This is a genomic window from Ensifer adhaerens (assembly GCF_013283195.1).
GTDB lineage: Bacteria > Pseudomonadota > Alphaproteobacteria > Rhizobiales > Rhizobiaceae > Ensifer > Ensifer adhaerens_G.
The window spans coordinates 681,384-739,054 of the sequence record NZ_JABEKT010000002.1 but is presented as its reverse complement, the minus strand read 5'-3'; the positions used below and the strand labels follow the sequence as shown (position 1 = coordinate 739,054).

Genomic DNA, 57,671 nt, shown 5'->3' with positions numbered 1-57,671 from the left:
CGCCGATCCACCGCCCAGATCGAACATGCGCTCGGCGCTGCGCAGGCCCAGTTGCCCGAGAACCAGTTGTGCGCGGGCAGTCGAAAGCGCGCTGGCTATCAGGGCATCCTCGATCTCTGTTTCGTTGCCCCGGCCGAGCGCTGCAATCGTCCGGTCGAGGGCGCTGGCCGCCGCGGCGACGACGGCGTCGATGGCAAAGGAATTGGCGGCGATTTCGCCGATCACCTGTTGCACGAAGGGGTCCTGGTTAGCAGTTTCCGCCATGCTGTGAGCGGCCGATCGCGCTTGACGGCCAACGTAGGCGAGCCCGTCGGACAGAACATTGCGCACGGCGCCGGCCGCGCTGGCAGCGAGATGCAATTGCCGCAAGGTCGAGCAGTGGCGTCCGACGAGATTGTCGAGCGCGCGCCGGGTAAATTCGTACGGGAACACCTCGACATTGTCGAGGATGACGCCGCCGCTGGCGGTCAGACGCTGCCCCATTCCGTCCCAGTCGTCGAGAATGGTGATGCCCTCACGGTCGACCGGCAGGAGAACGCCGACCGCCTGCCCGTCCTCGTCGAGCGCGCTGAACGAGGCAAAATCGGCAAAGGCGGTTCCGGTCGCATACCATTTGCGACCGTTGAGCCTGTAGGTGCCGCCCTGCCGTGTGATCGTCGTCGTCACCTGCCCGGGCCGGGCGGTGCCCTGCTCCGTGTGGGCGCCACCGAACAGCTTGCCGGCAAGGATCAGCTCGACGGCACCGGCATCCCGCTCGCGCGGCTCGCTGAGGATGACGTTTTCGACATAGTTGAAGTGCGAGCGGAGCGCGTGCGCCACGTTGGAATCGGCAGCTCCAATCGCAGCGATCATCTCGATATAGTCGGCAACCGAACCACCCGGACCGCCAAGTGCCACCGGGATGCGCAGCGTTCCCAATTCGAGTTCACGAAAGAGCTCGAAGGCCTGGAAGGGAAGTTCGCGCGAGAGGTCACGCTCGGAAGCGCCCTTGGCGACTTCGGCCACGAAGCCCGGAACGCGGGCCAGAAGCTCCGTGCGCGTCGGGCGTGAAACACTTTGCACTCTGGTTATGGTCACGCATCAACTCCAACTGAAGAGAAACGGCGCAGCCTGGTCCCCACCGGCTGCGCCGCGCCGTCGACGCTCTCACGTCGACGCCATCGACGATTGCTCGCCGTGGTCACCGACAACTATTCGTCGAGATAGATATCGGCGCCGTTGCTCCAGAGATGCTCGACACCCAGCTTCAAGTTCTTAACCCGCTTGTCGTAGACGGTGATGACCGCCGGAGTGACGATATCGAGCGTCGGCAGGTCCGCGACCACCTGTTTCTGGAACGCGTTGAAGAGCTCCAGCCGCTTCTTCGGATCGATTTCGACGGCCGCGGTTTCAAGCAGGCGGTCGACTTCCGGATTGGAGTACTTTGAGCCGTTGGTGAACGGCACGCCTGGCTTGAAGTTCTTCGACCAATAGAGGCGCTGCACGCCGACCGTCGGATCGTAGAGATTGCTCATGCCCTCGATGGCGATATCGAAGTCGCGGTCGGTGAAGACCCGCTTCACGAAGGTGGCAAAATCCTGGGTGCGCAGTTCGACCTTGATGCCGACCTTGGCAAGCGCCTGGGCGATGTACTCCGCCGTCTGCTTCGGCGGGCCGGAGGGCTGCGTCGGGTCGATGAACAGCTTGAACCGGAAACCGTCGGCGCCGCGGGCATAGCCGGCCTCGTCGAGGAGTTTCTCGGCCTTGGCCGGGTCGAACTCGTACTTCGGCAGATCCGGCGTGTAGAACTTCACGAGATCGGGGCTGACGGGGCCGTCGAGACGCGTCGCGTAGCCCAAATAGACAGTGTTGACGATGAAGTCCTTGTCGACCGCATGGGCGATGGCGTGGCGCACCTTGATGTCGGCGAGATACTTGTTCTCAAGGTTGAATTCCGCGCGCGCGATGCTCGGCGAATAGGGCGCAGGATCCGTATCGACGACGAGATTGGGGTTTGCCTTCAACCGATCGATATCGGTGAGCGGCAGATTGGCAGTCGAGACCTGCACTTCGCCGGTCTCGATCGCGGCAACGGCCGCCGCCGGATCGATGATGAAGCGGAAGATGATCTGGTCGAGATAGGGCTTCGGCGAACCCCAGTAGTCTTCGTTGCGAACAAACAGCGCATGGCTGCCGCGCACCCATTCGACGAACTTGTAGGGTCCGGTGCCGACAGGCGCGACGTTGTGCGGGTTCTCGGCGATCTTGGTGCCTTCATAGAGATGCTTCGGCACGATCGGGGCTTCAAAGCTTGCAAAGGCGGTCAGCAGATAGGGAGCAGGCTTGGAGAGGATCAGCTCTACCTCATGCGAGTTGAGCACGTTTGCCTGCTGCACATGCGCAAATGTCGCCCGCCCGCGCGGATGGTTTTCCTTCAATGCGAGGATGGAGAAGGCAACATCCTCGGCGGTGAAATCCTTGCCGTCGTGCCAGCGAACACCCTGGCGCAGCTTGAACCAATAGCGCAGGCCGTCTTCGCTGACCGTCCATTCGGTCGCCAGCAGCGGCTGCGGGTTGAAGTCGCGGTCATAGGTCAGCAGGCTCTCGGTGGCTTTGCCGCTGATATAGTACGCTGCACCTGCGCTATGAGCGATCAAAACCAGGACCGGCGGTTCGGTGCCGATATTGATCGAGACGCTGCCGCCGCGCGTCGGCTCTTCGGCGGCGAGAACAATCTCGGGGATGACCCCGACGGCGAGAACGGTTGCCAGCGCAACGCTCGAAAGCAGGAAAGCGCGGCGGGTCGGTTTCGGTGTCCCGGTTTGTCTCGATGTCATGTTGAAGTCCCCAAGCAGGCGCAGCATCAGGAGGCAAGCGCTGGTTCGATTTCGCGCACCCATCATCGGGTGATCCACGTCAGAATAGATACTCCACTAAATTTATGGTGATAATAGCTTTCTAAAGTCAGCGTCGCTTGTGAAAAATGCTGCATGGCCGCCGTGCCGGGGCCGAAATATCTCTCGCCACAACCATGTTCTCTCAAATTTCCAGCATTTCGCCGAATTCGATGATCGGCAGCGGCCGCCACCAAATGGCACGTCCACCTCAATTCCTGGCATCGGGCGCCTTGTTCCGGCGCAAGCAGAAGGAAAGCGAACGAAAAATCCCGACATCGGCGAACCCTTGAAAAGCCATCCCAAGATCAGCGCGCAAAACGCAATCGACATTATCTACCTATTAAATAGACTATTGAGCGGCGCTGAGCGCGACTGTTTCAAGGAGTTTTCCATGCCATCTGAATTCATCGGCCACACCTCCAACAGGGAGGGGTCCGATATCGTGCCCACCACCGGCCCGGTCATCGACAAGGCCTATATTCGCAATCATGTGCAGGCGGCGGAGGCTGCCGGCATCGACCGGCTGCTGATCGGCCAGTTTGCGCAGTGGCCCGACAACAATCAGATCGCAGCCTTCGTCTTTTCCCAGACAGAGCAGATCGGCGCGCTGCTTGCCCACCGGCCGGGCCTGATGGCGCCGACGCTCGGCGCCCGCCAGCTCGCGACCCTCGACCAGTTCTCGGAGGGTCGCCTGTGGGTGCACATCATCACCGGCGGCTCAGACCTCGATCAGGCCCGCGACGGCGATTTCGAGGATCATGACACCCGCTATGCCCGCACCGACGAATATCTGACCGTGCTGAAGAAGGTCTGGGAGAGCGACCAGCCGTTCGACCACGAAGGACGCTTCTACAGGTTCAAGGGCGCCTTCAGCCAGGTCAAGCCATACCAGAAGCCGCGCATCCCGATCTCCTTTGGCGGCTCGTCGGATGCCGCGATCGCGGTTGCCGGCAAACACGCCGACATCTATGCGCTCTGGGGCGAACCACTCGACGGCGCGAAGGAGACGATCGCCAAGGTGCGGGCCGCCGCCGTCGCCAACGGCCGTGCGGCGGGCGATATCCGCTACACCCTCGCCTTCCGCACCGTGGTCGCTGAAACCGAGGACGCCGCCTGGGCCAAGGCCGCCGATATCCTCGAAAAGGTAAAATCGCAGGTCGCCCGTTCGGCCGGCGGCAATGGCGAGAAGCTGCCGTCGAATGTCGGCTCCGTGCGCCTGCGCGAGGCCGCCAGCCGCGGCAAGGTGCTCGACAAGCGGCTTTGGACCGAGGTCGCCGAGGCAAGCGGTGCGGGCGGCAACTCGACCGCGTTGGTCGGAACGCCGGAGCAGGTGGCAGACGCCATCCTCGACTACTACGACGCCGGCGTTTCCAACTTCCTCGTGCGGGGTTTCTACCCGACCGAAGACACCGTGACCTACGGACGGGACGTGGTGCCGCTCGTCAAGGCCGGCATTGCCGAACGCGAAGCCAGAAAGGTAGCCGCCGAATGACCGCGCCCCTCGATATCGTCGACATCCATGTGCATCTCTGGCCGCCGGCCTGGAGGCCTGACGGCAAACACGCCAGGCCCGCCGGCGGCTTCACGCCGGAGATTTATCGCAAGATCACCACTCCGCAGGCGCTGGTCGAGGAATTCGAGACCGCCGGCGTGTCGCTGGCGATCGTGACTGCAACCATCGAAAGCCTGTTCGGCCTCGAAGGGCCAGTGCCGCTTTCTGCCTTGCGGGAAGCCAACGACTGGCTGGCGACGCTTTCGCGCGACCACTCGACACTCGCCGGCTTTGGCGTCGTCAACGCCTTCTCAGGCGAGGAAGGCGCTCGCGAGGCCGAGCGTGCCATCGTCGAACTCGGGCTTTCCGGTCTCGTCATCGATTCCGCACGTGACGGCAAATTCCTCGCCGATCCCGCGGTCCGCCCAACGCTCGAGGTTGCCGCGCGCCACGAGGTGCCGGTCTTCGTCCACCCGGTTGCCCATCCCCATTCGCATGTGCTGATCGACGGTGCCGGCACGCTCGGCAATTCGCTCGGCCGCGGGCTGATGAACGGCGTCGCCTTCCTGTCGGTGATCCAGTCACCGGTGCTCGACGAACTCCCGGATCTGCACCTGATCTTTGCGACACTCGGCCTCGGCGCCATCGTCCAGGCGGCACGCGGCGACATCTACAGCCGCGCCGAGCGTGCGGCCGGCAAGCGTCCCAACATTTATTTCGACACGATGGGGCACGATCCTGCAATCATTCGCACCCTCACCGGATTCTTCGGCGCGGAGCGGGTGCTGGCCGGAACGGACTGGCCGATCCTTGCAGCAATTGACCGCAGGAGCCTGAACGACAGCTTGGCGGAGGCCGGCCTCAGCGAGGAAGACGCACGCCTTGTCGCCGGCGGCAACGCCAGACGCCTGCTCTCCCTGCGAGAGGCAAGAGCCGAAGCGGCAGAGTAAACGCCGACATCAAAAAGCCCGGGATCGATGATCCCGGGCTTCGTTTCTCGATCACAATCGGCTCGACAGACTGCCGGGCAAAACCGCCTCAGGCGACGCGCTGGGCCCGCGCGAGCGGAATGATCTCTGCCTCCGCAGCGCCCGAGCGCGGGAATCGACCCTCCAGCGGATGGCCCGGATCGGTAAAGCCCGGTGTCGACGGGTGGCCGGCGGCAACCAGCCGGTCGACCAGGGCCTCGTCCTCGGCATCGATCTTCACGTCCAGCGCACGGATGTAGCCGTCCCACTGTTCCTCGGTGCGCGGCCCGCCGATGGTCGAGGTCACCAGCCGGTTGTTCAGGACCCAGGCGAGCGCGAAGTCTGCGGCAGCGATGCCCTTGGCCTGGGCGTGGGCTGCGATCTGCTTGGCAATCGCGATCGATTCGTCGCGGAACTCGACATCATGCATGCGCTTGTCGCCGCGGCCGGCTCGAGTGTCGGCGCCAGGTGCCTCGCCGACATTGTATTTGCCGGTCAGAACGCCGCGCGCCAGCGGGCTATAAGTGACGACGCCGAGCCCGTAGGCGGCAGCGGCCGGCAGTTGCTCGGCTTCCGCCGTACGGTTGACGATGTTGTAGAGCGGCTGGCTTGCGACCGGCCTGTCGATCCCGAGTTCGTCGGCCAGTTGCGCGATCTCGGCGATGCGCCAGCCGCGGAAGTTGGAGACGCCGAAGTAGCGCAGCTTGCCGGCCTTGATCAGGTCGGCGATCGCCCGGACAGGCTCTTCCAGCGGCGCATCGAAGACGGAGCGGTGGAAATAGAGGATGTCGATATAGTCGGTGCCGAGATTGCGCAGCGAGTTCTCGACCGTCTGATAGACCCACTTGCGCGAATAGCCGCCGAGGTTGGGCCCCTTCTTGTGCGAATTGACGAACTTGGTCGCCAGCACCCAGTGATCCCGATGGGCCTTGATGCCACGTCCGACGACCTCTTCCGACTTGCCGTCGTGATAGACGTCGGCCGTGTCAATGAAGTTGATGCCCTGTTCGCGCGCCTTGTCGATGATGCGGAAGGCGACATCATCAGGCGTCTGGTTGCCGAACATCATGGACCCGAGCGTCAGCGGCGACACTTTCAGGGCACTGCGCCCGAGATAGCGATACTCAACCATTCAAAATCTCCATTTCAGTTGATGCTGTCCGCAAAATGGCAGGCCACCTCGTGGCCGGGTGCAATCGAGCGGAATTCCGGTTCTTCGGCGCGGCAGCGGTCTGTCGCGAGCGGGCAGCGGGTGTGAAACCGACAGCCCGAAGGAATGTTGCTGGGGCTCGGCAGATCGCCGCCAAGCGGGGCTGCATGACGCGGCCGCGACGGATCGGGCACCGCCTCCATCAGCGCGCGCGTGTAGGGATGGCACGGATCGGACCAGAGCGTCTCGTTGTCGGCACTCTCGACGATCCGGCCGAGATACATGACCATCACCCGGTCGCAGAAATAGCGAACCACGGAGAGGTCGTGGCTGATGAAGATGTAGGAAAGGCCGAATTCCTTTTTCATCTCGACCAAGAGATTGAGGATCTGCGCCTGGATCGACAGGTCGAGCGCCGAAACAGGCTCGTCGCAGACGATCAGCTCAGGATTGAGCAAGAGCGCGCGGGCGATGCCGATCCGTTGCCGTTGCCCGCCTGAAAATTCGTGCGGATAACGATTGATGGAATCGGCCGGCAAGCCGACCTTCGACACGATTCCGGCGACGATCCCCCGGCGCTCGGCGCTGTCGCCTGCCTTGTGAACCACCAGCGGTGCTTCGAGAATTTCGCCGATCGTGTGGCGCGGATTGAGCGATGCGAAGGGATCCTGGAAAATCATCTGGATCGACTTGCGCACGCTCCTCAGCCGCCGCTGGTCGACGCGTGTGATGTCCTCGCCCTTGAATTCAATCCGCCCCGCGGTCGGATCGACGAGGCGAAGCAGGGTCTTGCCGAGGGTCGACTTGCCGCAACCGCTTTCGCCGACGAGCCCAACCGTCTCGCCACGCTCAACGAAGAGATCGACGCCATCGAGAGAGCGCAGCAGCCCGTCGCGACTCTGGTAGTGGGTCTTGAGGTCAGTAACGGAGAGCAACGGCATCGGGCACGGCCTTGATCGACGAGGTGAAGGGGCAGGCGACGAGGCGATCGGGCGCCGGCACGGTCAGAGGCGGAATGTGATGGCCGCAGCTCGCGCGCGCCTGGGTGCAGCGCGGCCTGAAGGGACAGCCCGCTTCGCCGACGGCCGAAACGATCGATCCCGGAATTTCGGTGAGCGCGCCGTCGCGATAGTGAAAATCGTTCTTGAGGCGGGGCGAAGCGGCAAGCAGGCCGCGCGTATACGGGTGCAGCGGATCCTTGAAGAGGTCGTCGGGCAGCGCCTGTTCCACCTTGCGCCCCGCATACATCACCACCACCCGGTCGGCCCATTGCGCCACCACGCCAAGGTCATGGGTGATGAGCACCACAGCCATCTGCAGCTCGCGCCTGAGCGTGTCGAGCAGATCGAGCACCTGCGCCTGGATCGTCACGTCGAGGGCCGTCGTCGGCTCGTCGGCGATCAACAGTTTCGGCCGGCACGCAACCGCCATCGCAATCATCACCCTCTGGCGCATGCCGCCGGACAGCTGGTGCGGATAATCGTCCACCCGCTTGTCGGCACCGGGGATACGCACAAGATTGAGGAGCTCGATCGCCCGCGCCCGCGCCGCCCGCCCCGAGAGTTTTTCGTGGACCTTCAGCACCTCGGAGATCTGCCTGCCGATCGTCATCACCGGGTTGAGGCTGGTCATCGGCTCCTGGAAGATCATTCCGATCTCGCGCCCGCGCAGGCGCCGCATCTGGCTGGCATCGAGTGTCAGCAGATCCTGTTCGTCAAAGGTGATACGGCCACTGCTCACTCTTGCCGCCCGCGGCAAGAGCTGCATCAGGGCCAGAGCCGTCAGCGATTTTCCCGAGCCCGATTCCCCGACGATCGCCAGCGTCTCGCCTTCAGCCACTTCAAAGGAGAGGTTGCGGACCGGCTCGGCGCGCGGAAAGCCGATGGTGAGGTTTTCGACCTGAAGCAAAGGAGCCATCGTCAGCGATCCCCAGAGAAGCGGGGGTTGAGCGCGTCGTTCAACCCGTCGCCGATGAGGTTGAGCGCCAGCACCGTGAAGACAATCGCAAGCCCGGGCAGCGCCGTCAGATACCAGGCGGTCCTGACGAGCTCGCGGCCGGTCCCGATCATCGACCCCCAACTGACCACATTGGGATCGCCGAGCCCCATGAAGGACAGCGCCGATTCCATCAGGATCGCGGTTGCCACCATGACCGAAGAGGTGACGATGATCGGCGGCAGGGCGTTGGGCAGGATCTCGCGGAAAATGATGCGGCCATGACCGAAACCGAGGCTGCGGGCGGCCATGACGAAATCCTTCTCGCGGATCGCGCGGAATTCTGCGCGGGTCAGCCGCGCCACGGTCGGCCAGGAGATGACGGCGATTGCAAGCGTCACCGTCGTCGCCGAGGGCTGGGCGATGGCGACGAGCACGACGAGAAGCACGAAGCTCGGCAGCGTCTGGAAGATCTCGACAAGCCGCATCAGGATATCGTCGACCCAGCCGCCGAAATAGCCGGAGGCAGCACCGACCAGCACGCCGAACGTCAATCCCAATGCCGTTGCCGTCAGGCCGACGAAAAGGGATATGCGAGAACCGTGGAGGATGCCGGCGAGCACGTCGCGTCCGAGGGAATCCGTGCCGAGCGGAAATGCCGGATCCTGTCCGGGCCACAGGAACGGCCGCCCCACCATCGAAAGCGGATCGTCGGGAAAAAACACCGGCGCCAGAAGGGCGACCGCGATGACGAGACAGAGGAAGCCTGTGCCGAACAGCGCGTTCGGATTGGCGAAGAAGACCTTCAGCGCCCGGCGCCCGTTGGTGATCGCAATTGTCGCGCTCTGCTGGGAGCGTGCGTCCGGCGCCTTGACGTTGGACCAGGCAGGCCCCTCCGTCGCGACAACCGCGGTCGGCTGCTCACTTTCGGTGGCAGATGCATAGGCGCTTGAAATGTTGCGGAGTGCTCCGACACCGGTGGTGGACATCAGCGTGCTCCAATTCGGGGATCGAGCCAGGCGTGAACGAGGTCCACGGCGGCATTGGCAAGGATGACGAGAAGCGAGGACAACAGGAGGATGCCGAGCAGCACCGTGAAATCGCGGCCCATCACTGCTTCGAAGGCGAGCCGGCCAAGGCCGGGCCAGCTATAGACCGTCTCGACCACGACGGCGCCGCCGAGCATGCCGCCGATATGCATGCCGGCCATGGTGGTGATCGGGATCAGGGCGTTGCGCAGCACATGGCGGGCGGTCACGCCGAACGGCGTCAACCCCTTGGCATAGGCGGTGCGAACGAAGTCCTGGTTCTTGACCTCGAGCATCGAGGCTCGCGTCAGTCGCGCATAGATCGCCACATAGAAAAGCGCGAGCGACGTTGCCGGCAGCACCATGTAGCGCGCCGCGTCTAACAGAGCGGCCCAGCCCGTCAGCCGCGAACCGATCGTGCCCGAGCCGCCGCTTGGCAGCCAGCCGAGCTTGACCGAAAAGAAAACGATCAGCATCAGCCCGATCCAAAAGCTCGGGATCGAATAGAACAGCAGCGAGAAGACTGAGAGCAGCCGGTCGGGTATGCGGCCCGCAAACGTCGCCATCAGTGATCCGAGGATGACGCCGAGGAAGATCGCGATGATGAGTGCCACCGCCATCAGCGTCAGCGTTCCCGGCAGGCGCTGGGCGATCAGGTCGGCGACCGGCATGCCGTAGCGCGGCGAAAATCCGAGGCTGAAATGCGCGAGGTTGTTGAGGTAGGTCGCCAGTTGCTCCAGCACCGGACTGTCCAGCCCGAAGCGGGCCCTCAGCGCCGCCACGCTTTCCTCGGTCGCCGACCCCGCCTCGCCGGCCAGCACGTCGGCAGCGTCGCCCGGCGCCAGCTGCAGCAGGAAGAAATTGAGGATGATGATCCCGAGCAGGGTCGGAATTGCCTGCAACAGCGTGCGTCGCAGTGTTCTGACAATTCTGACCAAAGCCGGCATGCCTGTCGTCTCTCAGTTGGAAACTCGCACAAAGCGAAACGTGTCATCGACCCGGTTTCCCGAAGCCGATGATTTTATTGTTGACTAACTCTATAGGCTTTGTCAAACCTGTTTTGGTAATTTCAACTCGATAACCCCGGCATATAGGAACCAGTTTCCCACACAAGGGCAATACGGCGCCGAATGAAGGAGATATTTCTCCAAATTCGAAGCGCGCAGCAACAGCGCACTACAAAGTCCCTTCGGAGTGAAAAAGGCTTCCTGATACCAACGTGAAGGACGGCAGAGGATCCATGACGCGCAAGAACGCCATCTCACAAATCTGGTATACCCGCTGCCCGGTGCCGACCCCGGTCGGCCTTGCGACCCAGCTGGGCCTGCTCGACGAAGCCTTCGCCAGCGAGGGTATCACCCTCAATTCCATCATCGACAGCAAGGACCGGACGATCCGGTCCAGCCACTTCAACCATCATCTCGACTACTCGTTTCGCCACGGCGGCAACGTCCCGCCGATCCGGGCCCGTTCGGAAGGCAATCCGACACGACTCGTCGGCATTACCTGGACCGACGAGTTCCAGGCGATCATCACCTTGCCAGGTACGGGCATCAGGACGACGCGGGACCTGGTCGGCCGTCGCTTCGGCATTGCCCGACGCCCGCCGGGCATTGTCGACTTCATGGCGGCGACCGCACTGAAGGGATTGGTCTCCGCTTTGTCGCTCGAGGGCCTGACGCACACCGACGTCGAGATCGTCGATATCCCGCTTGAAGACACGGTGCTCGACAATCGCGACGGGCCGCAACTTTACGGCCTGCGCAACCGGCAGGCCTATGGCCCGGAGGTCGCAGCGCTGCTTCGCGGCGAAGTCGATGCCATCTACGTCAAGGGCACGCCCGGCATCAGCGTCGCCAACCTCTTCGCCACCCACACTGTGGCCGAATTCGGCTTCCACCCGGATCCGAAAATCCGCATCAATTCGGGCTCGCCGCGCATCCTCACCGTCGACGAGCGGCTGGCGGAGGATCGACCCGACCTGGTGGTGAAGCTGATCGAGACCCTGAAGCGCGCGAGTGCCTGGGCCGAGGCGCACCCGGACGAGGTGCGCCGCTTCGTTGCCCGCGAAGTCGGGGCATCGGAAGAGGTCGTCGCAGCCGCCAACGGCCCGGACCTGCATCGCCACCTCGGAATTGGGCTCGAGCCCGAACTCGTCGATGCGATCGGACACTACAAGGACTTCCTGCATGAATGGGGCTTCCTTGCCCAGAACTTCGACATCGAAGCCTGGGTCGACCGTCGCCCCTGGGCCGATCTCGAAACACGCGCCGTTGCCTGACCGGAGAAACCGATGAGCGCCCCAACTGAAATCGAATTGGCGATTGAAAGGGCCGAGGACCTAGGAAAGCGCTTTGCGCTGACCGCCCGGCACTACGACGAAACCGGCGAGTTTCCCTTCGCCAATTTCGATGCGCTTCACGAGGCCGGGCTGCTCGGCCTTGTGACCGCGAGGGAACACGGCGGCCTCGGCGGCGGGTTGACCGAAGCGCTTGTCGTCGTCTCCGCCATTGCCCGCGGCGAGCCGTCCACCGCACTCGTTCTCTCCATGCACTACAACCAGCACTATTCGCTGCGCACGTCGGCGAAGTGGCCGGCACATCTCATCGAGCGCGTGACCAGGGCCAACCGCGAGGGCGTGGCGCTGATCAATGCCGCACAGGTCGAGTCGCGCGTCGGCTCTCCGTCGCATGGTTCGCTTCCCGAGACGATCGCACGTCGTGTCGGCGACCACTGGCGGATCACCGGCCATAAGACCTATGCGACCGGCATTCCGCTCCTGCGCTGGGTTTCCGTGCTCGCCGTCACCGACGAGCCGGTGCCGCGGCTCGGGTCGTTTCTCGTGCCGACATCGGCGGACGGTATCCGGGTCGAAAAGACCTGGAATGCCACGGGCATGCGCGCCACCAACAGCGACGATCTGATCCTCGACGACGTCGCCGTGCCGCTGGAAGACGTGCTCGATATCGCACCGGCAAGCGAAGGCCTGAAGCGCGACGAGCGCATGGGCGCATGGTATTTCAGCCTCGTGCCGTCAATCTACGACGGTGCCGCACGCGGCGCCCGTGACTGGCTGATCGAGTTCACCACCACGCGGGCACCGGCAAGCCTCGGCGCATCGCTTTCGACCGTGCCGCGCATTCAGGACGGGCTTGGCCAGATCGAGGTGCTGCTGACCGTCAATCGCCGGTTGCTGCGCTCAATTGCCGAGGATTTCGACGCCGGCCGATCGTTCGGTCCGGATGCGGCCGCGGTCAAGCACACCGTCATCGAGAATGCGATTGCCGTGACCACGCTGGCGCTGGAACTCGGCGGCAATCCAGGCATCAGCCGCGACAATCCGCTGGAGCGCCATCATCGCGACGCCCTGTCCGGCAAAGCGCATGCCCCGCAGAACAACCTGATCCGAACGATGCTCGCCAAGGCGGCGCTCAGCCGGCATGCAGCCGCCCCTGCCGAACCGCTGGAGCCGGTGCCCGTGCGCACCCATCAACAACCCCGCCTCGCCGTTGTCGGCCGCAGCTAGGAGCTTCGCGATGTCATCCCTCTCCTCCGTCTGGTACACCCGCTGCCCGGCCCCGACACCCCTGTCGATCGCCCATCAACTCGGTTGGATCGACCGGCAGTTCGAAGCCGCCGGTGTTGCCGTTCACTCGATCCGCGACAGCAAGAACAAGGACGTCCGCGAAAGCCATTTCACCCATGCGCTGGACCATTCCTTCCGGCAGGGCGGCAACATCCCGCCGATCTGGGCACGCTCGGGTGGGCGCCAGACCCGGGTGGTTGGCATCACCACCACGGACGAATTTCAGGCGATCATCGCGCTTCCCGGCTCAGGCATCGCCAAGGGCGCCGACCTGAAAGGCCGGCGCATCGGCGTGCCGCGCAAACCGAATGAAGCCATCGTCGATTTCCAGCGGGCCACTGCGCTTAAGGGCATCGTTTCGGCGCTGTCGCTTGCGGAGCTTGATCATGGCGAAGTCGAGCTGGTCTATCTCGACAGCAAGGAGGCGAACCTGATCGAGCGGGGCAACGCGGCCTTCCTCGGCCTGAAGCGTCGCTACCCCTATGGCGACGAGCTTCTGGCGCTGGCCGCCGGCAAGATCGATGCCTTCTTCGTCAAGGGGGCCGAGGGGCTGGTGCTCGCCAACCAGATCGGCGCCGTCGTCGTCTCGGAATTCGGCTTCCACCCCGACGCCAAGATCCGCATCAACAACGGCACGCCGCGGCCGCTGACCGTCGATCTCAAATTTCTCGACGAACATTTCGACCTCGTCACCGGCCTTGTCGCAACGGTCGCGCGCGTCGCCGACTGGGCGGATGCGAACCCGGAAGACGCCGTGCGCTTCATCGCCAACGAAATCGGCGTCGGCGAAGATGCAATCTGGGCTGCGAACGGCCCAGATGTCCATCGCCACCTCACGCTGACCCTGGACGATGACCAGGTGGCAGCATTCGACCACTTCAAGCAGTTTCTGCTCGAATGGGGGTTCATTCCGGCCGACTTCGACGTCCGTGACTGGATCGACCGCCGGCCGCTGGATGCAGCATCACGGAAGGCGGCCGCATGAGCACGACACCAATTCTTGTCACCGGTGCGCCAATCGTCGTCACCGGCGCGACCGGCAGGCTCGGCCAGTTGATCCTCCAACGACTGTTGGCACTGAAGCAACCGGTTCGCGTCTTCACGCGCCGGCCCGATGTCGCACGGAAGCTCTTTGGCGAAAGCGTGCACGTCGCCGCCGGCGACTTCGGTGATCGCAGGTCACTCGACGCTGCCCTGCACGGCGCCAACAGGCTGCTGCTTTTGTCGCCGATAAGCGCCAGGCTCGTTACGGACCAGATCGGCGTCGCTGACGCCGCCGTCGCGGCGGGCGTCCAGCGCATCGTCAAGATCTCGGGCTCCGACTGGACCATCGATCCACCCGGCAATTCCATCTCGGGCGACGCGCACGCCGCCGTCGAACGACACCTCGCCAGCCTTCCCGCGGTCGCAGTTTCGCTTCGGCCGAATGCCTGGATGCAGGTTTCGCTCGCCAATACCATCCGTCACGCAATCGCCAACAATACGGTAGCGGCGGCCAAGATCGAGGCCGGCGTCGGCTACATCGATGCTCGGGATATCGCCGACGTCGCGGTCAATCAGTTGCTCTCCGAACGCGTCGGCGGGCGAACGCTCAATCTCACCGGTCCTGATATCGTTACGGCGCGCCAGGTGGCCGAGCTCCTTTCAACGGTCTTGAACCGGCCGATTGCTGCTGTCGATAAGGCTCCTTTGCCGGCATCTCAGGACGCCGATTTCGAGCACCGTGCAATCGCGCAGTTCGTCCGGCTGATCGCCGCCGGCCGCGCAGCCACGACCACCGATGTCGTGAGGTCGCTGCTCGGCCGACCACCGCGCAGCGTCGCAGCCTTCATCTCCGAACACGTCGCCGCAGAGGCGGCGCTCGCCGAGTCATAGCCATGAGCATCCCCTTCGTTGATATCGCCATCATCGGCGGCGGCCCGGGTGGCCTCGCGCTCGCCCAGGGTCTGAAGAAGAACGGCATCGATACCGCAGTATTCGAACGCGATCCGGTCCGCGCCGACTATGTGCAGGGCTTTCGCATGCGCATCCGCCAACGCGGTATCGACGCACTTCAGGCCAACCTGCCGCCTTACCTATTTCAAGCGTTCCTAGACACGCTCGGACTTGCTCCGACCGAAAACCTGATCCTCGACGAAAGCTTCGAACGGCTGGAGGATATCGGGCAAGCCAGTCGCGAGCCCGAGGACACCCATATTGAAAAATCGGTGAGCCGGATCACGCTGCGGCAGATCCTTCTTTCCGGGCTCGATAATATTCTCCACACGGGCAAGCACTTCGAGCGCTACGGGGCGCTGCCGGATAGCACGGTTGTGGCCCATTTCACGGACGGATCGGCAGTGCGGACCAATCTCCTGGTTGGTGCCGACGGTGCGGGTTCTGCGGTCCGCAGGCAGTTGCTGCCCGATCTGAAGAGCATTGACACCGGTGTGCGGCGCCTGGCCGGCAAAATCAGCCTTGACGTGGCCGCACGCCATGACATCTCGCCGCTTCTGACCGAGTTCAACACCAATATCCGCCCGCGCGACGGCCGCGGTCTGATGATCACCAGCCACCGGGTCGATCCATCAGCCCATGCCCGGCACGACTTTATTGGCGCAGAAGACCCTGGTCATCGCGACATCCCCGGCTTTCATTTCAACAACTCCACCAGCTACACTTGGTGGAACACGGCCTACGACACCGACGAGCTTGGCCCGGACGATGTGCTTGAACAGCTCGACGGTACGGGCCTGCTGCAAACGCTGCTTCAACGTATCGGCCATTGGGACGAACGCATCCTGAAGCTCATCCGTCACAGCGATCCGTCGACGGTGGCATTTCTCAAGGTCAAGAGCTCGACCCCCGGCGCGCAATGGCAGACGGGTCCTGTCACGCTGCTCGGCGATGCGATCCACGCGATGACCTATTTCCGCGCGCTCGGCGGTAACACCGCGCTCTACGACACCGGCCTTCTGGTTCGCGAGCTCGTTGCCGCGCGGCATCAGGGCAAGCCGCTGCTTGCGGCCGTCAACGACTATGAAAACGCCATGCGCGAACACGGCTATGAGGCCGTCCGGTCCTCGCTCTCCGCCATGCAACGTAACGTCGGGGCCAACCGTCCGCTGAAGTCGGTGCCCGCACTCTAAAAACCTCAGGAAAGATCTGATCATGTCCATCGTCGTCTTTGGCGCCTCCGGAAACATCGGCAGCAATATCCGCAAGGAGGCACTGTCACGCGGCCGCCGTGTGACGGCCGTCACCCGCTCCACCGACATCGAGCCTGAAGAAGGCCTCACCCTGCACAAGGCCGACATCGCCGATGTCGGCGAAGTCGCAAAAATCGTCGCCGGACACGACGCCGTCATCAGCGCCTATAGCCCGGGTCTGCGCCGTCATTCCGCGGAGGACGCCGCAGAGCTGATCCGAGACGCGCACGCGTCGCTGCTTGCAGGCGTCAAGCAGGCGGGTGTGCGCCGCATCATCATCGTCGGCGGCGTCGGCAGCCTGGAGGCGAGCCCTGGCGTCGATGTGGTCGACAGCGATTTCTATCCGGCCGAGCACAAGGCTCACACGCTGCGCAACCGCGAGATCCTGCGCAGCCTGAAGCGCGGCGAACACGATCTCGACTGGACCTATGTCTCGCCGCCGCTGTCGATCAAGGCCGGCGAAAGAACTGGAACATTCAGGCTCGGCGAAGACAGGCTCTTGCGCAACGAGGCGGGCGAGAGCAGCATTTCAGAAGCCGACTTCGCCATCGCCATTCTCGATGAACTCGAAAAAGGACAGTTCATCGGCCGCCGCTTCACCGCGGCGTACTGAAGGACCGTGATCGGCATGTCCCGCAAGACGCGCAAGCTCAACCTTAATGTCGGCATCAACACCACGGGCTACCTGCCGGCCGCCTGGAAGTACCGCACCGGCGACCGCCACGACATCTACGATCCCGGCTACTATCGCCGCCTGACGGAACTGGCGCACAGGGGCCTGTTCGACGCGGTGTTCTTTTCTGATCACCCGGCGATGATGACCGACCCGAACAGCCGGCCGTTCCATACGATCGACCCGCTGATCCTTTGTACCGCCTTGGCCGCGCAGGTGCCCGACATCGGCTTCGTCGCGACGATGTCATCCACCTACAATTCGCCCTACAATCTCGCGCGCCGCACCCAGTCGACGGACATCATTTCCGGCGGCCGGCTGATCATCAACATCGTCTCGTCCTTCAACCCCAATGTTGCCGCCAACTTCGGCTCGGCACCGCTGCCGCCCCGCAGCGAGCGCTACGCCAAGGCGTCCGAATTCCTCGATGTCACCAAGAAACTCTGGGCGAGCTGGGATCCGGCCCGGGAAGGCAGCATCCCGGACGACCGGTTCTGGGATGCGGCAAGCGCCCGGGCGATCGACCATGACGGCGATCATTTCTCCGTCAGGGGACCGCTCAACGTGCCGCGCGGGCCCCAAGGCCATCCAGTGATCGCGCAGGCCGGCGCCTCCGAGGGCGGCATCGATCTCGCCGCGCGCCACGGCGAAATCATCTATTGCAACATCCTCTCCCGCCCGGCCGGCCAGGCTTTCGGTGCGAAAGTCAAAAGCCGCGCCGCGGCTCTTGGCCGGGATCCGACCGGCATCCGCATCGTGCCCGGCCTCGTGGTCATCCTCGGCGAGACCCGTGAAGAGGCGTTGCGCAAGCACGAGCTGTTCAGCGGCGCCGGCTCCGAGGACGGGCTGATCGCCAGATTCATCAAGGATAATGGCATCGATCCGGATGGCTTCGATCCGGATGCGGTTCTCAATCCCGAACGCTTCGTGCCCGATCCCAACCGGCTTCAGGCGGTCGGCATGGGGCTCGGGCTCCTTGATCTGCTGACACACGAAAGGCTCACGGCCAGACAGGTCGTGCGCCGCTCGGAGGGCCATCACCGCCTGCTGCTCGGCACGCCGGAGGAAGTGGCGGACGCCCTCATCGATCTCTGGTCTGACGGCACCGTCGACGGCTACACGCTTCAGCCGCCCCGGGCACCTGATGACATCGAGGAATTCGTCGAGAAAGTCGTCCCTATCCTCCAGGACCGCGGTGTCTATCGCAGCCGATATGAGGAGCGAACAGTCAGAGAGCGCTACGGTTTGCCTTTTCCAGTTTGATAGATACAGGACAGCTGCAAGGGCAGACGACGAGGCGGCGAGCAAGAGCGCGACAGGTTATAAGACAACCCGTCGCGTCGAAGAGCAACCGGCGCCGTCTTCTCGACTCTGCAACGCACCTGCCTTCCGACTGCAGCGTCAACGGTGTTTGTTGAGGCGCTCGGTCTCCGATCTTCAGGTTATTTCTGCTGTTACGGAGTGGATCGAGTTGTTACCGTAGCCCAGACAGTTCCACTCAGCGCGCTCAGGCTGAGTCCGGCCTGCTGTGTCGGTGGCGCGCGCCCGCACTGTCAGCGGCCCGTCTGCTCAAGTCGCGTGATCAGCTCCCACCATTGCCGGGCAAAGCTCCGCTGTTCGCCAATGAGCCGCGCCTCGCCCCATGGGCCGCCATTCAGGCTTACATCGACTTTGGGTATGCTCCCGGCGCCCGACCACGCGACACCCCGGATCGCGGTCTCGCCGCGCGGCAGGTGCTCTCCCTGGTCCGGGCGAAGAAATTAGCGCTCGCACGTTCATAAGTGTCACCGGCGCGCGCTCGTCGTGCCCGTTCCGGGGCCATTGATACCAATACTTCTCGATTTGATAGTGGGCCTTGCAGGGCTGGTCGGTAACGACGATCTCGGTCATCCACTTGACGGACGCCACCGCATACCACCCGGGTACGATCAACGGCCTCGGCCTTGATCAGAACACCGTGGCGAGCGGCGCCCGATCGGCTCAAGTGCTTCAACAGCATCGTTCCCTTGGCCGGATCGCGCGCGGGGCAGGTGTCGGGCGAGTGCTGATGATGCACAATGAACAAGGGCATAGAGATCTCCATGCTGCGGCGCGTCGAACCATCCGCTCGGCCCGAATGCGATCAGTTCTGATCCTTGGACACGTTGACTGCCGGCGCGAACAAAGATCGTCCCAATACCTGCACAATGCGCATTGGACTGCGCACCCTGCCGGCAAGACAGACACTCATCGGACGCAATTTATCACGCCCGGGCTTCGGTTTCGCCCGATATCGTTGGCAAGATCCCGCACGTGTTGCCGATGAACTTAAATCGCGTTCAATTCCGACCATCCTATCGGGCGACACCAATATCCCCATTGAGCCTGGCGCAAGTATGCCGACTGGAGCTCACGCCGAGGCACTCATCAATTTAACGGGCGGGGCCGGGTTGGAATGGGCGCTCTTCTTTAGGGATAGATTGTGCACAACGCGACATAGGTGCGCCTTCGCCGTTGTGCTCCGATGGCTTATTTCCATCACCTGAGCGTGAGGTGAACTTTCCGCGGCGTCCAATTGCTGCAATCTTCAACTTCACCTACATTGACCAAGTGGTAAAAAGACGCGTTCCAAAACGCGCAATCAATCAGAGGGGAATTTCATGCATAGCAATTCCTTCAATCTCGCCATTTCCAGAAGAAACCTGATCAAAATTGCCGGCGCTTCCGCCGCAGTGGCCGCGGCGGGTCTACCAGGTCGTCTGCTGGCTGCTGACCCGATCAAGGTGGCAGCCGTTTATACCGTACCGGTCGAGCAACAGTGGGTCAGCCGCATCCACAAGGCGGCCAACGCCGCCAAGGAACGCGGCGACATCGAATACGTCTACTCCGAAAACACCGCGAACAACGACTACGAGCGCGTCATGCGCGAATATTGCGAGGCCGGCCACAAGCTGATCCTGGGCGAAGTCTTCGGCGTTGAGGATGCCGCCCGCGCCGTCGCCAAGGACTATCCTGATGTCGCCTTCCTGATGGGCTCGAGCTTCAAACCCGATGCCGCCGTGCCCAACTTCTCGGTGTTCGACAACTACATTCAGGACGCATCCTATCTGTCCGGCCTCATCGCCGGCGCAATGACCAAGTCCAAAAACATCGGCATGGTGGGAGGCTATCCGATCCCGGAGGTCAACCGGCTGATGAACGCATTCATGGTCGGCGTTAAGGAAGTGGCACCGGATACCAAGTTCCAGGTTGCCTTCATCGGCTCATGGTTCGATCCGCCCAAGGCGAAGGAGACCGCATTCGCCCAGATCGATGGCGGTGCAGACCTCCTGTATGCCGAACGTTTCGGCGTGTCCGATGCCGCCAAGGAAAAGAAGATCCTGGCCATCGGCAATGTCATCGATACCCAGGCGGACTATCCGGATACGGTCGTCGCCTCCGCGTTGTGGCACTTCGAACCGACGCTCGACAAGGCGATAGCCGAAGTGAAGGCCGGCACGTTCAAGGCGGACGACTACGGCGTCTATTCCTTCATGAAGAACGGCGGCTGTTCGCTCGCACCTCTCGGCACCTTCGACGGCAAGGTTCCCGACGACGTCAAGGCCAAGGTCGCGGAGAAGGAAAAGGCGATCAAGGGCGGCTCTTTCACCGTCGAGGTCAACGACGCCGAGCCGAAGTCGAGCTAGCCTGTCCTCCCGTTCATGGGACGGTGATGGCCGTGGCGGGTGAGGAACTCCCCTCCGTCGATAGCGACCATGACCTCCCTGGACGGGAAAGGAGCCTTCCCGCAACGCCACTTCCGGTTACCGCCGTGTCAAGCACCCCTGCCCTTCGTCTGTCCGGCATCAGCAAGCGTTTCGGCCCGCTCAGGGCCAACGATGCCATTTCCTTCGAGTTGAAGCGGGGCGAAGTCATAGCGCTTCTCGGCGAGAATGGCGCCGGCAAGACGACGCTGATGAACATTCTCTTCGGTCACTACGTCGCCGACGAAGGGACCGTGGAGGCCTTTGGCAAACCTCTTCCGCCCGGAGATCCGCGCGCTGCCCTTGATGCCGGCATCGGCATGGTCCACCAGCATTTTACCCTTGCCGACAACATGACGGTGCAGGAAAACATCGCGCTTGGCACGCAAAGCCTCTGGCGCATGCGTCTCAACCGGGCCGCAGCGCGGCGGCGCATCGAGCAACTCTCCGCGGATTTCGGCCTCACTGTTGATCCGGCCGCCACCGTCGCCACTCTTTCGGTCGGCGAACGCCAGCGCGTCGAGATCCTGAAGGCGCTGTATCGCGAAGCCCGTATCCTCATCCTCGACGAACCGACGGCCGTTCTGACCCCAGCCGAGACCGACGCACTGTTTCGAACGTTGAAGCTGCTCGTCGCCAAGGGCCTGTCGATCATCTTCATCTCGCACAAACTGCACGAGGTGATGGCGGTCAGCGATCGTGTGCTGGTTCTTCGCTCCGGCCAGCTTGTTGGCGAGCGCGACACCGCCTCGACCGACCGCAAGGAACTGGCGGCCCTCATGGTCGGCCAGGAGGTCAAGTCGGCGAAGGTCAGCCCGATGAAACGGGGTGCACCGCTGCTGGCGCTCGAACGCGTGTCCACAGCGCCCTATAACGGGTCCGGCCTCGACGAGGTGTCGCTCACGCTTACAGCCGGAGAAATCACAGGGCTTGCCGGCGTTGCCGGCAATGGCCAGGCCGTCCTTGCCGCCCTCATCGCCGGCATCCGGCGCCAGGTGCGCGGGAACATTTCCATCGCCGGGCAAGACGTCGCCGACTGGTCACCCCGCGCAGCCCTCGCCCATGGCGTGGCCCGCATTCCGGAAGACCGCCACGCCATCGGCAGCATCGGCGACATGAGCGTGACGGAGAATGTCATCGCCGAACGCTACAGGAGCCCACGGTTCAGCCGCATGGGCTTCCTGAACTGGAAGGCGTCCCGCCAGTTCGCCGAGAAACTCATCGCCGACTACGAGGTCAAATGCCCCTCACCCGAGGCACGGATACGCCTCCTTTCGGGCGGCAACATGCAGAAACTCATCCTGGGTCGGGCCCTCGATCCCGACCCGACGGTCATCCTGGCAAGCCAGCCGACCCGCGGCCTCGATGTCGGCGCCGTCGCCTATGTCCACCGCATGCTGCTTGAAGCACGAGACAGGGGTGCAGCTGTATTGCTGATTTCGGAAGACCTCGAGGAAGTCCTGGCCTTGTCCGACCGCATCATCGTCATGTCCAAGGGACGCCTTTCGACGCCGTCTTCGCGCGGCGAGCGCAGCATTCGGGAACTGGGAGAGCTGATGGCAGGCCATAGCGGGGAGCACAGCGACCATGCGGCTTGAACCGAAGCCGGCACCGTCCCTGGCAGTCACCCTGACATTTCCGCTGGCGGCCATCGCCACGACGCTTTTCCTGACATCGATGCTGGTGCTTGCCGCTGGCGCCTCTCCCCTCTCCGTCTTTTATCTCGTTGCCAAGGGCGCGGCCGGCTCGCAGTTCGCGCTCGTGGAAACCCTGACCCGCGCAACACCGCTGATCTTCACCGGCCTGGCGATCGCCGTCGCCTTTCGGGCAAAGCTCTGGAATATCGGCGCGGAAGCCCAACTCTACATCGGCGGTGTCGTCACCGTGGTGCTGGGAACCGGCGCACTGCCGCTGCCTTCGGTCATCCTGATCCCGGTGATCATGATCGCCGCCATGGCGGCAGGTGCGGCCCTTCTGCTCGGCCCGGCCGTGCTGAAGACCCGCTTCGGCGTCGACGAAGTGGTGACCACGCTGCTGCTCAATTTCATCGTGCTGCTGTTCGTGTCGATGCTGCTTGAAGGTGTCCTCAAGGATCCGATGGGGCTCGGCTGGCCGCAATCGCAGAAGGTCATCGCCGAGGCCCAGCTGCCGCGCATTATCCAGGGCAAGCGCCTGCATTACGGCTTCGTCATCGCCATCGTTTCGGCCGTTTTCGTCTGGCTCGTCATGAAAAAGACGGTTCTCGGCTACGAAATGCGCGCCGTCGGCCATAACCCGGAAGGCGCGCGGTTCGTCGGTATCCTGGTCAATCGCACGCTGATGAAGACGGCGTTGCTCTCGGGCGGTCTGGCGGCACTCGCCGGTTTTTCCGAAGTCTCGGGGCTCAAGGGCAACCTGACGCTCGATCTGTCGCCGGGCTACGGCTACAGCGGCATCGTCGTCGCGATGCTCGCCATGCTCAATCCGCTCGGCGTGATCGCATCGGCCATCTTTGTCGCCGGCATCTTCGTCGGCGCCGATGCCATGAGCCGTGCGGCCAAGGTGCCGAGTTACATAGCGGACGTCATGGTCGCCACCTCGCTTCTGACGATGGTTGTCGCGATCCTTCTGACGCGCTACCGGATCAAGTGGAGGTGACATGGACGCGCTTGAAATCCTCTTCACCGCCTCCTTCTGGGTTGCAGCCATCCGCATAGCGTCCCCGCTGATCTTCGCGACCATGGGCGAATTGATCTGCGAGCGCGCCGGCGTTCTCAACCTCGGCATTGAGGGGATCATGACGGCAGGCGCGTTCGCCGGCTGGTTCACCGTCTATTCCGGTGGCGATCTCTGGGCCGGCGTGCTGGTCGCAGCCCTTGTCGGCGCCCTGTTCGGGCTGTTGCACGCCACGCTCACGGTCCCGCTCGGCCTGTCCCAGCACGTTGTCGGCATCGGCGTCACGCTGCTTGCCACGAGCCTGACCTATTTCACCTATCGGCTTGTCCTGCCCGAGGTGACTTCGCCGCCGAAGATCGAGCCGTTCCAACCCCTGGCGGTCCCGGGCCTGTCCGAGATTCCCGTCGTTGGCGAGGCGCTGTTTACCCAGACGCCGCTGACCTATCTCGCATTCGTATCGGTCGCAGCCGTCGCCTGGATTCTCTATCGCACGCCCGTCGGCCTCGCCGTTCGCGCCGCCGGCGAAAACCCGTCGGCGGTCGAAGCGCAGGGCATTTCAGTCACCGGCATCCGCATGGGTGCGGTGGCCGTCGGCAGTGCGCTGATGGCGGTCGGCGGTGCCTTCCTCACCATCTCGGCCTTCAATTCATTCTTCTTCCAGATGATCAATGGCCGCGGCTGGATCTGTATCGCGCTGGTCGTCTTCGGTTCCTGGCGGCCAGGAAAAGCGCTAATCGGCGCCATCCTGTTTGCCGCCTTCGATGCCTATCAGGTTCGCCTGCAGCAGATATCCGGCGGCATCGTGCCCTATCAGGTTTTCCTGATGATGCCCTATGCGCTGTCGATCCTGGCGCTGATCCTGGTCGCGCGGCGTGCTACTTACCCCAAAGCTTTGATGATCCCGTACCAGAAAGGCGAAAGATGAGTTTCGACCTGATCGTAAAGGGCGGCACGCTGCCCGATGGAACCGTCGCCGATATCGGCATCAAAAGTGACAGGATCGCCGCAATCGAGCCAGGCATCGATGCCGAGGCCGGTCGTGTCATCGATGCCTCCGGCAACCTTGTCAGCCAGCCCTTCGTCGACCCGCATTTCCATATGGACGCTACACTGTCCTATGGCCTGCCGCGGATCAATGCCTCGGGCACGCTGCTCGAAGGCATCGCGCTTTGGGGCGAGCTCAAACCGATCCTGACCCATGAAGCCGTCAAGGAACGTGCTCTGGCCTATTGCGACTGGGCCGTCTCGATGGGCCTGCTCGCCATCCGCACCCATGTCGATACCTGCGACGACCGTCTCCTTGCGGTGGAGGCGCTGCTCGAGGTGAAGAAAGAGATCGCGCCCTATATCGATCTCCAGCTCGTCGCCTTTCCGCAGGATGGGCTCTATCGCGCGCCGAATGCGCGCGAAAACACCATCCGTGCGCTCGACATGGGCGTCGACATCGTCGGCGGCATCCCGCATTTCGAGCGCACCATGTCCGACGGAGCGCGGTCCGTGACCGAACTTTGCGAGATCGCGGCCAAGCGCGGCCTGATGGTCGACCTGCATTGCGACGAGACCGACGACCCGCTGTCGCGCCATATCGAGCAGCTAGCCTATGAAACCCAGAGGCTCGGCCTGCAAGGCCGGGTCGCCGGCTCGCACCTCACCTCGATGCATTCGATGGACAACTACTACGTCTCGAAGCTGCTGCCGCTGATTGCGGAAGCGGGCGTCTCGGCGATCCCCAATCCGCTGATCAACATCATGCTGCAGGGGCGGCACGACACCTATCCCAAGCGCCGTGGCATGACGCGCGTGCCCGAGATGCTGAAGGCCGGCATCCGCGTCGGCTGGGGTCAGGATTGCGTGCTCGACCCGTGGTACTCCCTCGGCACAGCCGACATGCTCGACGTCGCGTTCATGGGATTGCACGTCGCCCAGATGTCCTCGCCAGCGGACATGCGCTCCTGCTTCGACATGGTCACCAAGGTCAATGCCGAGATCATGGGGCTCGATCATCTCGGCCTGGCCGTCGGCAGATCGGCAAGCCTTGTCGTTCTCGATGCAGGCAACCCCATCGAAGCGGTGCGCCTGCGCGCCGAGCGGCTCTGTGTCGTCTCGAAGGGCAAGGTCGTGGCGGAACGCGAAAAGCGCGATACGTCCCTCTCCATCAAGGGCCGTCCGGCGACCATCAACCGCCGCCACGTCGTGGCGCCACAAGCGCGTTGAACAGACTGGGAGAATGCAGAGCAGCCGCACCGCCATCGGCGGTCTTGATCTTTAAAGTGATGCAGGCGGCCGTTCTCATGGATCAAGAATGACTCCCTTGCCCCTTCTCTGCCCTTCCGCCGCAAAGCCTGAGCCGGGAGTTCTACCCCCTTCCTGACCTTCACCAGCGGCACATCGTATGGCTGCCTTGCCCCTCACTCTGGCCATTCGTAACACCGGTTGAAGCTCCTGATAGCTGTCCTTCCGCGTAGCCAGGGTTGTCACCCACGGAGCGGGCCGAAAGCGAACTGCCACCCTCAAATCGAGCTAGCGCAAGCCAGCCTCTCGACATCGGCGACTGGTTCAAAGGATCGAAATGTTCGGACTTGGAAATACGATTTGGGACGCAGCCCTCGCAGCTCAGGCAGGTATCGGGTCCGACAGTCGCCATGTCCACTATCGCTCGCGTGACAGCTCCCCCTGAAGGGTGCCTCAATGGGGATTGGCCATTGACCTGGGCGTCCCCAAAGCGGGCCGTTTACTCGCCGGAACACAGCTTGCCTAGGATCGGCGTGGACCAAACCCGCGGTTGTCTAGTCGGTTCTCGAGGGCAGCGACAACCATCCGCGTGACTGGCTGGTCACCGTGCTGATCATCGTCTGGCGCTTCGGCAATAACCTCTTTCACTGCGAGAAATGGGCATGCCACTTCCAGGATCAGCTCGCTAATTTCACCCATGCCAACGGGGTCTTGATGCGTCTCCACGGTAGTACAATCAAATCCTAGGACCGCAGCTTTCAACAGCAGCTATGCGGCATCTATCTTCTGAAGTGCCCGTCCGCTTTCGGCACGAGAGCCAACTATCAATCCCTCGCCTTGAACGGAATCGAACCGTCCATCACGCACAGCCTAGGGCAGACAACACGTTTCTTGAGACTAAATTCTCATGTTAGCCGGGTCGAACGAGGAGCCTGGAGCTGACATTTGATCTTGCTGTCTAGCAACGCCAAGCAACCATTTGTGAAACTTCTGCCCAAATGGTTTTTCGAGGGCGGCCCGATCCCAGGCGAGATAGTAGCTTTCGGGCAGTTTCATACGAATGTCGAAGGGCACAACCAGAGATCCAGAGGCGATCTCATCCTTGATCATGGAAACCTGCGCGAGAACAAATCCCCTACCGTTCACGGCCGCGTCAATCGCACTGCTCGACAAGGTGAAGGAGAGACCTGAGAACTTTTGGCCGCCATCGGCGTGCACCAGCGCCGCCCAGTCATTCCATTGCGGGGAAGCTTTGTAGTCTGCCTCCCACTCCACGTTAAGAAGGGGAAAGCTCAGGATATCGCGCGGCGTTTCAAGGCCGCGTCCGGCAATCAGCATCGGCGAGCAGGCAGGGACCATCCAGTCCGTGAACAGGGTGGCCACGTGCTCATGCACGTAAGAGCGCCGACCGTAGGTAATGCGGAAATCCACTTGATCGGCACCAATGCGCGGTTCCTGCTCCTGCCCGAGAATGCGGACGCTCGATTCCGGACAGAGCGTTTGCCAGTCGAAAATCTTGCGGTTGACCCACTTGTTGGCGACCGACGTCAGGGCGCTCAGAACGATCCCGGTCTCGTTGCGGGCGCGGGTAAGAACGTTGGCGGCATGGGAGAGCTGCTGGAAGCCTTTCGCGACTTCCCGGTAGTACAACCGGCCCCAGGAAGAAAGCTCAACACGCCGCCCGCGCCTCTCCAATAACGTCAGCCCGAGACATTGCTCCAGGTTTCGTACCAACTGACTGACGGCACCGGGCGATACCCCGAGGTCCTCCGCCGCAGCGCTGACCGTGCCACATCGTCCGATCGCCTCAAAGGCCTGCAAGCCGCGCAAGGACGGGTTCGGCATCGTAAAGCACTCCTTCTGCCAGTCGCTCCAATTTAGAAAATCTAAAAAAGAACGCAGGCGCTGGCAACTTGTTGGCACAAAGAAAAAGCCGAACACTGAATTAACAAAACGCAAGGAGAGCGAAATGTTTCTCAAGAACGCCTGGTATGTCGCAGCCTGGGATCACGAGGTCGACCGCGAGCTGAAACCGGTGACGATGCTCGGCGAAAACATCGTCCTTTACCGCAAGCAGGACGGCAGTGCCGCGGCACTCGAGGATGCCTGTCCCCATCGCAAGCTGCCGCTCTCGATGGGGCGCATCAAGGGCGACGACGTCGAATGCGGCTACCATGGCCTCACCTTCGACTGTTCGGGCATCTGCACGCGCGTTCCGGGGGCTGAGCGGATCCCGCATGTCGCCAAGGTGCGTTCTTACCCGGTGCATGAACGCTACGGCCTGCTTTGGGTCTGGATGGGAGATGTCGACAAGGCGGACCCGAAGGATATCTTCGAAGTCGAGCATTTCGGCGACCCGGCCTGGGGCGTCAATCGCGGCGAGTCGATGACGCTGAACTGCAATTACCTCTATATGACGGACAACCTGCTCGACCCGTCCCATGTCGCCTGGGTCCACCAGTCATCCTTCGCCAGCTCCGCCTGCGAGGAAACGCCGCTTGAGACGACCGTCAAAGATGACGGCGTCACCGTCTGGCGCTGGATGATCGATTCCGAACCGGCCCCGTTCTATGCGCCCTTCTTGCAATTTGAGGGCAATACGGACCGCAAGCAGCACTACGAAGTGCGTTATCCGAGCAACGCGATCATCAAGGCGATCTTCGCGCCCGCCCACACTGGCGGCGAAGGCCGGGCGCTGCCGGAAAATACCTTCCTGATGGACAGCTACAACTTCATGACGCCGGTCGATCAAAACCGGACCAAGTATTACTGGTTCCAGATGCGCAACTTTGCGCCTGACGACGTCAAGGTTTCCGAGAGTTTTGCCAAGTCCGTGCGCGGCGCTTTCGAAGAGGACCGCGTCGTTCTGGAAGCCGTTCATCACGGGATGGCGAACCAGCAGACACCGAACCTCGACCTGAAAATCGACGTCGGCCCGATGCGCTTCCGGCGCAAGCTGGCTCAGTTGATCGCCGCCGAGACGAAAACCGATCCCGCCAGCGTCGCAGCCGAGTAGGGAGCGTTCCGGATGCTCGATGCAGCTGCCTCGCGCTTCCGTCCCTTCGAAGTCATCTCGAAGGGACGCGAAAGCGCCACCATCACCTCGTTCCGCCTTGCCCCACTCGAACGCCAACACTGGCGGCCATTCGAGGCGGGACAGTTCCTGACGATGCGTGTTCCCGACCGCAAGGGAGGACATGTCCTGCGCAACTACACCGTCTCGTCTTCCCCACGAGAGGAGGGAACCTACCGGATCACCGTGAAGCGTGAGGCCGCACCGTCGAGCGACGTGCCGGATGGCCTGAGCTCCTGTTGGCTGCATGACGAGATCGAGCCTGGCGCCGTTATCGACATCGACCCGCCACGCGGCGCCTTCAAGCTCGACAGCATGAGCTCCCGGCCCGTCGTCCTTCTTTCCGGCGGCGTCGGACTGACACCGACGGTGTCAATGCTCAATATCCTGGCGCGGGAATGCGACCGCCCTGTCTGGTTCATCCATGCCTGCGACCATGCAGGCGTGCATGCACTGCGCGAAGAGGTGGAAAGTCTCGCGGCGCTGCGTTCCGGCATCGCCATCCATTTCTGCTACCGCTTTGCCGAAGGTGCAGATTTGGAAGCTGCCCGCTGCCACTCCACGGGCTTTCTGACCCGCACCACGCTTCAGAGCCTTCTGCCGCTCGACGACTACGAGATCTACATGTGCGGGCCGCCGCCCTTCATGCAGGCGCTCTACGGCATTCTGACCGGCCTCGGGGTGCGCAAGGAACGCATCGCCTACGAGTTCTTCGGGCCGGCGAGCCTGTTGACGGAGCCTGGGCAGACGACGGCGCGATCCGCAATAGCAACAACCGCCCAGCCGGCCACCAATGCGGATGGTCCACGCATTGTTCTGCGGAAGTCGGGCCGCAGTCTCGCCTGGGATGGAACGAGCGAATCCATCCTCGCCTTCCTGGAGGCGCAGGGCATCGAGCCCGAGTTTTCCTGCCGGGCCGGCGTTTGCGGGACCTGTGAACAGAGTTTGGTCTCGGGCGAGGTCGCCTACTTCGAGGAACCTCTCGACGAACTGCCGGCCGACCGGGTGCTTCTGTGCTGCACCAGACCGAAATCCTCGATCGTGCTCGATCTCTGACCGCCCAAAAAGGCGCCGTTTCAACCAGATGTCCAAGCCTTGAAGGAAGATCCGTGACGAAACCGCTTCATACCGAACTCCCGCTCAATCCGCATGTGGCGGGCCTTCCGCCCTACAATGCCGGCATGAACATCGCTGTGGCGCGGCAGCACAGCGGTCGGCAAGACATCGCAGCACTTGCCAGCAACGAGAACCCGGACGGGTGTTCACCACATGTCGCAGCCGCACTCGGACACCTTGAGCCCTCGCGCTACTCGGATCCTGCCTGTACGGCACTGCGGACGGCGCTCAGCCACAAGCTCGGCGTTGATACCGACCGGATCGTCGCCGGCAACGGCTCGGAGGAAATGATCGCCGCGATCTGTCGCGCGGTGCTGCGCCCCGGCACTCTCGCGGCAACCGTCTGTCCCGGCTTCGGATTGCACGAGATCGAGGCGCTTGCCAATGGCGCCAGGGTCGAGAAAGTCGGCATGCGGCCAGATCTCGATTTCGACATACCGGCGATTACCACCATGCTCGAGCGCGCACCGGCGATTTTCTTCCTCTCGTCCCCTTCCAATCCGGTCGGTCCGGCGCTCGATCGCAAGGGACTGGCGCGCATTCTCGCAGCGGTGAGACATGAAACGCTTCTGGTGCTCGACGAGGCCTATTTCGAGTTCACGGACGAAGACACGCCCCACGGTCTCGCCGCGCTCTCGGCGACCGACCTGTCCTGGGTGGTGCTACGGACCTTTTCCAAGGCCTATGGGCTTGCAGGCCTGCGCGTCGGTTATGCCGTGACATCCGATGTCCGGCTGGCGCAGGCCGTGAGCGCCGCCAAGACGCCGTTCAACGTCAATGCTGCCGCGCAGGTGGCGGCCGTCGCAGCACTTGCGGACGAAGCATGGATGCGGTCTTCGGTCGCGAGGCTGAAACGCGAGCGGGCGCGGGTCGCCAGTGCCGTCGCCGACATGGGCCTTTCGGCGGCCAGATCGCAGACCAATTTCCTGTTCATCGACGTCGGGCGGGAAAGCCGGATCGCGTTCGATCACTTCCTGTCGCAGGGGATCATCGTCAAGCCATGGAAGGAGGAAGGTTACGACACCTTCATCCGCGTAACGATCGGCACCCCCCCGGAAAACGACCGCTTCCTCGATGCGCTTCGCGACCTCATCAGGACGTGATGGCTGCGGCGTCCTTCAAGTCAAAACACAACAAGGGGTCGCGGCACGGCCCCACGGGAACGAGAAAATGAGCGGAAACGCAAGCCTGCACAGAGCAAACCGGGAGCCCCATCGCATGTCCCCTTCAGCGCCATCCGGCCTTTTCTCCGGTGACTTTTCCGCCTTGCGCGCCCGTTTTCTCGCTGCCGCCCGCACCGCGGGCGCCAGCCTGATCGAGTACCTGCACCCGTTGCACGGCCCGAAGGGGGAACGGCTGGCGACCGACGTTGCCTATCTCGGGCGCAACGATGCCGAAAAGCTGATGGTGCTGATCTCCGGGACGCACGGCGTCGAAGGTCCCTTCGGCTCGGCCTGCCAGACAGCGTGGCTTTCGCAAAACTCCCCTTGGAAACTTCCAGATGATACCGCCGTTCTGGCGATCCACCTCATCAACCCCTGGGGCACGGCATGGGCACGCCGGGTGAACGAAGACAATGTCGATCTCAACCGCAATTTCATCGACTGGCGAAAGGCGCCGCCGAACAACGAACGCTATGCCGCATTGCATCAGGCCCTGGTCTGTCGCGCCTGGGACGGCCCGGAGCGTGACGCAGCCATTGAGGCATACGAAGACGCCAAGCGGCGGTTTGGTGGTCACGCCGGCATCGCCCCGATCGTGGAAGCGGGACAATACGACTTTCCGGACGGTCTGTTCTATGGCGGCGACGGTCCGGTCTGGTCCAACCGAACCCTGATCGAGATCCTGTCGACCTTCGCACAGAAGGCGGCCGAGGTTGTCGTCTTCGACCTGCACACCGGCGCCGGGCCTTACGGCTATCCCGCCCTCCTCTCGGTTGCCGAGAGCGAGCACCCCGGTCTGGAATGGGGCCGAAGCATCTTCGGTCCCGCGCTCTCGGTCGTCTTGACCGGAGAGGACGCGACGACAGATACCGGCATCGCCGCGACCGCCACCGGCTATGTATCGGCCGCTGTACGTGGTGCGCTACCGAAGGCGCGCGTCCTGCCGCTCGTCGTCGAATGTGGCACTCTGGACGGTTCAACCGTCTCGGATGCCGTCCGGGCGGACAATTGGCTTCACCTGTTCGGCAAGATCGATACGCCGCTCGGCCACCGGATCAAGAAGGACCTGCGCGCCGCCTTCGTTCCGGAAGACGCCGACTGGCATTGCGCCTGTCTTGAGGCATCCTTGCGCCACTTCGACCGCGCCTTTGCCGATCTCAAGGCATTAGGCGGCGCGCGACCCGAAAAATCCGTGCCTACAGCAGCCGCGGTCATCGTCGTCGCCCATCCGGAGTCCGGCGGCCCAAGGCTTTGCGAAAGACCGGCGATCGAGGTGCACGACATCCACAAACGCTTCGGCCCCCTCTCGGTGCTCAACGGCGTCAGCGTCTCTGCACAACCGGGTGAGGTCGTGTCGATGATCGGCTCTTCCGGTTCGGGAAAGAGCACCTTCCTGCGCTGCATCAATCTGCTCGAGCAGCCGAACGACGGGAGCATCGTCATCGACGGTGAAGAAATCCGCATGAAGAAAACGCCGGACGGCAGTGCTGCACCTGCCGACATCCGGCAGGTCGAGCGCATCCGCTCACGCGTCGGCATGGTGTTCCAGAACTTCAATCTCTGGCCACACATGACGGTCCTCGAAAACATCATCGAGGCGCCGATACACGTCCTGAAGGAGGGACGACAAGCGGCTGTCGATCAGGCTCATGCGCTCCTGAAGAAGGTCGGCCTTTCCGACAAACACGCTCAGTATCCCGGGCAGCTGTCCGGTGGCCAGCAACAACGCGCCGCCATTGCCCGCACGCTCGCTATGCGTCCGAAGCTGATCCTCCTCGACGAGCCGACTTCCGCGCTCGATCCCGAGCTGGTCGGCGAGGTCCTACGCGTCATCCGGCAGCTGGCCGAAGAAGGAAATACGATGATCCTCGTGACGCACGAAATGCAGTTCGCGCGCGAGGTCTCGCACAAGATCCTCTTCCTCCACCAGGGAAAGGTGGAGGAGGAGGGTGCCCCGGCGGATGTCTTCACCAACCCGCGCTCCGAACGCATGCGCCAGTTCCTGGCCCGTACGCTCTGACAGCCCGCCGTCATTACCCGTCCGGGACTCACCCCGGAACGGGAGCCAACAAGAATGCTCAACAAGGGGAACCAAAACATGAAGTTGAAAAGTCTATTGATCGCCACGTTCTTCGCCACCGGCCTTACTGCGGCCCACGCAGCCGAGGGAGAATTGTCGATCGGAACGGAGGGCGAATATCCGCCGTGGAGCATGGCCGATGCCGCCGGCAACGTTACCGGTTTTGACGCGGATGTCGGAAACCTGCTCTGCGCCAAACTGGAAATGAAGTGTCACTTCGTCGTTCAGGCATTCGACGGCCTCATTCCGGCGCTGAAGGCCAAACGTTTCGACATCATCATTTCCGGCATGTCGATCACCGCCGAGCGCAAGAAGCAGATCAACTTCTCGGTCGGCTACGCAGAGCTCGCCAACATGTTCGTGGTCAAAAAGGATTCAGATCTTGCCGGCGTCAAGGACATCGAGGCGCTGCTGACATCGCTCGACGGCCGTACGGTCGGCGTCCAGGCCGGCACCACCCATGCGCATTTCATGGAAAAGCGTGCCTCGTCCGCCGTCCTGAAGACCTATGACACGCTCGACCAGATGCAGATCGACCTCGCCAGCGGCCGCGTCGAGGCGGCATTTGCCGATTCATCCGCCCTTCAAGACTTTCTCGGGCGCCCGGACGGTAAGGAATTCCAGTTCGTAGACGTCAAGGTGCTGAGCACTTTCGACCCGACGCTCGGCGAGGGTATCGGCGTCGGCATCGCGCAGGAGAATACCGAACTGAAGGCCCGTATCGACAAGGCGCTCTGCGAAATGGTCGCGGACGGCTCTATCGGCAAGGCAAGCCAGACCTGGTTCAAGACGGACATCTCCCGTCCCTGCCAGTAACAGCAACCGCACCCCTCCCGGGAAGGCGAAAGACCCGCAGGTCTCTCCTTTCTCGGGAGGCTTCATCCGACAGGACAAAGCATAGGTTGGGCGTGTTCGATGGAACTTGGACTTTTGCAGGTGTGGGAAGGTGGCTGGATATCGGCAATCCTGCGCGGGGCGGCAATCACCATCGCCCTCGGCATGGCGAGTATGGCCTTTGGCGCCGTCATCGGCGTTGGCTGTGGCCTGATTAAATGGGCCCGGATTTTTCCGCTGACGCTTGTCGTGGACTTCTACACGTCGGTCGTGCGGGGCGTGCCAGAACTTCTGATCATCTATCTCCTCTTTTTTTCCTCCGTCGAGTTCGTGGCCCGAGTGGCCGCGGCGTTCGGCTACGAGGGACTGGCCGGCAACGGTTATGCCTTCACCATCGCGGTCGTCGCGATCGCCGCCATATCGGGGGCCTATTCGACCGAAGTGGTGCGAGGGGCACTCGCTGCCATTCCAAGCGGGCATATCGAGGCGGCGCGGGCACTCGGGATTCCGGGCAGGCGGATCTTTCGCCGCATTATCGCGCCGCAGATGCTGCGGATCGCCATTCCGGGCATGAACAATGTCTGGCAGACAACGATCAAGGATACCGCTCTCGTCTCGGTGGTCGGCCTGCAGGAGTTGATGCGCGTCGCCTTCGTCGGGGCCGGTTCGACCCGCAACCCCTTCATTTTCTACTTTATCGCCGCTCTCGTCTATCTCGCGATCACCTTGGTCAGCCAGGGTGGTTTCGACTGGATCGAACGCCTTCTGCGCCCCCGTACGAGGAAATAGGTCATGAATTTCGAGCTCGTCTTCCTCGCTGTTCCGACCCTCGCCAAGGGACTGCGGCTGACCGCCATGCTCACGGTCGCTTCAGTCGCCATCGGCTTCAACCTTGGCCTGGCGCTTGCGGTCATGCGCCTGTCGAACAACAGGGCGCTCAGCGGCTTTGCCAAAGGCTACAGCACTGTCTTTCGCGGCACGCCGCTGCTGGTGCAACTCTTTCTCTTCTACTACGGCCTCGGCCAGCTTTCCTTCGTCAGGGACAACCCCGTGCTCTGGTGGATCGTCGGCGACGGTGCCCATTGCGCGGTGACGGCACTCGCGCTCAACACGGCGGCCTATACGTCGGAGATCCTGCGCGGTGGCCTCATGTCCATCCCGGGAGGGCTCGTCGAAGCAGCACAGGCCTGCGGCATGTCGCGGCTGCTGTGCTTTCGCCGGATCACGTTTCCTCTTGCCATCCGGCAAGCGCTGCCGGCCTACGGCAACGAGCTCGTCCTCGTCGTCAAGGGAACGAGCCTCGCCTCCACCATCACCGTCCTGGAGATCACCGGCCATGCGAAGCGGCTGATGAGCCAGACCTATGCGATCCTCGAAATATTCGCCATCGCTGGTCTGCTTTACCTGCTGATCAACCTGGTGCTGATCACGCTTGTCCGGCTCCTGGAAGCCCATCTTACACGCTACCTGCCCCGGTAGGCTTCGCCGCCTGATCGGCTGAAAACCTTAAGAGAAAGAGACACAAAATGGATGTACGCGCCGCCGTCGCCGTTCAGGCAGGCAAGCCGCTGGAAGTGATGACCGTTCAGCTCGAAGGCCCGCGGGCCGGAGAAGTGCTGATCGAGGTCAAGGCCACCGGCATCTGCCACACCGACGATTTCACGCTGTCGGGTGCTGATCCCGAAGGTCTGTTCCCGGCGATCCTCGGCCACGAGGGTGCCGGCATCGTCGTCGACGTCGGTCCTGGTGTTACCTCGGTGAAGAAGGGCGATCATGTCATCCCGCTCTATACACCGGAATGCCGCTCCTGCCCGTCGTGTCTGTCGCGCAAGACCAACCTGTGCACCGCGATCCGCTCGACGCAAGGGCAAGGCCTGATGCCGGACGGCACCTCGCGCTTCTCGATCGGCAAGGACAAGATCCACCACTACATGGGTTGCTCGACGTTTGCCAACTACACGGTTCTGCCTGAAATCGCGGTTGCCAAGGTCAACCCCGACGCGCCGTTCGACAAGATCTGTTACATCGGCTGTGGTGTCACCACCGGTATCGGCGCCGTCATCAACACCGCAAAGGTCGAGATGGGCGCGACCGCGATCGTCTTCGGTCTCGGCGGTATCGGCCTCAATGTCATCCAGGGCCTGCGTCTCGCCGGTGCCGACATGATCATCGGTGTCGATCTCAACAACGACAAGAAGGCCTGGGGCGAGCGCTTCGGCATGACCCATTTCGTCAACCCGAAGGAAGTCGGCGACGACATCGTGCCCTACCTCGTCAACATGACGAAGCGCGGTGCCGACCAGATCGGCGGCGCCGACTACACCTTCGACTGCACGGGCAACACCAAGGTCATGCGCCAGGCGCTCGAGGCCTCGCATCGCGGCTGGGGCAAGTCGGTCGTCATCGGCGTTGCCGGCGCCGGTCAGGAGATCTCCACCCGTCCGTTCCAGCTCGTCACCGGACGCAGCTGGATGGGCACCGCCTTTGGCGGCGCACGCGGCCGCACCGACGTGCCGAAGATCGTCGACTGGTACATGGAAGGCAAGATCGAGATCGATCCGATGATCACCCACACCTTGGCCCTCGAAGACATCAACAAGGGTTTCGAGCTGATGCATTCCGGCGAAAGCATCCGTTCGGTCGTGATATACTGAGCGCGGGTTCAAGACCGCATTCCGAATGCAATCCGTGCTTCGCATCGTCGGCCTCCGGCCGACTGCGCCAGTGATCGGCCGCGCATCAAGCGTCGGCCATGAAGGAGGAGAAGCCCATGCCCAGCATTGCCATACATCCGTCCCTCGACGGCGGCTTCAAGGCGACCGACGCTGCCTTTTCCGGCGGCACGCTTGTCTGCAACTGCACCAGCAACCCGGTGAAGGTCCGCATCAAGGGCGACATCGCCCACAACCACGCCTGCGGCTGCACGAAGTGCTGGAAACCTGACGGCGCTGTCTTCTCAGTCGTTGCCGTGGCACCAACCGCCAACGTCGAAGTCCTTCAGAACGGAGACAAACTTGCAGTCGTGGATCCTGGCGCGCTGATCCAGCGGCATGCTTGCAAGGACTGCGGCGTGCACATGTATGGACCCGTGGAACGCGATCATGCGTTCAAGGGGCTTTCCTTCCTGCATCCCGAGCGGTTCCAGGAAACGGGATGGGCTAAGCCCGGCTTTGCCGCCTTCGTCTCCTCGATCATCGAAAGCGGCTACGATCCGGCAAGGATGGACGGCGTGCGCGCTCGTCTCAGGGAGCTTGGCCTGGAACCTTATGATTGCCTCAACCCCGTTCTGATGGACGTTATCGCCACCTGGACGGCCAAGAAGAGTGGCACACTGAAGACGCAGGCGGCCTGATCAGGCCGGTGCACAACCTCTCTCCGTTCTCAACGCCACCAACAGGTAACATCGAATGGACTGCCTAAGGCCTGAATTCAAAGACGAACTTCGCAAGATTGTTGGTGACGGAAATCTCAAGGACGGCGAGGCCCTTTCCTCGATCGACCACGGCGTCGCACCGGAAAATCTCGGGGCCGGCGTCGTGGTCCTTCCGAGAACAACCGGCGAGGTCTCGGCGGTTGTCAAATGCTGCGTTGCCAACGAAGTTCCGCTCGTTACCCATGGGGGACGAACCGGCCTTGTCGGCGGCGCTATGTCGAGACCAGGCGAGCTTGTGCTCTCGACCGCCCGCCTCGATAGAATCCTGCATGTTTCATCCGTCGAGCGCGTTGCCGTGGTGGAAGCCGGTGTCACGCTGCAGGCGCTGCAGGCAGCGGCCAGTGAGCATCGACTTGAAACGGGGATCGACTTGCCGTCACGTGGTTCCGCAACGATCGGAGGAATGGCGTCAACGAACGCCGGCGGCATCGCGGCCTTCCGGTTCGGGGTCATGCGGCATCGCATCCTTGGCCTGGAGGTCGTGCTTGCGGATGGCTCCATCTATTCCGACCTGACACGGGTGGTGAAAAACGCCGCCGGCTATGATCTGAAGCATCTGTTCGTGGGAGCCGAAGGCACACTCGGCATCATCACGCGTGTTGCCGTCAAGCTCGAACCCCAGCCCCTTGCCAACGCCACAGTCCTCTTTGGCCTACCGTCTGTGGACGCCGCGCTCGAGACGGTCCGCAGAGGGCTCGACGCGAAGTACGGTGAACTGCGTGCGGCAGAAGCGATCTGGAACGGCTATTTCCGCCTGACATCAGGCCATCATCGCTGGTCGGTCACGGACTACAGTGCGGATCATCCGGTAAACCTTCTGGTCTCGCTGGGTGGGGCCGAGGAAGAAGCGTTGCAATCGGAACTTGGACGTATCTACGAAGACCTCGTCGAGGATCACCCCGACGCTTCCGCAGTGATCGCGTCGTCCGTCGCACAGGAGGCGGATCTTTGGCGGTTGCGCGAGGACACAGACCTCATCTACCGAAAGCACCCTGGTGCGCCGTCCTATGATGTCTCGGTCCCTCTTTCGGAAATCGGGACGTATCTTGATCGCTGTCTTGCGGGATTGAAGGAGGTCGATGCGACCTTTGATCCCTTTGTCTTTGGCCACCTTGCCGACGGAAACCTCCACATCGTCCTCAATGCGGCCGGTCGAGAGGTTCCAGGCGAAAAGGCGAGAGCCGTCGAAACGGTGCTGTACCGGGACATCGCTGTTATCGGCGGATCATTCTCCGCCGAGCATGGGATCGGCCTCAAGAGGGTGGGATCCCTGTCAGCCATTTCGAACCCGGTGAAAGTGGCGCTCATGCGTCGGGTCAAGGACGCGCTCGATGCATCCGCAATCCTCAATCCAGGAAAAGTGCTGCGCGCAGGCAAACGGGAGGCATCGTTGTAACGGACGGCACGCCCGCGGCGGCCAACGGATCGGTCTTGTGGAACAGGACGCCCCACAGTTGTGGCTGGGGCGTGGGCTAGTGGTGCATACCTATCCGATACCAGACGGCATCGCCATTTCGTACGACTGCAATGCCCCTATTCCCTATGAGCGCTGTCGGCTCAAAGCGCCGCGACCTCGCAAGCCAGAGCTCATCTCCTGGCAGCATCCGCGCGAGTAGAGTCTTCAGTTCCTCCTCTGGCGTAGGAATGCGGTCCCAAAACTCGGCGGGCAGAGCCTCGATGCCGCCCATGAGGGCAATGAGCCACTCGCGATATCTTTGCGGGTTGGCTCGCTCCAACAACACAACTTCGTCTCCAGCGACAGGGCGGTCGATTCCGGCTGGCATTTTTCTTCCCGTGGTTATGGTGAGGACCAAAGCAGCCTATTTCGCTATCACTCGGAATACGGTGCGGACAAGTCTTCGTCCCGCCTAGACAACGGTTGCTCTAGTTGGTGCATAATCCAACAATCGTGCAGTACTTTTCGGCCACTGCCAATTCAACGGCTTGCACGGCGCAAATTTCAGGGTCAGTTTAGTGGCCGCTTAGGGCCGAACTCGGCCCTGGTAGGGATGCGCCAGTCGCTTTCCTGAGATCGCGGATGGCGTTTGGCAACCCAGATGGTTTCATGTGGCAATTCCTGCCCAAGCTAGTTCTTGACCTCAATCACCAGAGGATAGCCCTCGTCCTCCCACTCCGAAAATCCGCCCGCAAAAAGAAGCACGTGCGTGTAGCCCCAGGCAACCGCCTTGGCCGAGGCATAGGCGGAATAGTGGCAATGCTTGCCGTGGCAATAGAAGGCGACCTCGTCGTCCTTGCCCGCCACCTTGGCGAGGCTTTCCTTCGACAGGCCGGTGACCAGCGATAAATTGATGGCCTTGGGGATGTGGCCGTTTTCGTAGCTGAGCGGGGCTCGCACATCGATAAAGGGCACGCCGCGGGCGAGCAGCGCCTTTGCGTCTGCTACATTGACTTTCATCGTGCCGTCGACACTGGGTTCGCCGTTCGTTGTCGTTATAAACTTGAGATAGTCGTCAAGGGCGAGGTCGGTACCGGCCCCATCGGGCACACCGGCTTTCCGTAGACCGTCCTGCAGGCGCGTTATGTAAGGTCTATAGTAGGCGAACGCACTACCGTACCAATCAAATGCACTTTCCTGGATTGTGAGCGGATCGCACAGGGAAGACTCCGCCAATTTATTGTACTTGTCGACGAGAGCCTGAGCGCCCTCAGTACGTCCGAGGTGGCCGTAGCTCGATATCAATGTGGTGTAGTCCGCAAGGACGTCGGATTTTTTTGCCATCACACGTTCAAAGTTTCCGGCAGCTTCGTCGTACTTTCCCTGGGAGAAGAGGGAGATTGCGAGCATGCGCAGTGTTGCAGGCGAGAAACGGGGATCGAATCGCATCGCCTGGCGGACCTGCTGTTCAGCCTCTACCGCTTGTCCCGTCGCGTTGAGAATCCGCGCCATGCTGACATGGTTGTCGGGATCATTCGGCGCAAGCTTCATCGCCCGGCCGATGGCAGAGAACGCTTCGTCGTAGCGCCCCTGCTGCGCGAGCAGCTGCGCCGTTATCGCATAGGCAAGCGGCGTCGGCCTCTCCATTGCCTTTGCAAGATTTCGGTTCAGGTTCTGGGAAGCGTTCTCCCTGCCATACCAAGTTGAGACGGTAATCCTCCAGTTTGCCGCCGCCAGCGATGCATAGGCGCGACTATAGTTCGGATCGAGTACGATAGCCTTCTGGAAGAAAGCGGCAGCCGTGACCGTTTCCGACTCGGTGTCCCGGCGAAGGTGATCCCATCCCTGCAACAGCAGATCATAGGCTTGCGGATTGGCTGTCTCCAGCGCAACTGAGGCTTTCTGTTCCGCACTTGTCAGCTTCACGGCGAGCGTCGACACGATCTGTCCTATCACCCTGTCCTGCAGCCCAAACACGCCGCTCATTTCACCATCATAGCGCTCAGCCCAGAGGTGGTGTCCTTCGATCGCGTCGATCAACTGGGCATTGACTCGAACATGGTTTCCTTCTCGACGCACGCTGCCCTCGAGGATGTAGTGGACGCCCAATTCCTCGGCCACCTGCTGCGCCGTGGTGGGCTTGCCCTTGTAAGTGAAGGTCGAGTTGCGCGCGATCACGAAAATGCCGGACAGTTTTGAAAGTTCAGTGATCAGGTCGTCAGTCATTCCGTCGGCGAAATAGCCCTGCTCGGCATCGGAACTAAGATTGTCGAACGGCAGGACGGCGATCGACGGCTTTTCTGGCAGCGGAAAAACCGTCCGCGCGACGGACGACGTGTCGGCGCTCGTGTTCCTCTGGGCCAGCCACATTGCAGGAACGCCTATCAAGAGGAGGAGGGCTAAAGCGGCTGGAATTCCCCAATTGCGAAGGCTCCTGACGTTGAACCGCCGATGCTGCGCATCCCCCTCGAACCTCACCCGATAGACACGCACCGCCCGCTCGATATTCTTCACATGTTGCTCGCCGATGAATTCCAGTGGCAATTCGAGCTTGCCTTGCAAGTGATCGAAAGTGGTGCCGGACACGAAAAGTCCTCCCGGCTCACATATCTGCTCAAGGCGGGCCGCAACGTTGACACCGTCGCCCAGCAAATCATCGCCGTCCACGACGACATCGCCGAGATTGATACCCATGCGGAAAAGAAGGCGAAGTTCGGGTGCAACATCTACCTGGCGCGCGGTGACCTCTCTTTGTGACGCGACGGCGAATGTCACAGCATCGACGACGGAGCTAAATTCCACGATCTCGCCGTCGCCCATGAGTTTCACGATGCGCCCGTGATAATCTTCTAATAGGGGATCGAAGATTTCGGAACGCAACGCTTTCATCGCAGCCAGGGTCCCGGCCTCGTCGGCTTCGATGAGACGCGAATAGCCAACAATGTCGACGGCAAGAATTGCGACCAGCCGCCGTTCGGCGCGAACCGCTCCCATGGCCGCCTCTCCCAAAGGTATAGAAGGCCTCACTTTTGCGTTGGTTCAGGGAGGGAAACTTCCCAGCCTCATAGCCTTCGCAAGCTACTCTTGTTTCCGCGCTCGTGCCAGATTTATTGCCTGACTTGGGACCGTGCCGGAATGGCCACTTAGCGCTGAATTCCGACGACGATGTTATCTCGTCCTGGCCAGGGAAAAGCTCGAAAAGCGCTTGACGATGACACGCCGATTAGAGAAGCGCTGCCGGGACCGAACACCCTCGGCAACTCGCCCTCACCTGCCTGCTCTGACCAGTGAACGCGCAATACCGATGATGCCGTCGGGTCGTCCTTGGGCCAAGGCGACCCCCGCCAGTCCAGGATGTCGATTCCGATCCCTCGCCTTGATGGGACACGAACCGGCGTTGGCTAGTTCGTCTTTTGTGCGGGCACGTGATATTGCGATAGATTGCGAAGCATGACAGCCGGACATCATTTTCAGAGTTTGGAAACACTGGACCGAAACTGGAGAGCATTTATGGGTTGGAAAACGCCGAAATTTGAATACGTGAATGGGTATAAGATCGTCGAAGTCGATGGACCAGCCTTCAAAGTTTATGACGGTGACAGTCAGTTAGGGGACCATTTCCCCTACTCCGGCGAGGCTGCAGCTTACGCAAATTCTTTGCCAAAACGAGATCATCAGCGCAACTAGGCAATAAGCCTGCAAAAAATCAAAGGCGAAGCAAAATTTGACGAACTCCAGTCTCCACTCAGCGTTGGAATTGCTTGGTTGGTCCGGCTTTTTTGCGGATCAGGTAAAGCCGACCGAAGCAGACCTCGTACCCAGGCGCGTTGCGTCGGTTCACCGGGCACGCATTGAGGCGATGGGCACCACGGGATCGATCAGGCTAGAGCTACCTGCCAATGCCAATACGGCTGATTTCGCCGTGGGCGACTGGGTGCTTGCCGATCCCCGGTCCGACATGCTTGTCAGGCGGCTTGACCGGAAGACCGTGTTTAAGCGACGCCCGGAGGTCGGACGTGGCCAACAACTTGTTGCTGCCAACATCGACACACTGTTGATCGTGACGTCGTGCAACGCCGATTTCAATATCGAGCGGCTGGAACGTTACCTCATCATGGCTAACCAGGCGGGCAGCAAACCGGTGGTCGTGTTGACCAAGGCTGACACCGCGGAAGACGTTGGCATATTTCAGGCCAAAGCCGAGGCTTTGCAGCGCGACCTACCTGTCGTTGCCCTGAATGGGCGCTCAGCCGATGCAAGCTCCCTTTTGAGTTCCTGGTGCGGTGCTGGCCAAACGATCGCTCTGGTTGGATCGTCGGGAGTGGGAAAGTCGACGTTGGTCAACACGTTGACCAGACTTGAATCGAACGCACAGCAGAAAACCGGGACTATTCGCGAACATGACGCGCAAGGCCGTCACACCACGACCGCGCGCTCGCTACATCCTATTCCGGGCGGCGGCTGGGTCATCGATACGCCTGGAATAAGAACACTGTACGTCAGCGATATCACCGATGGGATCGACACGCTTTTTTCCGACATAAAGGAACTGGCACAGCTTTGCCGCTTTCGCGATTGTACCCATGCGCATGAACCGGGCTGCGCGGTTCAGGCAGCCGTCAAAAGCGGCACTCTGGCCGCCGACCGCGTTGAACGCTGGCGAAGCTTGGTTTCTGAAAACCGTGACAGAACACCTGTCATCAGCGGACCTCGTGGCAACAAGATCGTTCGCAAAAAGAAATATTGAAGGTCTGTTGCCTTGATTGGATCAGAACCCTCGGTGCATCTAGGGGACTGCCGAGCTCATGAACCAGTCACTTGGCAAATGAGCGTACCGGGCGTTGGCAGCGTCGCTGCCAGCGCCAGTTTGTGCGCGGCTTGACCGGGTAAAAAGGGGTTGCGCGCCAAGAGGTTCAGCATAGCACTGCCTGAAAGGCGAGAGCCGGGACCGAATACCCCCCCCGGCAGACCGTTCCGCCCGATATCGATGATGTCGTCACGGGTAGCCGTTGGATCATCCTTCGACCAGGCGACACCGAGCCCGATCCTGAAATCTACGCTCCTCACCTTGCGAAGCTCGAAGTTTCGGTTGGGCAGATCCGGCGTCCATTCCGGCGCAAAGCCGATCCCAAGGCCGGCGGAGACCAGTGACACCAGTGAGAAGGTGCCGTCGCCCAAGCGTCTGCGCGGTCAACCACCAGGTTCTCAAAAGCGACTGCGGCTGCCTGATAGCCACCTCAAGTGCGGAAGATTGCACTGCCACCCACAGCCGAACCACCTCCAGAAGACAATGCATGTGGCCTGCGTCGGGGCGCCAATTCCACCCGCCAACAAGATGAATTTGATCTCCTGGAAGGTGGCCCTAGGAAACACCGCGTACAGCGCCATGCTTACATGGGATTGGTGAGCTATTCAGACTGCCGGAAATTGCGGATGCGGTCGAAAAGGACCGCGAGGATGGTCGCGCCGCCGATGAACGTCCCCTGCCAGAATGCGTTGATGCCGAGCAGCCCGAGGCTATTGCGGATCACTTCAATGAGCGCTGCACCGACCAGTGCTCCAAGGGCCGTGCCTGTGCCGCCGGCCAGGTTGGCACCGCCGATCACCGTCGCTGCGATGACCTGCAGCTCCATGCCGGCGCCAATGTTGGTTGTCACCGCTCCGAGCCACCCGGTCTGGACGATGCCGGCGACGCCGGCCGAGAGGGCGGAAATCATATAGACACCGACCTTGATCGGTCGAACCGGAATACCGGTCGCGGTTGCCGCGTGCTCGTTGCCGCCGATGGCGTAGATATAGCGACCGAGCCTTGTCCACCGCAGAACGAAGCCAGTTAGCAGCGCCAGCACGATCATGTAGATTACCGGGTTGGCGATGCCGAACAGCCATGCCCCACCGCCAAGAGCCAGCAGCTTGTCGTGGTCGGGGCCAAACTGAAAAACGACAGTGTTGTTGGAGGCGACCATGGCCAGGCTTCGCGCAATCGAAAGCATGCCAAGTGTGACCACGAAAGGTGGAAATCCCAAATAGGCGATCAGGACACCGTTGAACGCGCCGATGAGAAGCGCCGTTGCCACCGAGGCAGCAATTCCGACCTCGATACTGTAGCCGGCATGCATGACCACCGCCAAAATCATACTGCATAGGCAAAGCACCGACCCGACAGACAAGTCTATCCCGCCTGTGATGATGACCAGCGTCATGCCAAGGGCAATGATGGCGACAAAGGTGGTGTTGCGGGTGATGTTGTAAAGGTTCTTCGACGTGGCGAAGGAATCCGTCGCGAAGGACAGGAAAACGCATGCCAGCACGACGGCGAGCAAAACCCAGAAGGTCTGGTTGGCGAGGACGGCAGCCCCCAGCGTGCGCCGTTTCTGAGCCATGGTCTGGTCGAGCATCGTTGCCATCGTCTACACGTTCCCTCGATGCAGCCTTGCAGCGCTCATCCTCTTTCGATGGCGCCGGTAATCAGTCCAGTCACTTCCTCAGGCGATGTCTGCGAGATCGGCTTGTCGGCAACCTTTCGGCCGCGACGCATGACCACCACGCGATCGGCAACGTCAAAGACGTCCGGCATGCGATGGCTGATGAGCACGACCGCAATGCCGCGGTCGCGCAGTCCTCGGATCAGATGCAGCACTTCGGCGACCTGGCGCACGGATATGGCGGCCGTCGGTTCGTCCATGAGGACGATCTTTGCCTCGGAAATCATCGTTCGCGCGATCGCGACCGCCTGCCTTTGCCCTCCGGACATCTGCCGGACGAGGTCACGGGGGCGCGTTTCGGATCGAAGCTCCCTGAAGATTTCTCCAGCGCGCCTGTACATCGCCTTATAGTCCAGCACGCGCAAAGGGCCGAAGCCGCGCCTGAGCTCGCGCCCAAGGAAGACGTTGGCTGCCGCCGATAGATTATTACAGAGCGCCAGGTCCTGGTGAACGATTTCGATGCCGTGCTGCCTAGCCTCGATCGGCCGATGCAGCACGATTTCGCTGCCGTTGAGCCGTATCGTTCCCTGGCTCGGCCGATAATTCCCGGCAATCATCTTGACCAAGGTTGATTTGCCGGCGCCGTTATCTCCCATGAGGCCGACCACCTGCCCCGCCTCCAGCGAAAGCGAAACGTCGCTAACCGCCTGAATGGCACCGAAGTGCTTGGAAATGTTAGTGATCTCAAGTGTCGCCACCAGCCGTCTCGCCTCCCGAAGCGCGCCGGCACGCCAGGGGGCGCGATCGTTCCTCAGTCTTCACCCAGCGGTCGACAGCTTATTTACGCAAATCCTCATGAAGGCGTCAATGACGTCCTCTGCGTAGAAACTGTTTTGTATGACAAATACACGTTGCCCTGTATATTAGACATCGGTGGGAGACGAGCATGCTTATCCTTGTTACCGGTGCAACGGGCAAGGTCGGGCGGAACCTCATCGCGAGGCTGCTTGACCAAGCACGTTTTTCGAGGGCGCGAATCCGTGCGCTCTGCCACAATCGGCGGCTTGATCCGTCCGAGCGAATGGACGTGGTTTGCGGAACGATTGCCGACCGCAATGTGGTCGAAGCCGCAGTGAAGGGTGTGACCCATATCGTGCACCTCGCCACCTGCAAGGAAACGCCCGACGATGTCATGGACACCACCATCAAGGGCATGTTCTGGCTGCTGGAGGCCTTCCGGATCAGCCCTGCCGCGCGCCAGTTCATCCTCATCGGGGGTGACGCGGCCGTTGGTCATTTCTTCCAGCGCCACGATGGACCCGTGACCGAGAACACCCCCCACCGCGCCTACCCCGGCTGCTACGCGCTATCGAAGGTTCTCGAGGAAGTGATGCTCGAGCAATACGCGGTTCAATATGGAACGAATGGTTGCTGCCTGCGTGCACCGTGGATCATGGAGAAGGACGACTTCAAGCACACGTTGTCGTTCGGCGACGATCTATTCGGCGGGCCTGACTGGAAGACCTTCTTTGCGCCTGAAGAAGCGCGGCGATACGCCGAAACCGGTACCGTGCCGCTCCTGCGTGACGCCGATGGTCGGCCGCTCAAACGCAATTTCGTCCATGTCGGCGACCTGGTCTCAGCGATCCTGGCGGCGATCGACAACCCGCGTGCCGAACGGCAGCTCTTCAATGTCTCCATGGATCGCCCGGTCGACTACGGCGAGGTCGCAAGCTACCTCGCACGCACGCGCGGCCTCGCTTCAGTCGACGTTCCCAGCGCATTCCACTCGAACTGGATGGATAACAGCAAGGCCAAGTACCTCTTGGATTGGCGCCCTGACTACGATCTCGAAAAGCTTATCGACTCGGCCTGGCAATACGAGCGTCAGCCGAACGATCCTCGTGTCGTCTGGTATCCGGGTTGATTTGTGCCGCGGACAGATGCTGTCCGCTTGTTCAATGGGAGGAAAGAATGAGGAAAACTGTATTGTTGGCCGCCGTCGCCGTCCTGGCACTCTGCGCCGGTCAGGCATTGGCCAAGAAGCAACTCGTCATCGTCGTGAAGGGCCTCGACAACCCCTTCTTCGAAGCGATCAATCAGGGTTGCCAGAAATGGAACAAGGAAAATCCGGATTCCGAATATGAGTGCTTCTACACCGGACCGGCCTCGACGTCGGATGAGGCAGGCGAAGCGCAGATCGTTCAGGACATGCTCGGCAAGGCCGACACGGCCGCAATCGCCATTTCGCCCTCGAATGCCAAACTGATCGCTCAGACGCTGAAGACAGCCAACCCGACCATTCCGGTCATGACGCTCGACGCCGACCTCGCCAAGGAGGACTCTGCTCTGCGCAAGACTTATCTCGGAACCGACAACTACCTGATGGGCGCGCGGATCGGTGAATACATCAAGAAGGCCAAGCCGAGTGGCGGCAAGATCTGCACGATCGAAGGCAATCCGGGAGCGGACAATATCTTGCGCCGGGCCCAGGGCATGCGCGACACGCTAACCGGCAAGGAGGGGCTGACGGAACTGAAGGGCGAAGGTGGCTGGACGGAAGTCGCAGGCTGCCCGGTCTTTACCAATGACGACGGGGCTAAGGGCGTCCAGGCGATGACCGACATTCTTGCAGCCAACCCGGACCTCGACGCCTTCGGCATCATGGGCGGTTGGCCGCTGTTCGGCGCACCGCAGCCCTACCGCGATCTCTTCAAGCCGATAGCGGAAAAGATTGCCAAGAACGAATTCGTCATCGGCGCCGCAGACACGATCGGTGACGAGGTGGCCATCGCGAGGGAAGGACTGGTGACAGCTCTCGTCGGGCAGCGCCCGTTCGAAATGGGGTACAAGGCGCCGTCCGTGATGATGGACCTGATCGCCGGCAAGCCGGTAGAAGATCCGGTGTTCACCGGACTTGATGAATGCACCAAGGACACGGTCGATACGTGCATCCAAAAGTGACGGTCTCGTCCGGGGCCTCGTCGTGGGTGCCCGGATGAAACCCCTCGCAGTCTGCCGCGCCCGCGTCGCGCCTTCAAGGCGCGGACGCGGGCCGTATCAAGGTCTTCCCTGTTGACGCGAGCGAGACGTATCGACAGCATCGCAGAGTATTGATCGACAGCCGCAATTCATACTTCGCGGCTTTGTCGGCGGGTTCGCAATGCCGATCATTTGAGCCATCGGCTCAATGGTTCCTGAGCGCATTGGCGAGAGAGAACACATGTATATCACAGTGTGGGGAGCAGAATGACAAAGAGGATCATCTTCACCGGCGGCAGCGGCAAGGCCGGCCGCCATGTGGTTGAATACCTGGTCGAAAGAGGGCACCAGGTGCTCAACCTCGATACCCGGCCACTCGAAAATCCCAAGGTCAGGACACTCATCACCGATATCACCGATAGCGGCCAAGTCTTCAACGCCTTGTCGAGCTACACCGGGCTGCACGAGTTCGACCCGTCCTTGAGACCGCAGCCCATCGACGCCGTCGTGCACTTTGCCGCCATTCCACGCATCATGATCGCTCCCGATAACGAGCTTTTCCGCGTCAATGCGCTCGGCACCTACAACGTCATCGAAGCGGCGGTGAAACTCGGTATTCGCAAGGTTGTCATCGCATCCAGCGAAACGACCTACGGCCTCGTCTTCGCCAACGAACCCCGCAACCCGGCCTACTTCCCACTCGACGAGGAGTACGACGTTGACCCTATGGACAGTTATGCCCTGTCGAAAGTCGTCAACGAACAGACGGCACGCGCGTTTGCGGCGCGCAGCGGCATCGACATCTACGCCTTGCGCATCGGCAACGTCATCGAACCGCATGAGTACGCGTTGTTTCCCGGATGGTTTGCAGATCCGGGTTTCCGCAAGCGTATCGCCTGGAGCTACATCGATGCGCGCGACCTTGGCCAGATCACGCTTCGCGCCGTGGAAAAGGACGGGCTCGGGTTCCAGATTTTCAATGCTGCCAACGACGACACCTCCTCCGATCTGCCGACCCGCGAACTGATCGACCGGTTCTATTCCGGCACACCGCTCAAGCGGGAACTCGGCGAATTCGAGACGCTTCTGTCGAACCGGAAGGTCCGGGAGGTGCTGGGTTTTCGCGGCGAGCATGGCTGGAGAAAATACGTCTCCGCCGGCTGAAGCCGCGCGCGAATAGAGACGGCGTGATTGGCAAGCTGACGCTTGGCAGCCCTCGGGATCGCGGGGGTGTAATGGCTTTTCGGAAGGCTCAGACTTCGAACGGTTAGCCGCAACTTCGCATCAACTGGGCAGACGCGACGTCGCCTTGAATGATCGAAACGCACTCAGCGCCCTGATTGCGCGACCGTCGACGATTGACGCCAGATCCAGAATGACCGCGGTGGCTATCGTCATGGGAACGACGAGCGACTGCTATTCACCCGGACTAACCCGCGACACACGGTCTGATGGTCCGGCGCAGGAACGATGTGCTTCAACGCTCGCAAAACTTGCATAAAGCGAAACCGCTCATTAGTCACACGGCACGCAAGGAATCGTTGTGAGTCTTGTTTGGTGAAGGAACAAAAATCGTGCCGCAAGCAGAAATTGGAACCGGTCGTGGCGGGCGCAAGGCGTTATGGGCCTCGGTAGCGATCATCGCGCTCGCAGTGGCGGGCGCAACCGCCGGCAAGTTCATGATCGCAAGGGAGGCCGATCGATTTCTTGTCGAGCGCGGTGGCAAGGCAGGTTCGGTTGAAGCCGACTTTTTCGGGCGCATTCATATGCGTGACGTCACGCTTCCTTTCGCCAGCGGCGGCGGTGTGCGCGTCGCTGCGATTGACGGGCGACCCACGATTTCCTTCCTGAAGGGCGGGTTTGAGCTGCAGGGGCTCGAGCTCGAACTGGCGATGGGCAAACTGTCCGTGCCACAGGTGAGCATCGAAGAACCCGATTTCGCCACCGTGGCAAATGCAAAGAGCGGCGATCAAGCGAAGGTGCCGCTGCTGAAACGCATTGAGGGCTTTGCGGCAAAGCGTGTGCTGGCGCCGGAAGTTACGATCAGCCAGGTTGTCGCCGGCTCTGAGCAGAAGACCGTCTACAAGGATGTTGCCTTGGAGGATATCGGCGGCGGCCGCGTGGCACGCTATTCTGCAAGCGGGGCGAGCTTCGGTTTGAAGCTGGACATCCCGCACGGAGAAGGCGAGCCGACACGGGAGGAAATGAACGGTTCCATGGGCGCCATGAGCGGCAAGGATTTCGACGCCGCCTATCTCTCCCGGATATACGGGGACAAGGCAGGGCCTGACGACAAAGACCCCAAACCACTTTACGGCCCCGTCTCGGTCAAGAATATCGTGCTATCGCATGGCACGTCGAATTTCAGCTACGACGAGCTACGCAGCAGTGGCTTGAGCATCCGCATGCCGGCCGAACCGCTCCTTGAAACGCTTCAGAAGCTGCAAGTGGCCGATCCCGACGCGCTGCCGCCTGCTGAGCGTCAGGCGTTTTTCAAGCGCGCCCTTTCGCTTGCCGACATCATCGGCAAGGGCGACATCGAGATGCTCGGTCTCAAGACACAGATCTCGGAAAAGGATGACGACGGCGGAAGCAGGACAATCAAGCTGGACGTCGACAAGATGGCGTTTCATCTCGAGGGTCGCACCTTCGATGGCGCGATGCATGGCGTTTCCATCGGCGAAGGTGCCGATTACGCCAGGTTCTCGGAAGCGAGCATCACGGGCTTCTCGTGGCACCCGACCATGGAAGCACTGACGAAGCTGGCGGCGTTGAACGAAGAGCAGATCGACAGCTTCCCACTCACCACGCTCATGCCGGAATTCGGCACGATCCGGTTGAAGGGTCTGGACATCGATATGCCGGGGGAAGCGGCAAGCACGTCTGCCACCGAAACTGTCACGGAAGAAGACAGCTCAACCGACAGCGCCACAGCGCCGCCTGAAACCACCGACGCATCCCCCGAGGCGGATCCGTCCAACGAAGCCGCCAACCCGAACGCGGAGTTGAACGAGAAACCGGTGGACCAGGCTGCCATACCTTCCGTCCCCGAGCGCATCCGGTTTACGCTGGACAGCTATGAAGTGGCATTGACCAAGCCGCGCAACGGCATCCCGACCGACGTTCGCATTGCCTATCAGGACCTCAGCGTGCCGCTCCCTTCGGACGCCGTGGACGAAGGCTCCAAGACGCTGCGCCAGCTTGGCTTCGACAAACTGGTCTTTTCTTCCAACGTCGAACTGGCCTGGGACGAGCCGAATGAGAACCTCGTCATCAAGGATATTTCCTTGAGCGGCAAAGACATGGGCAGCTTTTCCTTCTCTGGGATCATGGGCGGTGTCACCACGGACTTCTTCTCCGGCGACATGACCGCCGCTCAGATGGCACTCTTCGGCCTCACGGCCCGGGAGGCGAAGGTCAAGATCGAGGACAAGGGGATCATGGCGAAGGGCATCAAGCTCTATGCCAATGAGAACGGCCTGACCGAAGACAGCGTGCGCGGCATCCTTGTGATGATGACGACCGCTGGACTGCAGCAGTTTGCGTCCACGCAACCAAAACTGCAGGAGGCAGCCACGGCGCTTTCTCAGTTCATCACCAAGCCGGGAACCTTCACCCTGACGGTCAAAGCCAAGGACGCTGCCGGCATCAGTGCGCTCGACCTCGTCGGAGCCGCAGAGGATCCCGCGCTTCTTCTCGGCAAGATCGATCTCGGCGCCAACGCGCAATAGAGCAACGCCGGGCTTCGAACGGAGCCCGGCTTGCCTCTGTCTGCTTGTTGACCTGAAATGATGTCGCATGTGATAGCCCGCTTTTCGCAACGAGAGGCGGGCGTGGTTCGGATCGGTGCAGATCGGAACCGGTGATGTGCAATGGCGGCTGAGCGCAAATGAGGTCCGAAGCTTTCGAGACGGCTCTCAGCGGTGAGAATTTCGATTGAACGCTGTTTCCAGCCGCTTCCGTGCATGCGCGATATCTGCAACGACGGAGATGGCGAGAGCACGTGCATCCCTTGCCTTGTCAAATATGCCTATCGGCGCCTTGATGCGGGCAAGCACGCTCTCCGCTTGCCCGCACGCAAGTAGGGCCCCGCAACGCTTGGCATGCGTGCGACGACTGCCAAGGGCGCCGACGTAGAAGGCGTCTGACGCGAGCGCCGCGGTAAGCACCGGTAACTCACGGTCAACATCGTGAAATAAGAGAGCGACGGCCGTGTCCGCGTCGAGGTCGCCTGGTGACGGCACCTGGCCACCCTCAAGCGCTACGGTCTCGTAGCCGGCCGCGACGGCAACGCGGGCAACCGCTCCGACCTCCAACGGCGTGCCGGCAACGACGATCCGCGGCTTCGCCCTATAGGCCCGCACGAACCACTCTCCATCCCAACCGCTTGCTGCTTCGCCCTTGCGCAGATGGAGGGCGCGCTTACCCGGATGATAAAGCAGCCCCACCGGCATGCGGCGATCAAGGGCGGCCAGTGCCTGGCGCAAGACTGCGGCGTCCGCCAAGACATGGATCGCAAGCGTAATGCCCCCGCCGCAGGGCAGAACGATATCAAAAAAGGGCGACCCTTCACCAAGAAGAAGGTGACGATCCATGCCCTTCGCAAGGGCGATCATCGCTTCGGCGGCGACGGCAGCCTCCGTACAGCCACCCGAAACGAACCCGCAATAAAGACCGTCGTCCCGCACCACCATTTGCGCGCCGAGACGGCGCGCCGCACCACCGCGGATTTCGACGAGCGTGATGAGGGCGGCGGCGCGCCCCTCTTCGAGAGATTGAACGGCGAAGGCAAGGATATCAATCGCATCATCCGAGATGAAGGCGACGCGGGGTTCTGGCGCAAGCGCCTCCGGATCGGCGGCGATGCGGGCAGTCATGTCATTCCACTCCCTGCGTTCCGGGCCAGCGGCGCACGATGCCCGGGTCAAGGTCGAAGAGATCGAGCACCCGACCGACAGTGTGATCGACCATGTCTTCGATACTCTGGGGCTTCGCGTAGAAAGCGGGCACGGGTGGATAGATGATGCCGCCCATTTCCGTCACCTGTGCCATGTTGCGGATATGGCCGAGATGTAGCGGCGTCTCTCGCAGCATCAGCACGAGGCGACGCCGCTCCTTCAGCACCACGTCGGCCGCGCGAGAAATGAGGTTATCCGTCGTGCCCGTGGCGATCTCGGCAAGCGTCTTGACCGAGCAGGGCGCGACGATCATGCCAAGGGTCCTGTAGGAGCCGGAGGAACAGACCGCGCCGATATCCTTGTTGGAATGGGTCGTCGTCGCCAGGGCTTCGAGGTCCTGTCTGGTAAAGACCGCCTCGGCCGCAAGCGTAATGCAGGCGGCGCGCGACATGATCAGGTGCGTCTCGATTTCGAGATCACGCAGCAGTTCGAGGATGCGCTTGCCGTAGACCACGCCGGAGGCGCCCGAAATGCCGACGATCATGCGTCGTGGATGCGCCATCGCTCTATCTCGCGCTTTTCAGGAGTGCTGCGGCGCGCGCGCAGGCGTCATCACTGATGCGGGCGCGCACGCCGTGGAAATTCGGGCCGCGCGTCGCATCGAGCCCCATCCGCGAAGTCGTCCCGATGCCGCTGGCCGAAGGATCGAGAGCGTTGCCCGGCAGGCCCTCGATGATGACGACGTCCTTGTGCGGCTGGAAATGGGTGGCGAGCGCCCAAAGCACCTCACTGTCGCGGGTGATATCGACGTCCGCGTCCACCACGACGACGGTTTTCAGATACTGGTCCCAGCCGAGAAGCCCGAGCATAACCTGCCGCGCCTCTCCCTCGCGCGTCTGGTTCATGGCGATATAGGCGTGGAAATGCGTGCCCGATGAGGGGTAGTGCACCGCGGTAATCGAGGGGAAGCGGGCCTTCAGCTTCTCCACCACCTCCGCCTCGCGCGGCACACGGCCAAGGTTCAGGTGTTCGGCGGAATTGCCGCCCGCTACGCTGACAAGCATGGCATCGCGCCGACGCATGATCGTTTCGACGGTGAAGAGGTTGTTGGTCGAGCGGTCAGAGGAATAGCCGGTGAACTCGCCGAACGGCCCCTCCTCCACATGCGCCTCAGGATCCAGCACGCCTTCGAGCACGATCTCGGCATGGGCGGGAACGCGGATTCCGTATTTCGGCGTGCGCACGACCTGAAGCGGTTCACCCAGCAGGCCGCCGGCGACATCGCGTTCGTCTTCGCCGAAGGCAAGGCGGGCGGAGGCGGCGATCATGAAGAGCGGATGGCCGCCGATGACCATGGCTACCGGCATCGGCTTGCCCTTTTCCTTGGCCATGTTCATCAGCCGCCAGAGATGGCCGCGCGAATGCAGGGACGTCGCAAGCGAGTTCTTCGAATGGATCATCGCGCGGTGGTAGCTGAGATTGCCGGCGCCGGTTTCCGGATGCTCGCCGATGATAATACCGCTGGTGATGTATTTCGCTCGATCCGTGTCGAAGTGCTTGAGCATCGGCAGCGCATTGAGGTCGACGGCATCGCCGGAGATGATCTCCTGCGTAATCGGGCCCTCTTCCAGGACCTGAGGCGTAAACGGCCGATTGGCGCGCGCCTGGTAGGCCTCGTGCAGCCTGTCGGCGGTCGAGCCGAGAAGGCGCCCGATGCGGTCGCGCGAGGCGAAGATGTTGCAAAGGACCTCGCTGCCGATGCCGCTGACGCTTTTGAGGTAGAGCATGGGGTGCTGGCCCCTATCGGCCAGGTTCCAGATCAGCGCCGTCGCATCCTGGTCGTCCAGGACTGGCTGGTCGATGGTGATCACGTCCTCGGGGTGTTCTGCCCGGTAGTCGGCCAGGAAGCGACGAACGTCTTGCTTGTGGTACTCGGTCATAATCTCGGCCTCGGCGCAGCGGTTGGGTGACGGCGCCCCCGGAAGGGCGCCGCCGACTTGTTCAGGCAAATTCCCTGTGCTTGCCCGTGGCGCGGTCGACGCCGGCGTACGAGTCCTTCAGGCGCGCCTGAGCGTCCCTCAGGTCACGGGGCGGCGGCGACGGATCGATGCCGACGAGCTTGGCGATGTTGTTGCCGAGGTAACCTTCCAGATCGTCCTCGGAGAGGTTGATCCCGTGCGGCGGATCCTTGCAGAGCACTTCCAGTTCGCGCAGCCACATACCCGGATCGTTCGGCGGGCTGTCCGTGCCGAAAACGATCTTGTTCTTCGGCAGCTGCTGGGCGAATTCGACGATGCGCGACTGGAAGCACCAGCCGGATTCGCAGTAGACGTTCGGGGTATCCATCGCCATCCAGAAGGATTCGAACGAGTAGTTGCCGCCCGTCTGGATGCCGAAGTGACCGATGATGAAGTTGACCATCGGAAACTCGCGGATGATCGGGTAGAACATCGTCGGGATGGTGTACGGGCCGTCGCCGGTGTGGATGAGGACCACCACCCCAAGTTCGGCGCATTTCTTCATCGCCGGACGCAACCAGTCGAGCGCCCGGTCAGGACGGTAGCCGTGCATGTTGGCGTGCAGCTTCAACATCTTGAAGCCGTATTCCTTGACGTGGAATTCCAGCTCCGCCGCGCCGTTTTCAGGTCCCCAGCGCGGGTTGTAGTTGAAGTTGCCGATAAAACGGTCCGGGTACTTCTGGCAAAGCTCGGCGCAATAGGCCATGTAGTCGCGAATGCCCTCGCGACCCTTGCGATTGCCGTCGCGGTAGCCGGTATTTCCCGGCGGCGGCTGGATGAAGCCCATGTCGATCCGGCGCGGCTTGCCGTTGATCATGTAGGGGCCATCCATCAGCTTGAGCATGCGCTCGCCCGTGAAGGGCTCGCCTGTGTGGCGCCACGCCTCGTCAACGAGGTTGGTCGGGTGAAGGTGGGTATCGATGATCATTGTTCACTCCGTTCAAATTTACGCGGCAAGTGCTACGCCGTGCTGGCGCAGATACGCCTCGGCTTCCTCGACGGTGGCCGGCGGCTTCGTCGCTTCCAGGCCGATCATCCGGGCGACGTTGTTGCCGAGGTAATCTTCGAGCGTATCCTCATCGAGGTTGAGGCCCTGCGGCGGCTCGTGGCAAAGGACCTCCAGAAGGTTGATCCACATGCCCGGCTCGTTCGGCGGTGTGTCGGAGCCGAAGAGGATCTTGTGCTTGGGGAGCACCTTGGCGAACTCGACGATGCGCGACTGAAGGCACCAACCGGATTCCACGTAGACACTCGGCGTGTCGAGCGCCATCTGCATAGGCTCGAACACGTAGACGCCGCCGGTCTGAACGCCGAAATGCGCCAGGATGAAGTTGACTTCCGGAAACTCGCGGATGATCGGATAGAACTCCGTCGGGATCGAGTACGGACCGTCACCGGTATGCACCTTCACCATCAGCCCGAGATCCGCGCACTTTTTCAGTGCCGGGCGAAGCCAGTCGAGCGCGCGGTCCGGGCGGTAGGCGTGCATGTTCGCCTGCAGCTGCACCATCTTGAAATCAAACTCCTTCGCATAGCGTTCGATTTCTTCGGCACCGTTCGTGGTGCCGTAGCGCGGGTTGTAGACGAAGCAGCCAAGGAACCGGTCTGGATGCTCGGTGACCATCTTTTCCGTGTAGGCCATGTACTGCCGGATGGCGGCCTTGCCCTCCAGATCCATGACCTCGTGGGTGTAGATGGTGTTGCCCTGCGGCGGCTGGATAAAGGCCTTGTCGATCCGGCGCGGCTTACCGTTCACATAGTACGGGCCATCCATCATCTTGAGCAGTTTGTCGCCGGTGAACGGCGGTCCGTCGTGTCGCCAAGCCAGGTCCACCAGATCGGTGGGATAGCAGCTCAGGTCAATAATCATAGGTTTCTCCTGTCGTAGAGGGTCCGGTCGATGCGGGGCCGCGCGATGAACGCCATGCCGGCCGAAGCCGGGCGTGGATCCGCGATCTCAGGAAATGCCGAAGACGGAGGGAACGGGCCGGCGCATAAGCTCCCAGGGCGGGGCAACCGGGCATTCCTCTATTCGTCAGCATCGACATCGCAGCCTCATCTTCCAACAGACGGTGAGCAATTGTCGGTGCTTCTACTCGCCTTCAAAGGAACCACTCCGCGTGGTTTCTGTCAACACAAAAATAGATCTAAGTCATTATTTTTAAATATCTTTTTAGAAAAACAGCAGCAACCGCCCGCGCTGGAGGTGCGCGGGCGGCTCAGACAGAAAGGCTTACGCAAGCGCCGTCCGGCGGGAGACTCGCTGCTAGGGCACCAGGCATGCACGCAAGTTTCTGTCGATGCTGACACGGTCGAGATTGCGGCCGATAAACACGAATTTCGACTTCCGCCTGTCTTCGCCCCAGGCGTGGTCCGGGCGGAAATCGACAAGCTTGTGCACGGCCTGGAGCACAAAGAAACGGTCGTCGCCGGCAACGGAAACGATGCCCTTGGTGCGAAAAATGTCGCCACCGTGCTCGCCGAGATAGTCCTTCAGGAACCCTGCGAGCTTCTCGCCATCGAAGGCTTCGGAATAAACGAAGGAGTGGGAGTTCACCGTCGCGTCATGCAGGTGTGGCCGCAGGGCGGCTACATGCGGACGTCCATGGTCATGGCCGTGATGGTGGTGCCCATGATCGTGATCGGGGTGGTCGCAACAGGGTTCGGAGCAATCATGATGATGATGGTGGTCAGCACCGTGATCGTCATCCATGTCGATGTCGAGGATTTCCGCCCGCTCTCGCACAT

The 57,671-nt window shown here is 61.8% G+C and carries 46 protein-coding genes and 2 pseudogenes (2 of these 48 cut by a window edge); 29 read left to right on the top strand and 19 right to left on the bottom strand.

Translation table 11 applies throughout. The annotated features are described in order from the left end of the window. A protein-coding gene (locus LPJGGPFB_RS19830; protein WP_173421643.1) for an acyl-CoA dehydrogenase family protein crosses the window boundary here: on the bottom strand, positions 1–1,077 show its 5' portion. Its footprint begins 147 nt before the window's first position; only the first 1,077 of its 1,224 coding nucleotides appear in the window; the start codon lies at positions 1,075–1,077; its stop codon lies off the left edge, out of view. 113 nt (positions 1,078–1,190) lie between these two features. Further along, the gene (locus LPJGGPFB_RS19825) at positions 1,191–2,816 is read right to left on the bottom strand and encodes an ABC transporter substrate-binding protein (protein WP_173421642.1); all 1,626 of its coding nucleotides are present in this window, start codon (positions 2,814–2,816) and stop codon (positions 1,191–1,193) included. A gap of 451 nt (positions 2,817–3,267) precedes the next feature. On the opposite strand from LPJGGPFB_RS19825, the gene LPJGGPFB_RS19820 reads away from it, so the two are divergent. Together LPJGGPFB_RS19820 and LPJGGPFB_RS19815 are read left to right on the top strand one after the other, a co-directional pair. After that, positions 3,268–4,368 carry an LLM class flavin-dependent oxidoreductase gene (locus tag LPJGGPFB_RS19820; protein WP_173421641.1) on the top strand — a complete coding sequence of 367 codons (1,101 nt, stop codon included), beginning with the start codon at positions 3,268–3,270 and terminating at the stop codon, positions 4,366–4,368. Beyond that, positions 4,365–5,318 (top strand): amidohydrolase family protein, encoded by a 954-nt coding sequence (locus LPJGGPFB_RS19815; RefSeq protein ID WP_173421640.1) that lies wholly within the window; start codon positions 4,365–4,367, stop codon positions 5,316–5,318. The genes LPJGGPFB_RS19820 and LPJGGPFB_RS19815 overlap by 4 nt, the downstream gene beginning before the upstream one ends. Positions 5,319–5,406: 88 nt before the next feature. On the opposite strand, the gene LPJGGPFB_RS19810 is transcribed toward LPJGGPFB_RS19815, so the two are convergent. Genes LPJGGPFB_RS19810 through LPJGGPFB_RS19790 form a run of 5 tightly spaced genes read right to left on the bottom strand, consistent with a single transcriptional unit; the run spans position 5,407 to position 10,396 of the window. Continuing rightward, entirely contained in the window at positions 5,407–6,468 is a 1,062-nt protein-coding gene (locus tag LPJGGPFB_RS19810; protein WP_173421639.1) for an aldo/keto reductase, read from the bottom strand. Positions 6,469–6,482: 14 nt separating this feature from the next. Next, positions 6,483–7,427 (bottom strand): ABC transporter ATP-binding protein, encoded by a 945-nt coding sequence (locus tag LPJGGPFB_RS19805; RefSeq protein WP_173421638.1) that lies wholly within the window; start codon positions 7,425–7,427, stop codon positions 6,483–6,485. Next, a complete protein-coding gene (locus LPJGGPFB_RS19800; protein ID WP_173421637.1) occupies positions 7,405–8,403 on the bottom strand; it encodes an ABC transporter ATP-binding protein in 999 nt (332 codons plus the stop codon). Before LPJGGPFB_RS19800 ends, LPJGGPFB_RS19805 begins: the two co-directional genes overlap by 23 nt. A gap of 2 nt (positions 8,404–8,405) precedes the next feature. Then, positions 8,406–9,410 (bottom strand): ABC transporter permease, encoded by a 1,005-nt coding sequence (locus LPJGGPFB_RS19795; RefSeq protein WP_173421636.1) that lies wholly within the window; start codon positions 9,408–9,410, stop codon positions 8,406–8,408. Continuing rightward, a complete protein-coding gene (locus LPJGGPFB_RS19790; protein WP_173421635.1) occupies positions 9,410–10,396 on the bottom strand; it encodes an ABC transporter permease in 987 nt (328 codons plus the stop codon). Before LPJGGPFB_RS19790 ends, LPJGGPFB_RS19795 begins: the two co-directional genes overlap by 1 nt. Before the next feature lie 293 nt (positions 10,397–10,689). Here LPJGGPFB_RS19790 and LPJGGPFB_RS19785 point away from each other — a divergent pair, with 293 nt between their 5' ends. From LPJGGPFB_RS19785 to LPJGGPFB_RS19755, 7 genes are read left to right on the top strand one after another with little or no spacing between them, the layout of a single operon-like run. After that, positions 10,690–11,730, top strand: a complete 1,041-nt coding sequence (locus LPJGGPFB_RS19785; protein ID WP_173421634.1) for an ABC transporter substrate-binding protein — start codon at positions 10,690–10,692, stop codon at positions 11,728–11,730. A gap of 12 nt (positions 11,731–11,742) precedes the next feature. Then, positions 11,743–12,975, top strand: coding sequence for an acyl-CoA dehydrogenase family protein (locus tag LPJGGPFB_RS19780; protein ID WP_173421633.1), 1,233 nt, complete (start codon positions 11,743–11,745; stop codon positions 12,973–12,975). A 10-nt stretch (positions 12,976–12,985) separates the two neighbouring features. Continuing rightward, entirely contained in the window at positions 12,986–14,020 is a 1,035-nt protein-coding gene (locus LPJGGPFB_RS19775) for an ABC transporter substrate-binding protein (protein WP_173421632.1), read from the top strand. Further along, positions 14,017–14,910 (top strand): NmrA family NAD(P)-binding protein, encoded by an 894-nt coding sequence (locus LPJGGPFB_RS19770; protein ID WP_173421631.1) that lies wholly within the window; start codon positions 14,017–14,019, stop codon positions 14,908–14,910. The genes LPJGGPFB_RS19775 and LPJGGPFB_RS19770 overlap by 4 nt, the downstream gene beginning before the upstream one ends. Before the next feature lie 2 nt (positions 14,911–14,912). Continuing rightward, a complete protein-coding gene (locus tag LPJGGPFB_RS19765) occupies positions 14,913–16,163 on the top strand; it encodes an FAD-dependent oxidoreductase (RefSeq protein WP_173421630.1) in 1,251 nt (416 codons plus the stop codon). Positions 16,164–16,185: 22 nt separating this feature from the next. After that, positions 16,186–16,836: an NAD(P)-dependent oxidoreductase gene (locus tag LPJGGPFB_RS19760; protein WP_173421629.1), complete on the top strand. Its 651-nt coding sequence runs from the start codon at positions 16,186–16,188 to the stop codon at positions 16,834–16,836. 15 nt (positions 16,837–16,851) lie between these two features. Beyond that, positions 16,852–18,159, top strand: a complete 1,308-nt coding sequence (locus LPJGGPFB_RS19755; protein WP_173421628.1) for an NtaA/DmoA family FMN-dependent monooxygenase — start codon at positions 16,852–16,854, stop codon at positions 18,157–18,159. 174 nt (positions 18,160–18,333) lie between these two features. Here the strand turns inward: LPJGGPFB_RS19755 and LPJGGPFB_RS33610 are convergent. After that, positions 18,334–18,837: pseudogene (locus LPJGGPFB_RS33610) on the bottom strand (molybdopterin-dependent oxidoreductase); the annotation flags it as partial. 698 nt (positions 18,838–19,535) lie between these two features. Between LPJGGPFB_RS33610 and LPJGGPFB_RS19745 the strand changes: the two are divergent. From LPJGGPFB_RS19745 to LPJGGPFB_RS19725, 5 genes are all read left to right on the top strand, one after another. Beyond that, positions 19,536–20,561, top strand: coding sequence for a BMP family protein (locus tag LPJGGPFB_RS19745; protein WP_173421627.1), 1,026 nt, complete (start codon positions 19,536–19,538; stop codon positions 20,559–20,561). Positions 20,562–20,686: 125 nt separating this feature from the next. Next, entirely contained in the window at positions 20,687–22,216 is a 1,530-nt protein-coding gene (locus LPJGGPFB_RS19740) for an ATP-binding cassette domain-containing protein (RefSeq protein ID WP_173421626.1), read from the top strand. Then, complete coding sequence (locus LPJGGPFB_RS19735) at positions 22,206–23,255, top strand: ABC transporter permease (protein WP_173421625.1); 1,050 nt, start codon at positions 22,206–22,208, stop codon at positions 23,253–23,255. Before LPJGGPFB_RS19740 ends, LPJGGPFB_RS19735 begins: the two co-directional genes overlap by 11 nt. A gap of 1 nt (position 23,256) precedes the next feature. Beyond that, entirely contained in the window at positions 23,257–24,198 is a 942-nt protein-coding gene (locus tag LPJGGPFB_RS19730; protein ID WP_173421624.1) for an ABC transporter permease, read from the top strand. Next, positions 24,195–25,487 (top strand): amidohydrolase family protein, encoded by a 1,293-nt coding sequence (locus LPJGGPFB_RS19725; protein WP_173421623.1) that lies wholly within the window; start codon positions 24,195–24,197, stop codon positions 25,485–25,487. Before LPJGGPFB_RS19730 ends, LPJGGPFB_RS19725 begins: the two co-directional genes overlap by 4 nt. Positions 25,488–26,402: 915 nt before the next feature. On the opposite strand, the gene LPJGGPFB_RS19720 is transcribed toward LPJGGPFB_RS19725, so the two are convergent. Continuing rightward, positions 26,403–27,350, bottom strand: coding sequence for a LysR family transcriptional regulator (locus LPJGGPFB_RS19720; RefSeq protein ID WP_173422248.1), 948 nt, complete (start codon positions 27,348–27,350; stop codon positions 26,403–26,405). 124 nt (positions 27,351–27,474) lie between these two features. Between LPJGGPFB_RS19720 and LPJGGPFB_RS19715 the strand changes: the two genes are divergently transcribed. The 10 genes from LPJGGPFB_RS19715 (at position 27,475) to LPJGGPFB_RS19670 (ending at position 38,600) form a co-directional block, all read left to right on the top strand. Next, entirely contained in the window at positions 27,475–28,521 is a 1,047-nt protein-coding gene (locus LPJGGPFB_RS19715; RefSeq protein ID WP_173421622.1) for an aromatic ring-hydroxylating dioxygenase subunit alpha, read from the top strand. A gap of 12 nt (positions 28,522–28,533) precedes the next feature. Continuing rightward, a complete protein-coding gene (locus tag LPJGGPFB_RS19710) occupies positions 28,534–29,634 on the top strand; it encodes a 2Fe-2S iron-sulfur cluster-binding protein (protein WP_173421621.1) in 1,101 nt (366 codons plus the stop codon). A gap of 53 nt (positions 29,635–29,687) precedes the next feature. After that, complete coding sequence (gene hisC / locus LPJGGPFB_RS19705; protein WP_345791052.1) at positions 29,688–30,797, top strand: histidinol-phosphate transaminase; 1,110 nt, start codon at positions 29,688–29,690, stop codon at positions 30,795–30,797. Positions 30,798–30,912: 115 nt separating this feature from the next. Further along, positions 30,913–32,877: a DUF2817 domain-containing protein gene (locus LPJGGPFB_RS33475; RefSeq protein ID WP_173421620.1), complete on the top strand. Its 1,965-nt coding sequence runs from the start codon at positions 30,913–30,915 to the stop codon at positions 32,875–32,877. A gap of 78 nt (positions 32,878–32,955) precedes the next feature. Next, on the top strand, positions 32,956–33,753 hold the full coding sequence (locus LPJGGPFB_RS19695) for a transporter substrate-binding domain-containing protein (protein WP_173421619.1): 798 nt from the start codon (positions 32,956–32,958) through the stop codon (positions 33,751–33,753). A 99-nt stretch (positions 33,754–33,852) separates the two neighbouring features. Further along, entirely contained in the window at positions 33,853–34,560 is a 708-nt protein-coding gene (locus LPJGGPFB_RS19690; protein ID WP_173421618.1) for an ABC transporter permease, read from the top strand. Between the two features lie 3 nt (positions 34,561–34,563). Next, positions 34,564–35,250, top strand: a complete 687-nt coding sequence (locus LPJGGPFB_RS19685; protein WP_173421617.1) for an ABC transporter permease — start codon at positions 34,564–34,566, stop codon at positions 35,248–35,250. A gap of 47 nt (positions 35,251–35,297) precedes the next feature. Next, positions 35,298–36,425: an S-(hydroxymethyl)glutathione dehydrogenase/class III alcohol dehydrogenase gene (locus LPJGGPFB_RS19680; RefSeq protein WP_173421616.1), complete on the top strand. Its 1,128-nt coding sequence runs from the start codon at positions 35,298–35,300 to the stop codon at positions 36,423–36,425. Positions 36,426–36,541: 116 nt separating this feature from the next. Continuing rightward, entirely contained in the window at positions 36,542–37,123 is a 582-nt protein-coding gene (gfa, locus tag LPJGGPFB_RS19675) for an S-(hydroxymethyl)glutathione synthase (protein WP_173421615.1), read from the top strand. A gap of 55 nt (positions 37,124–37,178) precedes the next feature. After that, positions 37,179–38,600, top strand: a complete 1,422-nt coding sequence (locus LPJGGPFB_RS19670) for an FAD-binding oxidoreductase (RefSeq protein WP_173421614.1) — start codon at positions 37,179–37,181, stop codon at positions 38,598–38,600. 690 nt (positions 38,601–39,290) lie between these two features. Here LPJGGPFB_RS19670 and LPJGGPFB_RS19665 read toward each other — a convergent pair. Then, entirely contained in the window at positions 39,291–41,594 is a 2,304-nt protein-coding gene (locus LPJGGPFB_RS19665) for a rhodanese-like domain-containing protein (RefSeq protein ID WP_173421613.1), read from the bottom strand. A 730-nt stretch (positions 41,595–42,324) separates the two neighbouring features. On the opposite strand from LPJGGPFB_RS19665, the gene rsgA reads away from it, so the two are divergent. Further along, entirely contained in the window at positions 42,325–43,347 is a 1,023-nt protein-coding gene (rsgA, locus tag LPJGGPFB_RS19660; protein WP_173421612.1) for a ribosome small subunit-dependent GTPase A, read from the top strand. Between the two features lie 224 nt (positions 43,348–43,571). Here rsgA and LPJGGPFB_RS19655 read toward each other — a convergent pair. The 3 genes and pseudogenes from LPJGGPFB_RS19655 to LPJGGPFB_RS19645 all read right to left on the bottom strand — a co-directional run. Further along, positions 43,572–43,772: pseudogene (locus LPJGGPFB_RS19655) on the bottom strand (LysR family transcriptional regulator); the annotation flags it as partial. 236 nt (positions 43,773–44,008) lie between these two features. Further along, on the bottom strand, positions 44,009–45,007 hold the full coding sequence (locus tag LPJGGPFB_RS19650; protein ID WP_173421611.1) for an ABC transporter permease: 999 nt from the start codon (positions 45,005–45,007) through the stop codon (positions 44,009–44,011). Positions 45,008–45,042: 35 nt separating this feature from the next. Continuing rightward, positions 45,043–45,840 carry an ATP-binding cassette domain-containing protein gene (locus LPJGGPFB_RS19645; protein ID WP_234902986.1) on the bottom strand — a complete coding sequence of 266 codons (798 nt, stop codon included), beginning with the start codon at positions 45,838–45,840 and terminating at the stop codon, positions 45,043–45,045. A gap of 131 nt (positions 45,841–45,971) precedes the next feature. Here LPJGGPFB_RS19645 and LPJGGPFB_RS19640 point away from each other — a divergent pair, with 131 nt between their 5' ends. From LPJGGPFB_RS19640 to LPJGGPFB_RS19625, 4 genes are all read left to right on the top strand, one after another. Then, a complete protein-coding gene (locus LPJGGPFB_RS19640; RefSeq protein WP_173421610.1) occupies positions 45,972–46,952 on the top strand; it encodes an NAD-dependent epimerase/dehydratase family protein in 981 nt (326 codons plus the stop codon). A 47-nt stretch (positions 46,953–46,999) separates the two neighbouring features. Next, entirely contained in the window at positions 47,000–47,989 is a 990-nt protein-coding gene (locus LPJGGPFB_RS19635) for a sugar-binding protein (RefSeq protein WP_173421609.1), read from the top strand. A gap of 285 nt (positions 47,990–48,274) precedes the next feature. Continuing rightward, positions 48,275–49,171 (top strand): NAD-dependent epimerase/dehydratase family protein, encoded by an 897-nt coding sequence (locus LPJGGPFB_RS19630; protein WP_173421608.1) that lies wholly within the window; start codon positions 48,275–48,277, stop codon positions 49,169–49,171. A 410-nt stretch (positions 49,172–49,581) separates the two neighbouring features. Further along, on the top strand, positions 49,582–51,738 hold the full coding sequence (locus LPJGGPFB_RS19625; protein ID WP_173421607.1) for a hypothetical protein: 2,157 nt from the start codon (positions 49,582–49,584) through the stop codon (positions 51,736–51,738). Positions 51,739–51,924: 186 nt separating this feature from the next. Here LPJGGPFB_RS19625 and LPJGGPFB_RS19620 read toward each other — a convergent pair whose 3' ends face one another. The 6 genes from LPJGGPFB_RS19620 to LPJGGPFB_RS19595 all read right to left on the bottom strand — a co-directional run. Continuing rightward, positions 51,925–52,884, bottom strand: coding sequence for an XdhC family protein (locus LPJGGPFB_RS19620; RefSeq protein ID WP_173421606.1), 960 nt, complete (start codon positions 52,882–52,884; stop codon positions 51,925–51,927). A 1-nt stretch (position 52,885) separates the two neighbouring features. Beyond that, on the bottom strand, positions 52,886–53,467 hold the full coding sequence (locus LPJGGPFB_RS19615; RefSeq protein WP_173421605.1) for a UbiX family flavin prenyltransferase: 582 nt from the start codon (positions 53,465–53,467) through the stop codon (positions 52,886–52,888). A 4-nt stretch (positions 53,468–53,471) separates the two neighbouring features. After that, entirely contained in the window at positions 53,472–54,845 is a 1,374-nt protein-coding gene (locus LPJGGPFB_RS19610; RefSeq protein ID WP_173421604.1) for a UbiD family decarboxylase, read from the bottom strand. A 61-nt stretch (positions 54,846–54,906) separates the two neighbouring features. Continuing rightward, positions 54,907–55,851 (bottom strand): amidohydrolase family protein, encoded by a 945-nt coding sequence (locus LPJGGPFB_RS19605; RefSeq protein WP_173421603.1) that lies wholly within the window; start codon positions 55,849–55,851, stop codon positions 54,907–54,909. Between the two features lie 18 nt (positions 55,852–55,869). Beyond that, positions 55,870–56,793, bottom strand: coding sequence for an amidohydrolase family protein (locus tag LPJGGPFB_RS19600; protein ID WP_077504493.1), 924 nt, complete (start codon positions 56,791–56,793; stop codon positions 55,870–55,872). A 396-nt stretch (positions 56,794–57,189) separates the two neighbouring features. Continuing rightward, a protein-coding gene (locus LPJGGPFB_RS19595) for a CobW family GTP-binding protein (RefSeq protein WP_427858288.1) crosses the window boundary here: on the bottom strand, positions 57,190–57,671 show its 3' portion. The gene runs 652 nt beyond the window's last position; only the last 482 of its 1,134 coding nucleotides appear in the window; its start codon lies beyond the right edge, outside the window; the stop codon is at positions 57,190–57,192.

Bases quoted from the DNA above. Each gene is read 5' to 3' on its own strand.
- LPJGGPFB_RS19825 (WP_173421642.1), bottom strand. From the start codon at position 2,816: ATGACATCGAGACAAACCGGGACACCGAAACCGACCCGCCGCGCTTTC.
- LPJGGPFB_RS19820 (WP_173421641.1), top strand. From the start codon at position 3,268: ATGCCATCTGAATTCATCGGCCACACCTCCAACAGGGAGGGGTCCGAT.
- LPJGGPFB_RS19815 (WP_173421640.1), top strand. From the start codon at position 4,365: ATGACCGCGCCCCTCGATATCGTCGACATCCATGTGCATCTCTGGCCG.
- LPJGGPFB_RS19810 (WP_173421639.1), bottom strand. From the start codon at position 6,468: ATGGTTGAGTATCGCTATCTCGGGCGCAGTGCCCTGAAAGTGTCGCCG.
- LPJGGPFB_RS19805 (WP_173421638.1), bottom strand. From the start codon at position 7,427: ATGCCGTTGCTCTCCGTTACTGACCTCAAGACCCACTACCAGAGTCGC.
- LPJGGPFB_RS19800 (WP_173421637.1), bottom strand. From the start codon at position 8,403: ATGGCTCCTTTGCTTCAGGTCGAAAACCTCACCATCGGCTTTCCGCGC.
- LPJGGPFB_RS19795 (WP_173421636.1), bottom strand. From the start codon at position 9,410: ATGTCCACCACCGGTGTCGGAGCACTCCGCAACATTTCAAGCGCCTAT.
- LPJGGPFB_RS19790 (WP_173421635.1), bottom strand. From the start codon at position 10,396: ATGCCGGCTTTGGTCAGAATTGTCAGAACACTGCGACGCACGCTGTTG.
- LPJGGPFB_RS19785 (WP_173421634.1), top strand. From the start codon at position 10,690: ATGACGCGCAAGAACGCCATCTCACAAATCTGGTATACCCGCTGCCCG.
- LPJGGPFB_RS19780 (WP_173421633.1), top strand. From the start codon at position 11,743: ATGAGCGCCCCAACTGAAATCGAATTGGCGATTGAAAGGGCCGAGGAC.
- LPJGGPFB_RS19775 (WP_173421632.1), top strand. From the start codon at position 12,986: ATGTCATCCCTCTCCTCCGTCTGGTACACCCGCTGCCCGGCCCCGACA.
- LPJGGPFB_RS19770 (WP_173421631.1), top strand. From the start codon at position 14,017: ATGAGCACGACACCAATTCTTGTCACCGGTGCGCCAATCGTCGTCACC.
- LPJGGPFB_RS19765 (WP_173421630.1), top strand. From the start codon at position 14,913: ATGAGCATCCCCTTCGTTGATATCGCCATCATCGGCGGCGGCCCGGGT.
- LPJGGPFB_RS19760 (WP_173421629.1), top strand. From the start codon at position 16,186: ATGTCCATCGTCGTCTTTGGCGCCTCCGGAAACATCGGCAGCAATATC.
- LPJGGPFB_RS19755 (WP_173421628.1), top strand. From the start codon at position 16,852: ATGTCCCGCAAGACGCGCAAGCTCAACCTTAATGTCGGCATCAACACC.
- LPJGGPFB_RS19745 (WP_173421627.1), top strand. From the start codon at position 19,536: ATGCATAGCAATTCCTTCAATCTCGCCATTTCCAGAAGAAACCTGATC.
- LPJGGPFB_RS19735 (WP_173421625.1), top strand. From the start codon at position 22,206: ATGCGGCTTGAACCGAAGCCGGCACCGTCCCTGGCAGTCACCCTGACA.
- LPJGGPFB_RS19730 (WP_173421624.1), top strand. From the start codon at position 23,257: ATGGACGCGCTTGAAATCCTCTTCACCGCCTCCTTCTGGGTTGCAGCC.
- LPJGGPFB_RS19725 (WP_173421623.1), top strand. From the start codon at position 24,195: ATGAGTTTCGACCTGATCGTAAAGGGCGGCACGCTGCCCGATGGAACC.
- LPJGGPFB_RS19720 (WP_173422248.1), bottom strand. From the start codon at position 27,350: ATGCCGAACCCGTCCTTGCGCGGCTTGCAGGCCTTTGAGGCGATCGGA.
- LPJGGPFB_RS19715 (WP_173421622.1), top strand. From the start codon at position 27,475: ATGTTTCTCAAGAACGCCTGGTATGTCGCAGCCTGGGATCACGAGGTC.
- LPJGGPFB_RS19710 (WP_173421621.1), top strand. From the start codon at position 28,534: ATGCTCGATGCAGCTGCCTCGCGCTTCCGTCCCTTCGAAGTCATCTCG.
- LPJGGPFB_RS33475 (WP_173421620.1), top strand. From the start codon at position 30,913: ATGTCCCCTTCAGCGCCATCCGGCCTTTTCTCCGGTGACTTTTCCGCC.
- LPJGGPFB_RS19695 (WP_173421619.1), top strand. From the start codon at position 32,956: ATGAAGTTGAAAAGTCTATTGATCGCCACGTTCTTCGCCACCGGCCTT.
- LPJGGPFB_RS19690 (WP_173421618.1), top strand. From the start codon at position 33,853: ATGGAACTTGGACTTTTGCAGGTGTGGGAAGGTGGCTGGATATCGGCA.
- LPJGGPFB_RS19685 (WP_173421617.1), top strand. From the start codon at position 34,564: ATGAATTTCGAGCTCGTCTTCCTCGCTGTTCCGACCCTCGCCAAGGGA.
- LPJGGPFB_RS19680 (WP_173421616.1), top strand. From the start codon at position 35,298: ATGGATGTACGCGCCGCCGTCGCCGTTCAGGCAGGCAAGCCGCTGGAA.
- gfa (WP_173421615.1), top strand. From the start codon at position 36,542: ATGCCCAGCATTGCCATACATCCGTCCCTCGACGGCGGCTTCAAGGCG.
- LPJGGPFB_RS19670 (WP_173421614.1), top strand. From the start codon at position 37,179: ATGGACTGCCTAAGGCCTGAATTCAAAGACGAACTTCGCAAGATTGTT.
- LPJGGPFB_RS19665 (WP_173421613.1), bottom strand. From the start codon at position 41,594: ATGGGAGCGGTTCGCGCCGAACGGCGGCTGGTCGCAATTCTTGCCGTC.
- LPJGGPFB_RS19650 (WP_173421611.1), bottom strand. From the start codon at position 45,007: ATGGCAACGATGCTCGACCAGACCATGGCTCAGAAACGGCGCACGCTG.
- LPJGGPFB_RS19640 (WP_173421610.1), top strand. From the start codon at position 45,972: ATGCTTATCCTTGTTACCGGTGCAACGGGCAAGGTCGGGCGGAACCTC.
- LPJGGPFB_RS19635 (WP_173421609.1), top strand. From the start codon at position 47,000: ATGAGGAAAACTGTATTGTTGGCCGCCGTCGCCGTCCTGGCACTCTGC.
- LPJGGPFB_RS19630 (WP_173421608.1), top strand. From the start codon at position 48,275: ATGACAAAGAGGATCATCTTCACCGGCGGCAGCGGCAAGGCCGGCCGC.
- LPJGGPFB_RS19620 (WP_173421606.1), bottom strand. From the start codon at position 52,884: ATGACTGCCCGCATCGCCGCCGATCCGGAGGCGCTTGCGCCAGAACCC.
- LPJGGPFB_RS19615 (WP_173421605.1), bottom strand. From the start codon at position 53,467: ATGGCGCATCCACGACGCATGATCGTCGGCATTTCGGGCGCCTCCGGC.
- LPJGGPFB_RS19610 (WP_173421604.1), bottom strand. From the start codon at position 54,845: ATGACCGAGTACCACAAGCAAGACGTTCGTCGCTTCCTGGCCGACTAC.
- LPJGGPFB_RS19605 (WP_173421603.1), bottom strand. From the start codon at position 55,851: ATGATCATCGATACCCACCTTCACCCGACCAACCTCGTTGACGAGGCG.
- LPJGGPFB_RS19600 (WP_077504493.1), bottom strand. From the start codon at position 56,793: ATGATTATTGACCTGAGCTGCTATCCCACCGATCTGGTGGACCTGGCT.